This window comes from Granulosicoccus antarcticus IMCC3135, from assembly GCF_002215215.1.
GTDB lineage: Bacteria > Pseudomonadota > Gammaproteobacteria > Granulosicoccales > Granulosicoccaceae > Granulosicoccus > Granulosicoccus antarcticus.
On sequence record NZ_CP018632.1, the window covers coordinates 176,502 to 233,629 of the forward strand.

59 protein-coding genes and 1 pseudogene (1 of these 60 only partly in view) are annotated in these 57,128 nt (G+C 50.7%); 37 read left to right on the top strand and 23 right to left on the bottom strand.

Annotated features, from left to right (window positions below; genetic code table 11):
- The first annotated feature begins 80 nt into the window (after positions 1-80).
- A complete protein-coding gene (locus tag IMCC3135_RS00800) occupies positions 81-1,055 on the top strand; it encodes an SMP-30/gluconolactonase/LRE family protein (RefSeq protein WP_236994723.1) in 975 nt (324 codons plus the stop codon).
- Positions 1,056-1,068: 13 nt separating this feature from the next.
- Here IMCC3135_RS00800 and IMCC3135_RS00805 read toward each other — a convergent pair whose 3' ends face one another.
- The gene (locus tag IMCC3135_RS00805) at positions 1,069-1,482 is read right to left on the bottom strand and encodes a GlcG/HbpS family heme-binding protein (protein ID WP_088921620.1); all 414 of its coding nucleotides are present in this window, start codon (positions 1,480-1,482) and stop codon (positions 1,069-1,071) included.
- A gap of 178 nt (positions 1,483-1,660) precedes the next feature.
- Between IMCC3135_RS00805 and IMCC3135_RS00810 the strand changes: the two genes are divergently transcribed.
- The gene (locus IMCC3135_RS00810; RefSeq protein WP_088915842.1) at positions 1,661-3,085 is read left to right on the top strand and encodes an AI-2E family transporter; all 1,425 of its coding nucleotides are present in this window, start codon (positions 1,661-1,663) and stop codon (positions 3,083-3,085) included.
- Between the two features lie 113 nt (positions 3,086-3,198).
- Here IMCC3135_RS00810 and IMCC3135_RS00815 read toward each other — a convergent pair whose 3' ends face one another.
- Entirely contained in the window at positions 3,199-3,873 is a 675-nt protein-coding gene (locus tag IMCC3135_RS00815; protein ID WP_088915843.1) for a Crp/Fnr family transcriptional regulator, read from the bottom strand.
- 299 nt (positions 3,874-4,172) lie between these two features.
- Here IMCC3135_RS00815 and IMCC3135_RS00820 point away from each other — a divergent pair, with 299 nt between their 5' ends.
- From IMCC3135_RS00820 to IMCC3135_RS00855, 8 genes are all read left to right on the top strand, one after another.
- Positions 4,173-5,771, top strand: coding sequence for an ABC transporter substrate-binding protein (locus IMCC3135_RS00820; protein ID WP_088915844.1), 1,599 nt, complete (start codon positions 4,173-4,175; stop codon positions 5,769-5,771).
- A gap of 111 nt (positions 5,772-5,882) precedes the next feature.
- Positions 5,883-6,986, top strand: coding sequence for a M24 family metallopeptidase (locus tag IMCC3135_RS00825; RefSeq protein WP_205737851.1), 1,104 nt, complete (start codon positions 5,883-5,885; stop codon positions 6,984-6,986).
- A 104-nt stretch (positions 6,987-7,090) separates the two neighbouring features.
- Positions 7,091-8,095, top strand: a complete 1,005-nt coding sequence (locus tag IMCC3135_RS00830; RefSeq protein ID WP_088915846.1) for an ABC transporter permease subunit — start codon at positions 7,091-7,093, stop codon at positions 8,093-8,095.
- Positions 8,095-9,039, top strand: a complete 945-nt coding sequence (locus IMCC3135_RS00835) for an ABC transporter permease subunit (RefSeq protein WP_088915847.1) — start codon at positions 8,095-8,097, stop codon at positions 9,037-9,039. Before IMCC3135_RS00830 ends, IMCC3135_RS00835 begins: the two co-directional genes overlap by 1 nt.
- A 1-nt stretch (position 9,040) precedes the next feature.
- A complete protein-coding gene (locus IMCC3135_RS00840) occupies positions 9,041-10,024 on the top strand; it encodes an ABC transporter ATP-binding protein (protein WP_088915848.1) in 984 nt (327 codons plus the stop codon).
- The gene (locus IMCC3135_RS00845) at positions 10,021-11,007 is read left to right on the top strand and encodes an ABC transporter ATP-binding protein (protein WP_269467047.1); all 987 of its coding nucleotides are present in this window, start codon (positions 10,021-10,023) and stop codon (positions 11,005-11,007) included. The genes IMCC3135_RS00840 and IMCC3135_RS00845 overlap by 4 nt, the downstream gene beginning before the upstream one ends.
- A gap of 21 nt (positions 11,008-11,028) precedes the next feature.
- The gene (locus IMCC3135_RS00850; protein ID WP_088915849.1) at positions 11,029-12,084 is read left to right on the top strand and encodes a Gfo/Idh/MocA family protein; all 1,056 of its coding nucleotides are present in this window, start codon (positions 11,029-11,031) and stop codon (positions 12,082-12,084) included.
- Positions 12,085-12,126: 42 nt separating this feature from the next.
- A complete protein-coding gene (locus IMCC3135_RS00855; protein WP_088915850.1) occupies positions 12,127-12,480 on the top strand; it encodes a VOC family protein in 354 nt (117 codons plus the stop codon).
- A gap of 76 nt (positions 12,481-12,556) precedes the next feature.
- Here the strand turns inward: IMCC3135_RS00855 and IMCC3135_RS00860 are convergent, their stop codons facing one another.
- The 3 genes from IMCC3135_RS00860 to IMCC3135_RS00865 form a co-directional block, all read right to left on the bottom strand.
- A complete protein-coding gene (locus IMCC3135_RS00860) occupies positions 12,557-13,015 on the bottom strand; it encodes a hypothetical protein (RefSeq protein ID WP_088915851.1) in 459 nt (152 codons plus the stop codon).
- 504 nt (positions 13,016-13,519) lie between these two features.
- On the bottom strand, positions 13,520-13,711 hold the full coding sequence (locus tag IMCC3135_RS33830; RefSeq protein WP_157735672.1) for a hypothetical protein: 192 nt from the start codon (positions 13,709-13,711) through the stop codon (positions 13,520-13,522).
- A 163-nt stretch (positions 13,712-13,874) separates the two neighbouring features.
- Positions 13,875-14,330 (bottom strand): MarR family winged helix-turn-helix transcriptional regulator, encoded by a 456-nt coding sequence (locus IMCC3135_RS00865; RefSeq protein ID WP_157735673.1) that lies wholly within the window; start codon positions 14,328-14,330, stop codon positions 13,875-13,877.
- Positions 14,331-14,455: 125 nt separating this feature from the next.
- Between IMCC3135_RS00865 and IMCC3135_RS00870 the strand changes: the two genes are divergently transcribed.
- From IMCC3135_RS00870 to IMCC3135_RS00890, 5 genes are all read left to right on the top strand, one after another.
- Positions 14,456-15,640 carry an amidohydrolase gene (locus IMCC3135_RS00870; RefSeq protein WP_157735674.1) on the top strand — a complete coding sequence of 395 codons (1,185 nt, stop codon included), beginning with the start codon at positions 14,456-14,458 and terminating at the stop codon, positions 15,638-15,640.
- Between the two features lie 12 nt (positions 15,641-15,652).
- Positions 15,653-16,678 (top strand): TRAP transporter substrate-binding protein, encoded by a 1,026-nt coding sequence (locus tag IMCC3135_RS00875; protein ID WP_088915854.1) that lies wholly within the window; start codon positions 15,653-15,655, stop codon positions 16,676-16,678.
- Between the two features lie 95 nt (positions 16,679-16,773).
- Entirely contained in the window at positions 16,774-17,274 is a 501-nt protein-coding gene (locus tag IMCC3135_RS00880; RefSeq protein WP_088915855.1) for a TRAP transporter small permease, read from the top strand.
- 3 nt (positions 17,275-17,277) lie between these two features.
- Positions 17,278-18,564, top strand: coding sequence for a TRAP transporter large permease (locus IMCC3135_RS00885; RefSeq protein ID WP_088915856.1), 1,287 nt, complete (start codon positions 17,278-17,280; stop codon positions 18,562-18,564).
- 13 nt (positions 18,565-18,577) lie between these two features.
- Positions 18,578-19,303 carry a type 1 glutamine amidotransferase gene (locus tag IMCC3135_RS00890; protein ID WP_088915857.1) on the top strand — a complete coding sequence of 242 codons (726 nt, stop codon included), beginning with the start codon at positions 18,578-18,580 and terminating at the stop codon, positions 19,301-19,303.
- A gap of 159 nt (positions 19,304-19,462) precedes the next feature.
- Here IMCC3135_RS00890 and IMCC3135_RS33835 read toward each other — a convergent pair whose 3' ends face one another.
- Positions 19,463-19,849 (bottom strand): hypothetical protein, encoded by a 387-nt coding sequence (locus IMCC3135_RS33835; RefSeq protein ID WP_157735676.1) that lies wholly within the window; start codon positions 19,847-19,849, stop codon positions 19,463-19,465.
- A gap of 403 nt (positions 19,850-20,252) precedes the next feature.
- On the opposite strand from IMCC3135_RS33835, the gene IMCC3135_RS00895 reads away from it, so the two are divergent.
- From IMCC3135_RS00895 to IMCC3135_RS00915, 5 genes are all read left to right on the top strand, one after another.
- Complete coding sequence (locus tag IMCC3135_RS00895) at positions 20,253-21,047, top strand: phytanoyl-CoA dioxygenase family protein (protein ID WP_088915858.1); 795 nt, start codon at positions 20,253-20,255, stop codon at positions 21,045-21,047.
- Positions 21,048-21,345: 298 nt separating this feature from the next.
- Positions 21,346-22,188: an SUMF1/EgtB/PvdO family nonheme iron enzyme gene (locus IMCC3135_RS00900; RefSeq protein WP_205737853.1), complete on the top strand. Its 843-nt coding sequence runs from the start codon at positions 21,346-21,348 to the stop codon at positions 22,186-22,188.
- Positions 22,189-22,421: 233 nt separating this feature from the next.
- A complete protein-coding gene (locus IMCC3135_RS33845; RefSeq protein WP_157735678.1) occupies positions 22,422-22,583 on the top strand; it encodes a hypothetical protein in 162 nt (53 codons plus the stop codon).
- 1,099 nt (positions 22,584-23,682) lie between these two features.
- Complete coding sequence (locus tag IMCC3135_RS00910; RefSeq protein WP_088915860.1) at positions 23,683-24,216, top strand: peptidoglycan-binding domain-containing protein; 534 nt, start codon at positions 23,683-23,685, stop codon at positions 24,214-24,216.
- A gap of 532 nt (positions 24,217-24,748) precedes the next feature.
- Positions 24,749-26,017: an IS4 family transposase gene (locus IMCC3135_RS00915; protein WP_088915861.1), complete on the top strand. Its 1,269-nt coding sequence runs from the start codon at positions 24,749-24,751 to the stop codon at positions 26,015-26,017.
- A 134-nt stretch (positions 26,018-26,151) separates the two neighbouring features.
- On the opposite strand, the gene IMCC3135_RS00920 is transcribed toward IMCC3135_RS00915, so the two are convergent.
- The 5 genes from IMCC3135_RS00920 to IMCC3135_RS00940 form a co-directional block, all read right to left on the bottom strand.
- Entirely contained in the window at positions 26,152-26,400 is a 249-nt protein-coding gene (locus tag IMCC3135_RS00920; RefSeq protein WP_088915862.1) for a tyrosine-type recombinase/integrase, read from the bottom strand.
- A 73-nt stretch (positions 26,401-26,473) separates the two neighbouring features.
- On the bottom strand, positions 26,474-28,198 hold the full coding sequence (gene tnpC, locus IMCC3135_RS00925) for an IS66 family transposase (protein ID WP_088915863.1): 1,725 nt from the start codon (positions 28,196-28,198) through the stop codon (positions 26,474-26,476).
- Complete coding sequence (gene tnpB, locus IMCC3135_RS00930) at positions 28,195-28,632, bottom strand: IS66 family insertion sequence element accessory protein TnpB (protein ID WP_088915864.1); 438 nt, start codon at positions 28,630-28,632, stop codon at positions 28,195-28,197. Before tnpB ends, tnpC begins: the two co-directional genes overlap by 4 nt.
- Positions 28,632-29,075 carry a hypothetical protein gene (locus IMCC3135_RS00935; protein WP_088915865.1) on the bottom strand — a complete coding sequence of 148 codons (444 nt, stop codon included), beginning with the start codon at positions 29,073-29,075 and terminating at the stop codon, positions 28,632-28,634. The genes tnpB and IMCC3135_RS00935 overlap by 1 nt, the downstream gene beginning before the upstream one ends.
- A gap of 83 nt (positions 29,076-29,158) precedes the next feature.
- Positions 29,159-29,758: a phage integrase N-terminal SAM-like domain-containing protein gene (locus tag IMCC3135_RS00940; RefSeq protein ID WP_088915866.1), complete on the bottom strand. Its 600-nt coding sequence runs from the start codon at positions 29,756-29,758 to the stop codon at positions 29,159-29,161.
- Between the two features lie 146 nt (positions 29,759-29,904).
- Here IMCC3135_RS00940 and IMCC3135_RS00950 point away from each other — a divergent pair, with 146 nt between their 5' ends.
- The 3 genes from IMCC3135_RS00950 (at position 29,905) to IMCC3135_RS35360 (ending at position 32,226) form a co-directional block, all read left to right on the top strand.
- The gene (locus IMCC3135_RS00950) at positions 29,905-30,726 is read left to right on the top strand and encodes a transposase (RefSeq protein WP_335589295.1); all 822 of its coding nucleotides are present in this window, start codon (positions 29,905-29,907) and stop codon (positions 30,724-30,726) included.
- A gap of 946 nt (positions 30,727-31,672) precedes the next feature.
- Positions 31,673-31,840: a hypothetical protein gene (locus tag IMCC3135_RS33850; RefSeq protein WP_157735680.1), complete on the top strand. Its 168-nt coding sequence runs from the start codon at positions 31,673-31,675 to the stop codon at positions 31,838-31,840.
- A gap of 182 nt (positions 31,841-32,022) precedes the next feature.
- The gene (locus IMCC3135_RS35360; RefSeq protein WP_418251414.1) at positions 32,023-32,226 is read left to right on the top strand and encodes an IS3 family transposase; all 204 of its coding nucleotides are present in this window, start codon (positions 32,023-32,025) and stop codon (positions 32,224-32,226) included.
- A gap of 155 nt (positions 32,227-32,381) precedes the next feature.
- On the opposite strand, the gene IMCC3135_RS00960 is transcribed toward IMCC3135_RS35360, so the two are convergent.
- Entirely contained in the window at positions 32,382-35,663 is a 3,282-nt protein-coding gene (locus IMCC3135_RS00960; protein ID WP_088915870.1) for an alpha/beta hydrolase, read from the bottom strand.
- Positions 35,664-36,027: 364 nt separating this feature from the next.
- On the opposite strand from IMCC3135_RS00960, the gene IMCC3135_RS33860 reads away from it, so the two are divergent.
- On the top strand, positions 36,028-36,204 hold the full coding sequence (locus tag IMCC3135_RS33860) for a hypothetical protein (RefSeq protein WP_157735682.1): 177 nt from the start codon (positions 36,028-36,030) through the stop codon (positions 36,202-36,204).
- A gap of 98 nt (positions 36,205-36,302) precedes the next feature.
- On the opposite strand, the gene IMCC3135_RS00965 is transcribed toward IMCC3135_RS33860, so the two are convergent.
- Positions 36,303-36,539: a hypothetical protein gene (locus tag IMCC3135_RS00965; protein WP_088915871.1), complete on the bottom strand. Its 237-nt coding sequence runs from the start codon at positions 36,537-36,539 to the stop codon at positions 36,303-36,305.
- On the opposite strand from IMCC3135_RS00965, the gene IMCC3135_RS00970 reads away from it, so the two are divergent.
- The 3 genes from IMCC3135_RS00970 to IMCC3135_RS35365 all read left to right on the top strand — a co-directional run bounded on the left by IMCC3135_RS00970 (position 36,539) and on the right by IMCC3135_RS35365 (position 38,551).
- Positions 36,539-36,961, top strand: a complete 423-nt coding sequence (locus tag IMCC3135_RS00970) for a hypothetical protein (protein WP_088915872.1) — start codon at positions 36,539-36,541, stop codon at positions 36,959-36,961. The two genes, IMCC3135_RS00965 and IMCC3135_RS00970, sit on opposite strands and share 1 nt — an antisense overlap.
- Positions 36,962-37,952: 991 nt before the next feature.
- The gene (locus IMCC3135_RS34910; protein WP_236994724.1) at positions 37,953-38,243 is read left to right on the top strand and encodes a hypothetical protein; all 291 of its coding nucleotides are present in this window, start codon (positions 37,953-37,955) and stop codon (positions 38,241-38,243) included.
- Positions 38,180-38,551, top strand: coding sequence for a reverse transcriptase domain-containing protein (locus tag IMCC3135_RS35365; protein WP_418251429.1), 372 nt, complete (start codon positions 38,180-38,182; stop codon positions 38,549-38,551). The genes IMCC3135_RS34910 and IMCC3135_RS35365 overlap by 64 nt, the downstream gene beginning before the upstream one ends.
- A gap of 976 nt (positions 38,552-39,527) precedes the next feature.
- Here IMCC3135_RS35365 and IMCC3135_RS33865 read toward each other — a convergent pair.
- Complete coding sequence (locus IMCC3135_RS33865; RefSeq protein ID WP_157735683.1) at positions 39,528-39,830, bottom strand: hypothetical protein; 303 nt, start codon at positions 39,828-39,830, stop codon at positions 39,528-39,530.
- 136 nt (positions 39,831-39,966) lie between these two features.
- Between IMCC3135_RS33865 and IMCC3135_RS00980 the strand changes: the two genes are divergently transcribed.
- Positions 39,967-40,560 carry a hypothetical protein gene (locus tag IMCC3135_RS00980; protein WP_088915873.1) on the top strand — a complete coding sequence of 198 codons (594 nt, stop codon included), beginning with the start codon at positions 39,967-39,969 and terminating at the stop codon, positions 40,558-40,560.
- A gap of 156 nt (positions 40,561-40,716) precedes the next feature.
- On the opposite strand, the gene IMCC3135_RS00985 is transcribed toward IMCC3135_RS00980, so the two are convergent.
- From IMCC3135_RS00985 to IMCC3135_RS01000, 3 genes are all read right to left on the bottom strand, one after another.
- Positions 40,717-41,742 carry a serine hydrolase domain-containing protein gene (locus IMCC3135_RS00985; protein ID WP_088915874.1) on the bottom strand — a complete coding sequence of 342 codons (1,026 nt, stop codon included), beginning with the start codon at positions 41,740-41,742 and terminating at the stop codon, positions 40,717-40,719.
- Between the two features lie 273 nt (positions 41,743-42,015).
- Positions 42,016-42,543, bottom strand: coding sequence for an HD domain-containing protein (locus IMCC3135_RS00990; RefSeq protein ID WP_088915875.1), 528 nt, complete (start codon positions 42,541-42,543; stop codon positions 42,016-42,018).
- A gap of 623 nt (positions 42,544-43,166) precedes the next feature.
- Complete coding sequence (locus tag IMCC3135_RS01000) at positions 43,167-44,744, bottom strand: HNH endonuclease (protein ID WP_088915877.1); 1,578 nt, start codon at positions 44,742-44,744, stop codon at positions 43,167-43,169.
- Positions 44,745-45,290: 546 nt separating this feature from the next.
- Between IMCC3135_RS01000 and IMCC3135_RS01010 the strand changes: the two genes are divergently transcribed.
- Positions 45,291-45,986, top strand: coding sequence for a hypothetical protein (locus IMCC3135_RS01010; RefSeq protein ID WP_157735684.1), 696 nt, complete (start codon positions 45,291-45,293; stop codon positions 45,984-45,986).
- 24 nt (positions 45,987-46,010) lie between these two features.
- Positions 46,011-46,496 carry an IS91 family transposase gene (locus tag IMCC3135_RS35370; RefSeq protein WP_418251430.1) on the top strand — a complete coding sequence of 162 codons (486 nt, stop codon included), beginning with the start codon at positions 46,011-46,013 and terminating at the stop codon, positions 46,494-46,496.
- Positions 46,497-47,002: 506 nt separating this feature from the next.
- On the opposite strand, the gene IMCC3135_RS01020 is transcribed toward IMCC3135_RS35370, so the two are convergent.
- The gene (locus tag IMCC3135_RS01020; protein WP_088915881.1) at positions 47,003-47,344 is read right to left on the bottom strand and encodes an HdeA/HdeB family chaperone; all 342 of its coding nucleotides are present in this window, start codon (positions 47,342-47,344) and stop codon (positions 47,003-47,005) included.
- Positions 47,345-47,945: 601 nt separating this feature from the next.
- Between IMCC3135_RS01020 and IMCC3135_RS34605 the strand changes: the two genes are divergently transcribed.
- The 6 genes from IMCC3135_RS34605 (at position 47,946) to IMCC3135_RS34915 (ending at position 51,836) form a co-directional block, all read left to right on the top strand.
- Positions 47,946-48,161, top strand: a complete 216-nt coding sequence (locus tag IMCC3135_RS34605) for a hypothetical protein (RefSeq protein ID WP_205737855.1) — start codon at positions 47,946-47,948, stop codon at positions 48,159-48,161.
- A 55-nt stretch (positions 48,162-48,216) separates the two neighbouring features.
- Positions 48,217-48,549: a reverse transcriptase family protein gene (locus tag IMCC3135_RS01030; RefSeq protein WP_157735686.1), complete on the top strand. Its 333-nt coding sequence runs from the start codon at positions 48,217-48,219 to the stop codon at positions 48,547-48,549.
- Between the two features lie 13 nt (positions 48,550-48,562).
- Positions 48,563-48,826 carry a DUF5372 family protein gene (locus IMCC3135_RS01035; protein WP_088915883.1) on the top strand — a complete coding sequence of 88 codons (264 nt, stop codon included), beginning with the start codon at positions 48,563-48,565 and terminating at the stop codon, positions 48,824-48,826.
- Between the two features lie 48 nt (positions 48,827-48,874).
- Positions 48,875-49,207, top strand: a complete 333-nt coding sequence (locus IMCC3135_RS01040) for a DUF6788 family protein (RefSeq protein WP_088915884.1) — start codon at positions 48,875-48,877, stop codon at positions 49,205-49,207.
- A gap of 139 nt (positions 49,208-49,346) precedes the next feature.
- Positions 49,347-51,410, top strand: a complete 2,064-nt coding sequence (locus IMCC3135_RS01045; RefSeq protein WP_088915885.1) for a recombinase family protein — start codon at positions 49,347-49,349, stop codon at positions 51,408-51,410.
- Between the two features lie 90 nt (positions 51,411-51,500).
- Complete coding sequence (locus IMCC3135_RS34915; RefSeq protein ID WP_236994803.1) at positions 51,501-51,836, top strand: reverse transcriptase domain-containing protein; 336 nt, start codon at positions 51,501-51,503, stop codon at positions 51,834-51,836.
- Between the two features lie 486 nt (positions 51,837-52,322).
- On the opposite strand, the pseudogene IMCC3135_RS34920 reads toward IMCC3135_RS34915, so the two are convergent.
- Both IMCC3135_RS34920 and IMCC3135_RS01060 read right to left on the bottom strand, forming a co-directional pair.
- A pseudogene (locus IMCC3135_RS34920) lies at positions 52,323-53,465 on the bottom strand (recombinase family protein); the annotation flags it as partial.
- Positions 53,462-53,668 (bottom strand): hypothetical protein, encoded by a 207-nt coding sequence (locus IMCC3135_RS01060; RefSeq protein ID WP_088915888.1) that lies wholly within the window; start codon positions 53,666-53,668, stop codon positions 53,462-53,464. The gene IMCC3135_RS01060 and the pseudogene IMCC3135_RS34920, both read right to left, overlap by 4 nt.
- Before the next feature lie 80 nt (positions 53,669-53,748).
- On the opposite strand from IMCC3135_RS01060, the gene IMCC3135_RS01065 reads away from it, so the two are divergent.
- The gene (locus IMCC3135_RS01065; RefSeq protein WP_088915889.1) at positions 53,749-54,498 is read left to right on the top strand and encodes a group II intron maturase-specific domain-containing protein; all 750 of its coding nucleotides are present in this window, start codon (positions 53,749-53,751) and stop codon (positions 54,496-54,498) included.
- Positions 54,499-54,788: 290 nt separating this feature from the next.
- On the opposite strand, the gene IMCC3135_RS01070 is transcribed toward IMCC3135_RS01065, so the two are convergent.
- The 3 genes from IMCC3135_RS01070 to IMCC3135_RS01080 form a co-directional block, all read right to left on the bottom strand.
- Positions 54,789-56,135: an ISNCY family transposase gene (locus IMCC3135_RS01070; RefSeq protein ID WP_088921623.1), complete on the bottom strand. Its 1,347-nt coding sequence runs from the start codon at positions 56,133-56,135 to the stop codon at positions 54,789-54,791.
- Positions 56,136-56,213: 78 nt separating this feature from the next.
- Positions 56,214-56,717: a GIY-YIG nuclease family protein gene (locus tag IMCC3135_RS01075; protein WP_088915890.1), complete on the bottom strand. Its 504-nt coding sequence runs from the start codon at positions 56,715-56,717 to the stop codon at positions 56,214-56,216.
- A gap of 99 nt (positions 56,718-56,816) precedes the next feature.
- A protein-coding gene (locus IMCC3135_RS01080) for a hypothetical protein (protein ID WP_157735687.1) crosses the window boundary here: on the bottom strand, positions 56,817-57,128 show its 3' portion. 213 nt of this gene lie beyond the right edge of the window; 312 of the gene's 525 nt are visible here — the last part of the coding sequence; its start codon lies off the right edge, out of view; it ends in the stop codon at positions 56,817-56,819.

Below are 57,128 nucleotides of genomic sequence, written 5' to 3' on the forward strand. Positions count from 1 at the left end.
TCATCAACTGGGTTCTGCCGAGAAGAAATAGTCGGATTCTGTTGCTGAAAGAGGCTTCTGGTGCTGTCCGGATGTATGCGATGATAGCGTTAACACCATTGATTCATCAAGGCTTGAGGAGAAGTACTGATATGTACGGAGAGCTGGAAGGTTGCGGCATGGAAGTAATCGATGACACTTTTAGTGAGTGTTTTATCGGGCATGCCCGGGTTGAGAGATTGTGGACCGGCGCTCGCTGGTGCGAAGGTCCTGCATGGTTTGCGGCAGGCCGTTATCTGATCTGGTCCGATATTCCCAACAATCGGATGTTACGTCTGGACGAACCTTCCGGCCATGTGTCGGTTTTTCGTAACCCTAGCCAGAACAGCAATGGAAATACCGTCGATCGGCAGGGCAGGCTTGTGAGTTGTGAGCATCTGACTCGCCGGGTCACACGCACCGAGCACGATGGCTCCGTATCCGTACTGGCCAGCGAATGGCAAGGCAAACGACTGAATTCGCCCAATGATGTGGTCGTCAAGTCAGATGGCTCCGTCTGGTTTACTGATCCCAGCTACGGCATCATGACCGACTACGAAGGTGATAGTGCTGAGTCAGAATTGCCCTGTCAGGTCTACCGTATAGACCCGGATGGCAGTCTGAGCGTTGTGGCCGAGGATTTTGTGAAGCCTAATGGCCTGGCTTTTTCGCTGGATGAATCGATCCTCTATGTTTCCGATACCGGTGTTTCGCACATGCCCGGTGGTCCACGGCATATACGCGCTCTGGTTCTCTCTGCCGATGGGCGCAGCGTTACTGGTTCGAGTGTGTTTGCCGAATGCTCCGCGGGTCTGTTTGACGGCTTTCGGGTTGATTGTAATGGTCGGCTCTGGTGCAGTGCCGAGGATGGTGTGCATTGCATTGACCCGTCCGGAAAGCTGATTGGCAAGGTGCACATTCCTGAAATTGTCAGCAATGTCACCTTTGGTGGTCCCAAGCGCAATCGGCTGTTCATCTGCGGTACAACGTCTATCTACTCGCTCTACCTGGCAATCAATGGCAGCACGCCAGGCTAGGCATCTTCGTTTGTCAGGCTAGTGCTTGCATGAGTGCATCAATGCCAGCCTGAGCGACGGCTATATCCTGATCCGGGGCGCCTGAGCCGACACCAACGGCGCCTGCAACCTGCCCATCAATGATGACGGGCAGGCCGCCTTTCAGATTGGTAAATTTGCCTTGTGTCGTAATGCCCAGCAATTTTCCGGCTTCCTCTGGCGCGTTGCCAGTGGGAGCCGCAATAGAGGCGGCCGTGACTGCTTTGGCGGTGGCGGTTTCGATGCTCAGAAACTTTGCCCCTTGCATGCGACACATGGCCAGCATGTGACCGCTGGCGTCCACAATGACAATATTCTGTGCGACACCGATTGCGATAGCGTGGTTGCGGGCCGCTTCCAGGATGAGGAGCGCGGAGGTGTCGTTGAGTTCAGGTCGGTGATTGAGCATATCGTTGGAATTCCTGACGGGTGACTGGCTTGTGAAAAATGCAGCACTGCCTGACATCGCGTGGGCAGCGCGAGTGGTGCCAGTATGACTACACTGACAGGCAGAGGCAGTAATTTAGACCTCAGCTGAGCTTGAGGTCCATCTATAATGAATCCCATCTTCTGTCTGTGAACACCTCATGCAACAACGCATAGTCAATCGCGGTGTTCTGATCTTGCTGCTGATCGGCATTACGCTGCTGTTTCTGGCGCTCATCAAGCCGTTCCTGCAGGCCGTGTTCGTGGCTGCGCTGTTTGCAGCACTGTTCTCCCCCCTGTATCGCAAGATACTCGAGCGTATCGGAGACCGCAGGAGTCTGGCTTCAGCACTGACCTTGCTAACCATCATCCTGTTCGTGATGGTGCCTCTGGTTCTGCTGCTTGGCACCGTGACCTCTCAGGCTCTGGATATCGCAGACACCGCCGTACCCTGGGTGCGTCAACAGGTGGCTACGCCCGGTTTGATTACTCAAACACTGGAAAATCTTCCCTTCTACAGTGTGATCGAGCCGTACCGTGATCAGGCCCTGGCTCGATTGGGTGATCTGGCAGGGCTGTTCAGTGGCTGGGCCGTTAACGCCGTGCAGTCCATCACTCTGGGAACTTTCAGTGCCCTGCTGAGTGTCATGATTGTTCTGTACACCTTGTTCTTCTTTCTGATTGATGGCGATCGCTTGCTGTATTACATGCTGTATTACCTGCCACTGGACGACGAGGACGAGACCAAGTTGCTGATGCGCTTCACCTCGGTGACCCGTGCAACGCTCAAGGGCACTGCCGTCATTGGTTTTCTGCAAGGCGCGCTGGCGGGACTGGCCTTGTACTTTGCAGGTATTCCCAGTGCCTTGTTCTGGGCGGTTTCCATGATGGTGCTATCGGTCGTTCCCGGAATTGGTACCGCACTGGTGTGGTTGCCTGCCGTGCTCTATCTGCTGGTGGGCGGACAATTCATGGAAGCTCTGGCTGTCGGGATTTTCTGCGTGGTCGTGGTGGGCACAGTGGACAATCTGCTACGGCCCAAGCTGGTCGGTAATGACACCCAGTTGCACGAATTGATGATCTTTTTCAGCACCTTGGGAGGCCTGCTCATGTTCGGGTTCATGGGTTTTGTCATCGGTCCCATTATTGCCGCACTGTTTGTAACCCTTTGGGAGCTGTATGGCGAAGAATTCAGGGATTGGTTGCCAACCACCGCATTCAAACCTCAGGGCAAACCCGTAGAACTACCCCATCAGAGATTTGCCAAATACCGCAATTTCGGCAAGAAAAAGAGAACCACGCAGGAGGCGATCTCCAATGGCTTGTCAGGTGAGTCGGTTGATCAGGGGCGGGACGAGAGCAGGGTTAAGCCTGTGGATTTGTCGGCTGCCGGACATGGTTCGGATGCTGCGGACAGCCCGGAGGTCAGTAATTCGAATATCGATATTTCGACCGTCGAATTCTCGAACACCGAGTTCTCAGGTGACAAACTCTCGGGCAACGACTTCCCAGACAACGAACGCTCGGAGCACACCAAGCCCAAGCCGGCGACAGAGGGGCGACGCAGACGGCGGCGCCGAAGGTAACCGCTCAAGAGGGCAGTGACTGCTGAGCAATTACTCTAAAGCAAAGTGACTGAAAAGCAGAGTTTCTAAAGAACAGAGCTACCAAAGAACAGCTACTAAGGGCTCGTGATCAGCTACCAGTTACGCGGCAACTTTCTGAGCAAATGGATGCGGCCGTCGCGAACTTCGAGATATTCCCCCTTGACCAGTTCGGCCATGACCTTGCCAACCATTTCGCGCGAGGCTCCAATCATGTTTCCCAGCTCCTGATGTGAATACTTGCGAGGTGTTACCGCCTCGTCGTTATCAGGTTCGTCGCTTGAGACACACAATTCCTGTAGCTTGTCAGCCAGCCGACGATAGACGTTATCCAGTGCCAGGCTACGGCTGCCTTCGGTTGCATCACGCAATCTCTGTGTCAGGGAGCGAATGATATTGATAGCCATCTCCGGGCTTGCGCGCAGGCATTCAAGAAATGCCTGCTTGCCGATCATGAGTGCAGTGGAGGGCTCCAGTGTGCTGACAGAAGCGGAGCGAGGTTCATCATCAAGCAGCGAAATATCGCCGATAGCAGCGCCCGGGCCTTGCTGATAGAGCACCAGCTCACGACCTTCGTCATCACTGACATACACCTTGACTGAACCGCTTTTGATGACATACATCGACTCGCCAGCATCACCCTCGGTCATCATGATGGCGTGTTTGCGGAAAGTGAGCTCTCGCGTCTGTGCGGCAAGATCTTCCAACTGTTGCTCTGTCAGATGCTGAAAGAGGTCAACGTGCCTGAGCAATTCGATAGCGCTAGTCATGGAGTGGTGTGAGCTCGGTCAAGTTATGCAGGTTCCATTCTAGCAACCTGTTCAGTTGACGCAGAGCACAGATTGTAAGGAATGAATAAATACTGGTATGCGAAGAGTAACAAGTACGCAGATTGTGCTACCCGGGTAGCGACCTGAAAAGTTGCCGTAATAGCGAATTGGCACAAGGGTATGTCTGTATCGTCACGCTGGGTTACACTGCGTGGGATCTCACTAACTTGTCATGTGAGCGTCGGTGAAGCGCAAGCTTCACCTCGAAATTTACTCTAAAACATAGGTAGAAATCAAAAATGGCACTGAACAAACTTGGTTTGTTGAGTCTAGGCCTGATCGGTCTGGGATTCAGCACTCAGGCATTGAGCCAGGACACACTCGTATACTGCTCAGAAGGCTCTCCAGAGGGTTTTGACCCGGCTCTGTACACCGCAGGCACCACATTTGATGCCTCATCGCGTCAGGTTTACAACAAGCTGGTTGAATTCGAACGCGGCACCACGTCCACCATTCCGGGCCTGGCCGAAAGCTATGAAGTCTCGGAAGATGGCCTCACCTACACCTTCAAACTGCGTCCCGGCGTCAAGTTCCATACCACCGAATACTTCACGCCAACGCGTGATCTGAACGCCAGTGATGTGGTGTTTTCATTCGAGCGTCAACGCCTGGCTGAAAATCCTTACAACAAGGTCTCGGGTGGTACTTGGCAATACTTCGACAGCATGTCGATGACAGAACTGGTTGAATCCGTTGAAGCGGTTGATGAGCTGACCGTCAAATTCACCCTCACACGTCGTGAAGCGCCCATGATCGCCAATCTGGCCATGGACTTCGCCTCCATCATGTCCAAGGAATATGCCGATCAACTGTTGGAAAAAGGCACTCCCGAGATGCTCAACCAGCAGCCGATTGGTACCGGTCCGTTCCAGTTCGTCGGTTACCAGAAAGATGCGGTCATCCGTTTCAAGGCCAATGAAGAATATTGGGCAGGCAAGGCAGAAATCGACAATCTCGTGTTTGCAATTACACCTGATGCTTCAGTTCGCTACCAGAAAGTGAAAGCGGGCGAATGTCATGTCATGCCGTTCCCCAACCCAGCCGATCTTGATGCCATGCGCAGCGATGACTCCTTGACGCTGATGGAACAGGAAGGTCTGAACGTCGGTTATCTGGCCTACAACACAACGGTTGCACCGTTCGATAACGTGAATGTTCGTCGTGCCTTGAACATGTCAATCAACAAGCAAGCTATTCTGGATGCCGTTTTCCAGGGCGCAGGCAAAGTTGCCAAGAACCCGATTCCACCCACCATCTGGTCGTATAACGAAGCCACGATCGATGACGCATATGATCCTGAGAAAGCCAAGGAAATGCTGGCAGCCGAAGGTGTCGAGAATCTGCAGCTGGACATCTGGGCCATGCCGGTTCAACGTCCCTACAACCCGAATGCACGTCGCATGGCGGAAGTGATGCAGGAAGATTTTGCCAAAGTGGGTGTTGATGTGAATATCGTCTCCTATGAGTGGGCGGAGTACCTGAAGTTGTCCAGAGAGCCGGATCGCGCCGGTGCGGTACTGCTGGGTTGGACGGGCGACAATGGAGATCCGGATAACTTCATGGCCGTGCTGTTGGGCTGTGATGGTGTCGGTGCATCGAATGTGGCTCAGTGGTGCTATGAGCCGTTCGACGACCTGATCCAGGAAGCCAAGATCATTCCTGATCAGGCGGAACGAACCAAGCTCTACGAACAAGCTCAGGTGATCTTCAAGGAGCAGGCTCCTTGGGCAACCATCGCGCATTCGGTTGTGTACGAGCCGGTTCGCAAGGAAGTACAAAACTACAAAATCGATCCATTAGGCGGTCATATCTTCTACGGTGTGTCGTTGGCAAAGTAGTTCTATTTGCCGTTGTTCCGGAGAACGGCCGCGCAAGCGGCCGTTTTTCGTATACCCCTCCGACTTGACTGCCTCTGATAATTTGCAGATAGCAATTAAAACAACAGGATCATGAGTCACATGACAGACCGATACGAGCCTTACCGAAACGTTGCACAGCGCGCCTCCGTGGATGCGATTGCACTGGTGCCGGGGGCTAATTTTTCACGATTGTTCGGCAAGGAGTTTCATCAGAACGAGCGCCCACTGCTGGTGGTGATACCGGCCATTGGTGCACCAGCTGCCGTGGTGCCCAACCTGGAGCTGGCCTCCTTCGAGCAGATCGGTTTTGAAGGCGAGGTATTCGACTGGCGTGACCAGACGGGCTACCAGAGCGCGTTTGAAAGTCTGTTGCAACATCTGCCCCTGGGTTCGGTAGGGGTTGAGGGGCAAGTGATGCGCGTCTTCATTGATCAGGCCTTGCGCAACGCCGCACCGGGCTTGACCATTCGTGATGCACAACAGTCCATCTCGGCTTTGCGACTGCGCAAGAACGAGGAAGAGATCAGCATTATCCGCAAGGCGATCGGTATTTCCGAGCGAGCACTGGCCAATACCATCGATGCGGTCAAGGTGGGTATGACCGAGCGCGCTATCGAGAATATTCTGGTGCAAAACCTTTTTGCCGAAGGTGCCGAAGATTTTGCCTTCTCGCCGATCGTGGCCGCTGCGGAAAACTCTGCGCGCCCGCATGCGCATTCTCGTGATGACTATGCCGTCAAGCCCGGCGATTCATTGTTGATCGATTTTGGCGCCCGGGCCGGTGGTTTGTGTGCCGACATCACTCGCACCTTCTTCATCCAGCATTGCACAGATGCTCGGGCAGAGGTCTATCAAACCGTGCTTGCCGCCAACCTGGCAGGTCATGCCGCATCGATACCGGGAGCGACTGCACACGATGTTGATGATGCGACCACGCGCGTGCTGGAAGAGTCCGCTTTTGCTTCACGCATTCGGCACAAGACCGGACATGGTATGGGCCGTGATATTCATGAAGACCCTTACATCATGCGAGGCAATGAGCAAAAGCTTGAGCCGGGCATGGTGTTCACCATCGAGCCAGGCCTGTATGACCTGAACGATATCGGTGTCAGAATCGAGGATGATGTTCTGATCACGACCAGCGGCTCCGAATCGCTGACCAGTTTTGACAAGACCCTGACATATATTGGCTAAGGGATTGTTTCACGATCCCTTAGGCCCTTGTCATGCTTTCACACTCATCGTCGCAACAGGAAGCGCGGCGGTGTCATCATTTCAGCTCCAGGCGAATCTGACCCATGCTGAGTTTTCTGCTTCGACGACTGGGTACCTTCATACCCACATTCATTGGTGTATCCATTGTTTCTTTTCTGTTCATCCGTCTGCTACCCGGCGACCCTATTCTGCTAATGGCAGGAGAGAGGGGCATGAGCGATGAGCGTTACGCCATGTTGATGACCCAGTTCGGCTTCGATCAGCCACTGCTGGCCCAGTATTGGGATTACCTGAGCGGCATCGTACAAGGCGATCTGGGTACCTCCTTCAAGACCAAGCGCCCGGTCTGGGATGAGTTCTTCGCCCTGTTTCCAGCGACGCTGGAATTGTCTGTGTGTGCCATTATCTTCGCGATCGTGCTCGGTATTCCTGCCGGCATCATTGCGGCGGTCAAGCGTGGTAAATGGCCCGATCAGGTGTTGATGTCCACCGCCCTGGTTGGTTATTCCATGCCAATCTTCTGGTGGGCTTTGCTGCTGATCATCCTGTTCTCGGGCATGCTCGGCTGGACGCCGGTATCGGGACGGATCTCGCTGATGTACTACTTTCCCAATGGCACAGGCTTCATGCTGATAGATAGTTTGCGCTCGGGGCAGGCAGGTGCCTTCAGCTCGGCAGTGCAACATCTGATTCTACCGACCATCGTGCTGGGCACGATACCTCTGGCGGTCATTGCAAGGCAGACCCGTTCCGCCATGCTTGAAGTGCTCAGTGAGGATTATGTGCGTACCGCGCGAGCCAAGGGGCTGAGCCCGTTGCGAGTCAATGGCCTGCATGCACTGCGCAATGCCCTCATACCGGTGATTACCGTCATCGGTTTGTCCGTGGGCACGCTGCTGGCGGGGGCCATTCTGACCGAGACCATTTTCTCCTGGCCGGGTATCGGCAAGTGGATGGTGGAGAGCATCGGCAGCCGTGACTATACCTCCGTGCAAGGAGGGCTGTTGATGATCGCGGTGATCGTCATGCTCGTCAATCTCTTTGTCGATGTCCTTTATGGGCTCATCAACCCGAAGATTCGTAACTAATGGCCATTGATAAATCCGCAGGGGCCGCGTTGAATGAGGCGCCTGAATTGCCAGGCGCTGCAGGCGGTGACATCCTCGCCAGACCCGGTCGCTTCAAGGAGTTCTGGAGCTACTTCAGCGAGAATCGTGGCGCGGTTGTCGGTCTGGTGGTTTTCATTACCTTCATCCTGATTGCCATTTTCGCCGACCTTATAGCGCCGCATTCGCCAACGCAGCAATATCGCGATGCTTTGTTGCACCCTCCTGCCTGGCAGGAGGGTGGCACGGTAGAGTTCTTTCTGGGCACTGATGCCATCGGTCGGGATCTGTTGTCACGCTTGATTCACGGTGCTCGCTATTCGTTTTTCGTAGGCGTTATCGTGGTGGTCATCGCCGCTGGTAGTGGTGTCATTATCGGACTGATTGCAGGTTTTGCCCGTGGTTGGGTAGATACGCTGATCATGCGCCTGATGGATATCCTGTTGGCCTTCCCCAGTCTGTTACTGGCGCTGGTCATGGTCGCCATTCTCGGGCCTTCCCTGACCAATGCCATGATCGCCATTGCCATTGTCCTGCAGCCTCACTATGTCCGGCTGACCCGGGCGGCGGTGTTGCAGGAGCTGCCCAAGGACTATGTCACCAGTGCCAGAGTGGTTGGTGCCAGTCGCATGCGGCTGATGTTCGTCACGGTACTGCCCAATTGTCTGGCGCCGATCATTGTGCAGGCGGCCTTGTCATTTTCCACAGCGATTCTGGATGCTGCAGCGCTGGGCTTTCTGGGTTTGGGGGCACAACCACCCACACCAGAGTGGGGCACCATGCTGGCGGATTCGCGCGAGTTCGTATTGCGAGCCTGGTGGGTTGTGACCTTCCCCGGCCTTGCCATTCTGATCAATGTGGTTGCCATCAATCTGATGGGCGATGGGCTGCGTGATGCCCTCGACCCCAAGCTGAAGCGGAGTTAAGGTGTCATTACTCGACGTACGCAATCTGTCTGTAGACTTCAAGACCGCCAATGGCCTGTTCCGCGCTGTAGATGGTGTGGATGTGCAGGTCGATGTGGGTGATGTGCTGGCCATTGTCGGTGAGTCCGGTAGTGGCAAGTCGGTATCCATGCTGGCGCTGATGGGCTTGTTACCCTGGACCGCGAACATTCAGGCTGATGTCATGACCTTTGATGGAGTCAGCCTTGCTGGTGCCAGTGGTCGTCAGCGACGCTCGATTATCGGCAAGGATGTGGCCATGATCTTTCAGGAGCCCATGTCCAGTCTCAACCCATGCTTCACGGTAGGCTTTCAGTTACGTGAGGCATTAAAGGCGCATTTGCCTCTGTCGCGTCGTGAGCGTCAGAAGCGGGCGATCGAACTGCTGGAGCAGGTCGGTTTGCCTGAGCCTGAGCGGCGCTTGAAAGCTTATCCGCATCAGTTATCCGGTGGCATGTGTCAGCGGGTCATGATTGCCATGGCGATTGCCTGCAAGCCTAAACTACTGATTGCCGATGAGCCGACCACCGCTCTGGATGTGACCATTCAAGCGCAGATTCTGGAACTGTTGCTGGATTTGCAAAAAGATACCGGCATGGCATTGGTGCTGATTACGCATGACATGGGTGTGGTGGCAGAGACCGCACAACGCGTCAGTGTGCAGTACGCCGGCCAGAAAGTGGAAGAGCAGGGTGTGCGTGAATTGTTTGCCAGTCCGCATCATCCCTATACTGATGCACTACTGGCAGCTTTGCCGGAGCGTGCCACGACTCGTCAGCTGCCCAGCATCCCGGGTGTGGTGCCCGGCCAGTTTGACCGGCCGACAGGGTGTCTGTTTTCACCTCGGTGTGCACATGCTGATGAAAAATGTCGTCAAGTCAAACCAGGTGTGGCACCACAGGCGTTGGGCTATGCCCGTTGTCATTATCCTCTGATACAGGGTATTCCCCAGCGAGAAGCGTCGTGAGCGATAGCGTGAACAATCTGTTGATCGAGGCGCAAGGTCTCAGTCGCTTCTACGAGGTGTCCAACGGCTTTTTCGGTGGAAATGCAACCGTCAAAGCCCTGAGTAATGTCTCATTCACTCTAGAGGCGGGACGCACACTGGCCGTGGTTGGAGAGTCGGGTTGCGGCAAGTCCACTCTGGCACGGGTTGTGACCATGATCGAGACGCCCACCGCAGGTGAGCTGACGCTGGATGGGCACCATATTCGCAGTGATGTTCCCTTGACAGAGCAGCAGCAAGCCGAGCTTCGCGCCTCTGTGCAGATTGTCTTTCAGGACCCTTTTGGCTCATTGAACCCCAGGCAGACGATAGGCCGGATACTGGAGGAGCCGGTGCTGATCAATCGACGGGATGTCACTAAGGCTCAACGTGAACAACAGGCTCGCGAAATGCTGAAGATGGTAGGTCTGCGTCCGGAGCATTACGATCGTTATCCGCATATGTTCTCTGGTGGTCAGCGACAGCGAATTGCGGTAGCGCGTGCCCTGATGCTGGAGCCGCGCATTCTGGTGCTGGATGAGCCGGTCTCCGCACTCGATTTATCCATCCAGTCGCAGATACTCAATCTGCTGGTTGAGTTGCAAGAGCGTCTGAATCTGGCCTATCTGTTCATCTCGCATGATCTGTCGGTGGTTCGACATATGGCCGATGATGTCATGGTGATGTATCTGGGCCGAGTGGTTGAGCGAGGTTCGGCTGCCGAGGTGTTCGAATCTCCCAGGCACCCCTATACACGCGCCTTGTTGTCAGCCACTCCGGTGGCCGATCCGACGCATGTGCAGACGCGTATTCGTCTGGAAGGCGAATTGCCGTCCCCGTTGAATCCGCCTGCCGGTTGCGCCTTCAATCCGCGTTGCTGGAAGGCCGAAGATAAATGCCGACAATCAGCCCCTGAACTGACAGAGGGTGAAGCACACGCCGTGGCGTGCTATTTTCCCTTGTAGTCATCGTTGGAGTATCGTCCCATGAGTCCGCTTAAAATTCTGATTGCAGGTTTGGGCAACATGGGGCGCAGCCACGCCATTGCCTGTGCACGGCACCCCGGCTTCGAGGTAGTAGGCCTGGTCAATCGATCGCCAGTGGCAGATTTGCCCGAGTCACTGGCGTCCGTACCGATGCACAGCGATTACCACGCCGCGCTGGAGTCGGTTGAGTGTGATGTGGTCTCCATCAATACCTATTCGGATACCCATGCCGAATACGCCATTGCCGCTATGGAAAAGGGTCGGCATGTGTTTCTTGAAAAACCGATGGCCACCACCGTGGAAGATGCCCGACGAGTCGTCGCGGTTGCCAATCGTCTGGATCGCAAACTGGTCGTAGGTTACATTCTGCGCCACCACCCATCCTGGGTACGCCTTATTCAGGAGGCGCGGGATCTGGGTGGACCCTATGTGTTTCGTCTGAACCTGAATCAGCAATCCTCGGGGGCTACCTGGAAGACGCATCTGCAGTTGATGCAATCCACCTCACCATTGGTTGATTGTGGGGTGCACTATGTGGACGTCATGTGCCAGATCACCGATGCCCTGCCGGTTCAAGTCAATGGTATGGGGGTACGTTTAACTGAATCCATCGAGCCGGAAATGTATAACTACGGGCACTTTCAGGTGCGCTTTGATGATGGATCGGTAGGCTGGTATGAAGCCGGCTGGGGACCGATGATGTCAGAGACCGCTTTCTTTGTAAAAGACATCATCTCGCCCAATGGAGCAGTGTCTATCGTCATGGATGACAATGTACGCTCGGATGATATTGATGCCCATACCCGTACCTCTCGCATTCGCCTGCATAGAGCTGAGTTGAATGAGGCGGGGGAGTTTTCCAAGCCGGATACCTTGCTGGATATGCACGACGAGCCTGATCACCAGGGCTTGTGTGATAACGAGCAGGCCTTTCTGCATGACGCTATCGTCAACAATACAGATCTGACCCGGCATTGGCGAGATGCCGTGCAGTCGTTACGTATCTGTATCGCCGCCGATGAAAGCGTGCGAAGTGGCAAGGCGGTTGATCTGTAGAGTAGTTGAAATCAGAACAAGCAATCAATAGAGGAAAGGACGATGTCTACGGATCTGAAGATTGATTATATTGAACTGCCTGCTGCGGATTTTGATGCCGTGCAAGCCTTCTATGAGGCAGTATTTGGCTGGACATTCGAGAGTTATGGTGACGAATATCGTGCATTCTCCGATGGCAAGCTGGATGGCGGGTTTTACAAGTCCACAGAAAAATCGACGACAGAGCGAGGCGCGGCGTTAGTGATTTTCTTTGCCACAGATCTGGAAGCCACAGAAAAGGCTGTAACAGAGGCAGGCGGTACGATCATCAAGCCGATATTCAGCTTTCCCGGTGGTAGTCGCTTTCAGTTTCTTGACCCGCATGGGAATGAGCTGGCGGTTTGGACGCACGGGTAGTGAAGTGGGGCGTGTAAATCTGGAGCGTAATGGCCGTTGGTGAGATGTTCCCAACGGCCAGCAACTTGATAGACGATTATTCAAGAAAAATATCTGAATTTATATTTATGGCTTGAATTGAGTAAGAGCCATCTACAACACTTAACGTGGTAGTGATATTTGCGTCTCCTGATTCAAAATGTCCTAATGTACTGAAAATTACAACATCATATATTCCTGTGGAAGTAGTGACTCCAGATTGCGAACGCAAGAATTTGGATTCTTCTAATGATTTTAATTTTCCAAGTCTGGAAAATAATTCATAAATTTTCTGACCGCGCTCAGTTTCGAATGCTTCCAAAGCTTTTGGGGTTAATAATGGCTTTAAATTTTCGAAATCCCAACTGACTGCTTCGGGTAGATTCTTTGTCAAATAGGGTTCAGCCGCTTTAGTATGTTTGGAAGCGCTAAGGTAAGACCATGTAGCGAGACAAGCAGCCAGTACGAGGAGGAGCAGGAAAGCCGTGCCTACAATTTTCAGCAACTTTTTAAACATATAATTCCTTTATGTGTAAGGCCAAAGCTAGCCTGAATAAATCATGAAGAGCTGGCGGCGCGACGGTAAAGTTGTAAGCTTATCAAAGCTTTAAAAATCAAGATCAGAAGCGCTCTGCCAGTGACGGATTGTACCTTGAGTCGCAAGGAAAAAAGCGCGTCCTTTACGTATTGTCTATGCAAATCTGAACCGTAACGACCATTGGTGAGATGCTCCCAAGGCACACCCTAATGGGACTGTTGCATACGCCAACAATAGAAGGGGCGCTATAGGATCTGCGTATATCAAGGCAGAATTGCAGGTGCCGACTGTTCTAGAGCTGCTGGTTTTCGCTGCTAGGCAACATATCAATTGCATAGGCAGCAAGTCGTTTCCAGAATCCAATCCGAGTCATGATAATCCTTTTGGGGGCGTTGACAGGATACGCAACTGCAATGTGATTTGGACGCCCAGCATGGCATGTGCTGGCTGTCTGGACGAACGGGTAATGAGCTAGAGCCTGTTTTAGTTGGTCAGAGCTTCCTCAACGTCTTGCTTGTATTCGCTCTCCGAGCGTCCTGCCTCTTCCTCGCATTGAGCGCGTTCGTCTGAGTTGACAAGTTCGTTGCAGGCGCTACGTCGCCATTGCTCGTTGCCTTGGTAGGTTCCGCAGCTGGTTAGCAGGGTGGTCATCAGCATTGCAAAGAATAAGGGCATGGGCTCGTACCAAAAAAAGGGCCGTACATATTACGCCAAGGGTGGATCTCTCTTCACCATTTAGTATGAAACGTCCTGTGAAAATCCACATGCAGGGTGTTATGGGAAGGGCTGGCCAATCCTTATTCCTGCTCAGGCTTTTTCTCAGATAATCACAGCTTGTTTAGTGCTCTGAATGTATCCGACCGAGTTGTTGTAGATGTGTGAATAGCGCTTTCTGATCGCTTGCAGATAAAGAAGAGAGTGCCTTGTTTTCTGCTTCCTCAACCGCCTGGCGGGCGACGCACATGCAGGACTCACCGCTCTTGGAAATACTGAAATAAGTGTAACGAGCATCGTCGTCTGATTTCCGGCGCGACATGTAGCCTTTTTCTTCCAAACTGTTGACGATGCGGTTCATTGCTGGCGATTCAACGCCTGTTGCGGTCGCGAGCAAGTTCAGGACGCAATCGGGGTTTTGCGAGACGAGATAGAGCGTTGTGAGCTCTAACGGCGAAAGACCATTGGCTTTGAGTACGGGTACCGTTGCGTCCCGCAGGCGGCGTGACGCGCGTCTCAGTAGATACCCAATGGATTGTTCCATGTCCGCTGTGTCGAGTTGCTTGACCACTTTGGCCATCGTGTCTCCAATTAACCCTGTGTGGGAGAAGAACATAACAAAAGTAATTGCATTTAGCAACTACTTAAAATATAGTAACCAAAAGCAATTGTATTTTGTATCTATCTACCAGGAGGAATTCTCTTTTGAAAAAAGTTCCTAATGTCCCCCAGGGGTTGATTCAGCGAAGTACGGATGACCGTCGATGGCTGCATGCCAATCCTGAGCTGGGTTTTGAATTACCAAAAACCGTGGCCTACGTGGTTGATCGTTTGTCAGTACTAGGTATTCCGCATGAAACTGGTATCGGTCAAACAGGCATCGTGGCCAGTATCAAGGGGCGCGGCGATTCTGGTCGAGCCATCGGCTTTCGTGCCGACATGGACGCCCTACCGATTGCCGAAGAAACCGACGCTGAATATCAGTCCACTGTGGCAGGCCGAATGCACGCGTGTGGTCATGATGGGCACACGGCGATCTTGCTTGGCTTGGCAGAACTCCTAAGTGAGAGTCGTGATTTTGACGGTACAGTAAGGCTTGTATTTCAACCTGCCGAAGAAGGTTTCGCTGGTGCGAGGCACATGGTTGAAGACGGGTTGTTCGAACGTTTCCCAATGGAGCGTATCTTTGGTCTTCATAATTGGCCAGATCTGCCTGCTAATGTCGTTGGTACACAGCGCGGTCCTATCATGGCTGCATCTCACCTGTTGCGTATCACTCTTGCAGGGAAGGGCGGTCATGCCGCGATGCCGCATCAGTCCGTTCCTCTCATGACTGTTGCCGCGCATGTGCAACTGGCACTCAACAGCTATGTTGCACAGCAAGTCAATGCCCAACGAGCGGTTGTAGTGTCGATGACGCAAGTCATTTCAGGTGATGCCATCAGTGCATTGCCAGAGCATGTGCAGATGATCGGATCAGTTCGTATTCTGCACGGTGATGCGAAAGAGGCCTGTGTGCGAGGACTATCTGGGTTAATTGAGGCAGTTGCTACGGGTTTTGGTGCGAGTGCACAAGTTGAGTTTATCGACGGTTACCCAGTGACTGTGAACGATGCTGATTCCACCCGACTTGTTGAGCGTGCTGTTGCTAATCTGGGTCTTTCGCATCAGTGTGAAGACAACGGTCTAGACCCTTCAATGGCCTCCGAGGATTTTGCATTTATGCTCGAGGCTTGCCCAGGGTCGTATTTCTGGCTGGGACAAGGTGCCACTAATGGTCGTGCTCTGCACGCACCGACATATGATTTCAATGACGACACAATCGGGACCGGTATTGCGCTTTTTGCTGAAATAGCACGTGTAGCACTATCCAATGAAAAAACTTTATAGGGAACTGAATCAATGATTAATTTTCGCTCTATCTCTATCGCGTCACTTATCGCTTTCAGCTTGGCATCACCTGTTGAAGCTACAGAAAAGCTGCGATTGTCAACACCGATTCCAGCCAGCCATCCGTTGATGACAAAGGTGCTTAAACCTTGGGCTGCCAACGTTAAAGAGGTCACTGAGGGTCGAGTCGTTGTGCGGATTATGCCCAAGATAGTTGGGTCTTACGCCGGTCAGTTTGACGTGGCTGCAACCGGGCAGGCCGATATATCCATGGGCAATCAATCGTATAGCCCGGGCAGATTCAAGCAATATGCATTCGCAGAATTACCCGGACTTGGGGACCGAGCTGAAGCTACGTCGGTAGCATTTTGGGATACCTACAATCAGTACTTCGGTCCCAAGGACGAAATGGCAGAAGTGAAGGTTTTGTCGCTTTATACAGCCGGACCCGGGCAGCTTTTTACCACTGAGCATGTTGTTAGTTCCATGGATGGAAACAAGGGTGTAAAGGTTCGAGGCGGTGGTGAAGCGGCTACCCGTGTGGTTGACACACTTGGCATGACGTCTATACAGGCTCCGTTCTCAAAGGCTGCAGAAATGATCTCTAATGGTGTTGTAGATGGGGCAATGTTGGAGCGGTCGTTGGTTCCTGTTTTCGGCTTTGACCGCTACTTCAAGAATCGCTTTGTCTATCCTGGTGGATTGTTCAACGTCAGCTATTTCATGGTGATGAACAAAAAAAGCTGGGCCGAATTAGATCCGAAGGATCAGGCGGCAATTGATGCCATCAGTGGCCAGGTCTTGGCTCAGCAGTTCGGCCAGGTCTGGGATGAAATAGGCGTTAGCGCCGATAAAGCTTTTTTGGACAGCGGCATGCTCACCACGGCAGCAGAAGGTCCACTAAAAGAAAACCTGGCTGAGGCATTCAAGGCGTACGAGAAAACCTGGATTGATTCGGTGTCCGCTGATGGCTTTGATGGGCAAGAAATCATCGACAGCTATCGTGCGCTGGTGAACGAGATCGAACAGGGGCTGTAATTGTAAGCCACTGCACGAAAGCTGGCTGGTCGGCCGAAGCCGCGCCAGTCAGCGTAGCTGTTGTAAGTTTGTTTCAACCACGAGGAGAATGTGTGATGCCAGAAATGAGATCAAAGTCTTCGCCGACCAGGGTGCAGACGCTTTTCGACAACGTGTCGCGAACAGGGGCCACAGTAGCCTGGACACTGATTGCATTAGTCACTTTTGTCGACGTGGTCGGGAGGGAGGTCTTCTCAATGCCGATCCCCGGTGGCTACGAGATAATCCAGATTTTAATGACGATTGGTGTGTTTTTCTCGTTGCCAATTGTGGCGCTCAGGCGCGGGCACGTTCGGGTCGATTTACTGTATCAATCCATGCCGGCTAGTTTAAAGCGTCTGTCAGATGTGTTTTCCAAACTGGTTTCCATTGTGTATTTCTCCCTGTTGGCTTGGGGGACAACACAATTTTTCCTGCACGCAATGGGTACAGGTGAACGGTCGGTCTATCTGCATATGCCACATTGGATGCCGGCGTTGCTCATGGGGGCTTTTCTGATAGCCACTGTTTTTTGCTGTGTTATCACGCCGTCTAGTGACGGCCCAAGCGAGAGTTGAGTCATGGAAATTTTTATCATTCTCGCGGTTGTCATGTTGCTTACGATGATGGTAGGTGTACCGATCGCCTACTGTTTAGGTTTGGTGGGCCTTATCGGACTTGCGTTGGATATTGGTTTTAATTCAACGATGTCATTAGCTGGCTCAACAGTATTTGAAACCGGATTTTCCTATGAGTTCTCGGTTGTACCGCTCTTTATCGCTATGGGGAATTTTGTCGCCAGAGCGCATCTTTCAGATAAGTTGTTCAAGGCTGCTGGTGCTTTTATAGGGCACTATCGTGGCGGGCTAGGCATGGCTGCAGCGCTTTCTTGTGGAGCATTCAGCGCAGTCTCTGGAAGTTCGCTGGCGACGGCTGCCACCATGAGCCGTGCATCAATGCCATCGATGCGCAAGGCCGGCTACCACGACAGTTTGTCTACAGGTGTAATCGCCGCTGGCGGCACTCTGGGCATTTTGATTCCGCCGTCAATCGTACTGATCATCTACGCAATAATGACTGAACAAGACATCTCCGACATGTTTGTGGCGGGAATTGTGCCCGGCCTGTTGGGGGTTATAGGCTACATGGCTACTGTTAAGGTTGTCACTACTCTGAACCCTGATGCAGGGCCCGCGAGTGAAAAACAAAGTTGGTCTGAGCGTTGGCAGTCACTCATTGGAGTCGTCGATATTCTGATCCTGTTCGTTGTTGTGCTCGGGGGTATTTATTTTGGTCTGTTAGCCTCAACTGAGGCGGCGGGCATTGGTGCAGTCATGGCGATGGTTCTGGTGGCGTTGCGCGGACGACTCACTTGGGCGCTGCTTCTCGATGTGATGACTGAAACGGGGAAAACCACGGCGATGTTGTTCACCATTTACATGGGAGCGCTGTTCTTCACTGAGTTCGTGAATTTTTCAGGGCTTACCGACGAGCTCGCGGATCTGGTGATGGCACTCGAACTTAGTCCTGTAATGCTCGTTATGTTGATTCTGTTTATCTGCCTCATGCTAGGTATGGTCCTCGAGGCGATGTCGATCATTCTATTGCTGGTGCCAATCGTGACTCCAATTTTGGTCAGTATGGATATCAATCTGATCTGGTTTGGGATTCTGTTGGTGGTTGCCACTGAGATAAGTCTGATCACTCCTCCTGTAGGGATGAATGTTTTTGTACTCAAGTCTGTCAACGATGATGTGCCATTAACCACCATCTTTCGAGGTGTGTTGCCTTTCATCGTCGCCGACTTTATTCGTCTTGGCCTGCTTATCGCTGTGCCGGCTTTGTCAATTGGCTTACTGACCACTTAACAGGAGAATCACTGTGTCACGCAATATTGCCATTGTCTCGAACGTCAACATGCCCGAGGGCCCGTTGTCTCACTTTGAAGATGAATTCGAACAAATCGCATCCGGTTTGCTCCTGCACGAACCGACATGGAAGTTCACTCGATATCGTCCTTATCTGGGTGAATACCCTCAAGATCTTAATGCCTATGACGGGGTTGTCTTTTCCGGGAGTCCATCTTCAGTAAACGAGCCCGAGCCTTGGATTTCAGAGATGCTCGAGCTCATTCGCACCTTGCATAAAATGAAGAAACCGATGGCTGGGATCTGCTTCGGTCATCAAGCTATCGCCAAGGCGCTCGGTGGCCACGTCGGCATCAACCCTGACGGCTGGTCGATTGGGGCGGTGCCCGTAGACTGGAAAACGCATTCAAGTTGGATGCAGCCGGCTAAACGAGACCTTAGACTCTATGCGATTCACAATGAGCAGGTCCTCGAATTACCTGATGGAGCAGAGATGACTGCGACCGCACAGGGTTGCCCGTTCGCAGGTTTCCGGATTGGCACTCACGTAATGACAACCCAGCATCACCCTGAAATGCCAAAGGAGTTTGTTGGTGCTGTGCTGGAATGGCTGAAAGCACCGTTGGAGCACGGTCCAGATGTCAAATCATTGATACGTGCAGATGAATCACTGAAGCAAGAAGTCGACGGCGCTTTAATGATGGGTTGGATCACTCAATTTTTATCACAAGGCAAGTAACCCAGTCGATGAGGTACATCGCACTCGAAAAACCTTATACACGCAGCAACTGCGTGGCTGGTTTGGAACAGGGAGAGTTGCAGGGTAGGTTTATGAGGATGGCAATGTCAGCGGCATTGGCTGCGTCGAAATATTGGGCTCCGCATAGACATCCTCCAATTATGGCAGCGTATCAATGACTCGAGAGTTCATCCTGTTACGAAGCCAGTCATGCAATTCGCAACACCCCGTTAGTATTGCCAGAATCCATGCCGTCAATCCTGCACCCGAGAGTTTGACAAGCATTGCGATATCCTCTGATGCTGTCGGCAAGGAATACTGATTTCGCAAACTGTCCCAATGTGTGTCCAGGATGACGGATGCTACAACTTGGACAATCGCGACAAGTATTACCGGTAGGCAGATAGTGGCGACTGCGAGCCAATTGGAAGTTGAAGGAAATCGAGTAGAGAGTCGCACGCGTCGGCGGTGGAAGTAGCCGATAGCCAACGCGCCGAAAACAAAAGTCTGTGCCAGATAGAGAGTTTGGCCGAGTGCATTGTCCAAAGTGATATTCCTGTTCTCAGTGTCGGTTTGTGTTGCTGCTATGCGTCAGTGTTGCATATTCGGTATGAGTGCAGCGGTGGTATTCATAAAAAATCAAACCGAAATATTCGTCTTTATATTGGCATTTAATTTGGTACCAGGCAGGCAAGTTACAGCTTGGATATTCAATTGGATGCCTGCCCAAAACCAGAGTCATTCCCAATAGTTTTGGTTCGGGTTTCCGTCTAGTTGATGACTGGGCTTCTGTGGGTTATTCCCGGGCAAGATGCTGACGATCAAACAGACCGGTAATGTGCTGCGGGCTCAGACGCTGCTCGATCCACTTGTTATTTAGTATTTGTATTTATCTCATCAACCATTGAGAATCAAGCTACTCAGGAATCCACACGAGCAGGTGCAGCGCATGAGTCTGGAAAATACCCTTGATGAATCGACCATTGAAAGCTTTCGGCAAGACGGAGTTGTGCTGATCAAAGGCCTGTTCAATGACTGGGTTGATACGATTCGAGCAGGCATTGAACGCAATATGCGCGAGCCGGGCCCTTATGCCGCTGAGAATCTCAAGGAAGGCGAACAAGGGCGTTTTTTTGATGACTACTGCAATTGGACGCGCATTCCGGAATTTGAACAAGTCATCAGACAATCCGAAGCAGCTGCTGTGGCAGCCAGGTTGATGGGATCTTCAGGGGTGCAGGTATTCCACGATCATGTGCTGGTAAAAGAGCCAGGCACCTCGAAGGCGACCCCTTGGCACCAGGACTCCCCTTATTACTTTGTAGAAGGCAAGCAGACTGTCAGCTTCTGGAGCCCAGTGGATACCGTTAAGGAAGCCTCCTTGCGTTGTGTCGCGGGCTCACACCGTTGGAAGAAGCCGGTGCTACCGACGCGCTGGTTGGCTGAAACAGGCTTCTATCCCGATAGCGATGACTATATGCCGGTTCCTGATCCGGATAAAGAAGGCATGCCGATAATGGAATGGCAGATGGAGCCAGGGGATGCGGTCGCTTTCGATTTTCGGACCCTGCACGGAGCACGAGGCAATGAATCGGCTCAGCGGCGTCGGGCGTTCTCACTGAGGCTGGTAGGAGATGATGCCCGATATATCAGCCGCCCCGGACCGACATCGCCACCGTTTCCGGGTCATGACATGGTTGATGGGCAAGTGCTTCGCGAGGATTGGTTTCCGAGAGTGTATTGAATGTGGGGTTGTTGCGGATAGACTACGATTTCGATGGCGATCCTGGACTGCTGGATAAGAGCAAGACTGCGGGCGGTACCAAGAAACCGGGTGAGATCGAGAGCGAAGCCGAGATTCGTCAGTTCATGGCGAGGTACTAGGGCATGATCTCCAGCAGATCATATTCTCAAAACCGAGATCCATGCCAAGGCAATAGCGGTACCCTGAAGCTTGGTAGGTAATAGAGGCAATGTGCGCACATATGCAGTACAGCAAACATTCCGAAGATGAGCGATCTGAATCCTGCCGGGCATCCTGCTTGGCTGGGAGTGGGGGCGCCAAGCTGGAGGCGCATTCGGAATTTACGCCGGGGGCAGGGCATGCATGCTGTGCGCAGGTGCGTGACAAGCCTCCTGCGAGCCGTCCTCACATCCAGCTTGCCAAGAGCCTTCGTTGTGCCGAGTCTTTAAGACCTGCCGCCAGATTCATCCCCGGTGGGCTGGCCTATATCGGTACCACGACACCGGGAATACTCAATGATGGAGAAACACCATTGCGACGGGTGCGCATCAAGCCCTTTCGCATGAGCGAGACAACCATCACCAATGCCCAGTTCAGGGTTTTTGTCGAACAGACAAGGTATGTGACTGAGGCCGAGCGATTCGGTTGTTCATTCGTCTTCTGGCAACAGGTACCGGAACATATCGAATCATCACGAGGCGTGGTGGGAACCGAATGGTGGCGAGAGATTCACGGCGCGAACTGGCGTGAGGTCAATGGCCCCGGTTCTCAGGCTGCGGCCTGTCATGAGGAGCATCCGGTGGTACACGTATCCTGGAATGATGCTACAGCCTATGCCCACTGGGCAGGTGCGCGTCTGGCAAGTGAGGCGGAGTGGGAACATGCCGCACGCGGTGGGCTAGGTGATGTCAAATTCCCCTGGGGCAATGAAGAGCCGGATGACACTGCCACCTTCCCCTGCAACACCTGGCAAGGCGATTTCCCGAATAACAATACAGCGGCTGTTGGCTTTACAAGTACAGCACCGGCACGATCGTTCGAACCTAATGGCTATGGTTTGTACAATATGTGCGGCAATGTCTGGGAATGGATGAGTGACGAATACAGCAACACTTCCAGGAATGCGAAAGCACGATCTTGACTACGCGCCATGAAGGGCTTCAAATTGTCGAAAGAAGGGTCCTTTCTCTGCCACAAGAGCTATTGCTATCGTTATCGAATTGCTGCCAGAACCGGGTCATCTTCAGATAGTTCGACTACGCATCAGAGTTTCAGAGTGGTTTGGGATGATGAGTGAGCACGGTGGGGGCTTTCGTGTACTCGGGCTCGGCAGGCTTGTTTAAAGCATGGCTGCAACGATAACAATCTGAACGATTGGCATATCTACCTGGCTCCTGCATCCGGTGTTCGCCCGAACAGGGTAGCACTGGTGGGGCAGTGGTCGACGATGACACCCTTGATGAACAGGCAGGTATCCCCACCTCCCCCGGCAATCTGCAAGGCACAGTGTATTCGTCTACTGATGCAGCCGCTTGACTTGGGAAGCGGCTCAGGACGACGGCTGGATCTTGGGATACGATATATTGCGCGACGGGAAGCTTGTTCGGAGACCGAGTCGAACGCGTTGCCGGAGGTCCTGTGCTGATTGTAGATGGCAAGAATACGGCCAAGGAAAGCAAGAAGGTGCCAAGGGTGAAAAGCCTGTATCAAGAGAGAATCAAACAGCAAATCGGCCTACATAATGGGCCATTCATGGCAGTGCTCATTTCGCTACAGGAACGAACCAACTTTAGTGTTGGGATGTAACCTATACATCGCCCTCAATCCGTGGATAATACTTGTACCTGCTGATAATAATGGGTGTCTAGAGCCGAAAAATAGTTGGCTATGAAATGTACAAATTGGAGACCAGCGAGCTAATCGTGGAGTTGTTTGCGAGGACTGTTCTTGCAGAGAAATGTCGAGGAAAAGGTCTTGTTTTGCATGTCCACAATGGAGCGCAGCAGCGATCCAGCACTATTTGTGTCAAATTGGATGAACTGGGGTTGCAGACCTCATACAACCGGCCAAGAGTATCAAATGACAATGCCTGTTCAGAGTCGCTATTCCGAACAATTATGTGTCGTCATGACTTCCTGACGCAAGTCTTTGCAGACTTAAAGACAGCATGAGCCTGGGTGCTGAAATTTGTTCGCTGGTACAACACAGAGCATCGACATCGTGCGATCAAATTCGTAACGCCGAGTAGGCGTTATAAAGGCATAGGCGTCGATATTCTTGCCAGCCGTATCCGTGTCTATGTAGAAACGAAAGAGCTTACGGGAGTGGTAAGACACGAAATTGAGTATGGTCGGAGAAAGTAAGACTCAATCCGCAGCAGCATGAACTGAAGCAAGGCAAAAATTAGGAATAGCGGCATAAGTAAATCGGTCAACTATCTTGACGATCACCGCTTCTCAGCGTTTAATGAAGTCATGTTGTTAAATTTTTAAGATAAGCTTGTTCGAGATATGCTTAGTTCGTAGACAGGTTTATAAAATCGACCACTATTTTAGGGGGCGAAGTAATTTTTTCGGTCGGGTTCGGGGCGTGGATTTTTCTGATCAATATTGCCATTAGCGAGAGATGTTTTATTATGAATAAATTAACCAATAATCATCAGACGTTTATGTTTAAAGTGTTTACCGTATTATCATGCTGTTTTCTATTGATAGGGTGCGCTCAACTAAATACACTTTATACGGATGTTGATGAGCTGCCTGGAAATCGACTGAAAATTTTGTCTAAAGGATCATGGGATTCTACATCTCGCGTGGAGATCGTCGAGAGCACGGCAGAAAAAAGATGCGGAGGAGCCTATGAAGTCATATCCACAGACTTCGAGGTTAAACCTGGAGGTGCTATAGGGAAAAATCTAGTTGCTATAGTTCAATGTGAAGGTCAGATTGGTCAGAATACCAGGATAACTAATTCTACAAAGAAAGCGCCTGTAGATCGAGCAGTAATCAATGCACAGAGAAAATTGAATGATCTCGGTTACGACGCAGGTAGTGCTGATGGCATATTAGGGCAGGGAACTAAGTCTGCAATTAAACAGTTTCAGATAGATAATGACCTCGAGATCAACAGTCTTCTCGATAGAGAAACATCTGCTCTTTTAGGAATTTAAATTCCTGATAGAAGGTGACTTTAGCTTATTCAGGATAATAAATTCTCGTGGCTCGACTGAATAATCTGTGGGTATTCTGACCTGAATTTCGTAGATTGACAGTAGCAGTGAAGGTGCATCCGGCGCCTGCCTCTGAGATGATGAAAGTGCGAACAACCATCGTCAATTAGAGAGTAAGTGCCCGGATGCAGATCAAGACTATCCTGAATAACGTCCAGAAGTTCAAATCTTGTGTGTACGGAGGGGCTGGACCGCTGACAAACACTAAGCAGCCGACTTTGGAAATCGATGTGTATGAGCGTCGGAACAGTTGGTCACTATGCTCCAATGGCACTCGGTTAGCTTCAACCGATTGATCTGAAAGGAATTTCAGGAAGAATTTCAGAAAGGTTGCAGTGGCCGGTCCGGGCGAGTACGTTTCAGGTTGCGAAACAATCAACGTAACCGGAACCAGCCACCATGCAGCCTACCTGCGAGTTGCCCTCAGAGCAACACCTGCGCGCCAGACTTCGACTCTGTCGGGGTCTTCAATTTGATCACTGATAAGCGCTTCTTCGACACGGTCGAGTCACATCTGCCAGCGCATCGCGAACGCACCTATCCACCGACCGAAACTCTGGCGATGTTTGTCGCACAGGTTCTTAACGACGATAGTTCTTGTCAGCGAGCCGTTAACGATCGAATCGTTCGCTGCCTGCAGCATGGACTGCGGCCACCGGGAACATCGACGGCGGCTTATTGTGAAGCACGATCTCGCTTGCCTAGCTCGATGGTCGAAGCGCTCTTCAAAACGGTCGGCCAGAAGGTCAGCAACAACGCGTTGCCCGAGTGGCTCTGGCGTGGGCGTTCTGTCTATTTCATCGATGGTACTGGGCTTTCGATGCCGGACACACCCGACAACCAACTCGCGTATCCGCAACCCTCCAGCCAGCAGAAGGGTATCGGTTTCCCCGAAGCTCGCATGGTTGCATTGTCGTGTGCGGCCACGGGTGCAATCATTGATGCGTTGATCGGGCCAGCCAAGGGCAAGACAACGGGGGAATTGTCGCAGATGCGAACTCTGGCTCGCAGTTTGAAGCCAGGGGATGTCCTGGTGGGCGATGCGATCTACGAAACCTACTGGACGTTTGTGATGCTGCAGGGTATCGGCTGCGATGGGGTTTTCGAAATCAACGGCAGTCGCTCTCGCCCCGAAAAACGACGCGCACACCTGACGTTCAAACGTCCGGTCAGGCCTGAGTGGATGGATGCAGAGACCTACGAATTGTGTCCGAGGGAAATCAGGGTGCGTCAGGTGGTCAGCCGTCGTCGTGGGTATCAGGACACCTTTTTCATTACCTCACTCACTGACCAACGTCTGGTCAGTGCCAAGGAAATTGTCGCACTGTACCTGCGTCGATGGAACGTGGAAACTGACTTTCGCTCGCTCAAGTGCGCTCTGGATGCAGGGATACTGAGCTGCCGCAGTGCTGAGATGATCGAGAAAGAACTCTGGGTTCACCTACTTGCCTACAATCTGACACGGTTATTGATGAGTGAAGCTGCAGCGATAAGTAATCGAGAGCCGCGTTCAATCAGCTTTCGGCATACCGTGCAATTGTGGAGCGCCTGGTCCCAGTGTGGTCAGCAACTTGATGCCCAAGGTTGGACCTATTTGCTCCAAGCAATTGCTGGACCTCGGGTCGGGAATCGTCCAGGGCGGCGAGAGCCACGAGCCGTAAAACGTAGGCCCAAATCGCGCAAATTGTTGGATATTCCACGATCAGCCGCGCGAACTTGCTGTCACATGTACGAGCAGTGATTGCCTATCCGAGTGCCATTGGGGTATGACACGTCAGAATATGTGAGCACACCTGACTCTGATGTGGGCTCAAGGTATGTGTCTGCTGGTAGCGAGGTAAATGCTGAAACAAGGCAGATTTTACCGTGCACTGGTTATTCATCGACTTGCTCCAGTGCAGCGACCAGATCAATACCCGCTTCCGATACCTCTCGATAGTTGGGCACCCAGTGGACGTAGCGCGAGGTGGTATGAACGGATCGATGCCCCAGCTGATGTTGCAGTTTGTGTATGTGCATGCCTGCTTCAAGCTGATGAGTTGCATAGGCGTGTCTCAAGGAATGGATGCCGCCGACTTTCTCAATACCCGCCTTTTTCTTGGCGGCAGTGAATACCCGCTGCATAAGCGGCACCCGTCAGATGGTGAGCTTACGCCAGCCCAGTAAAATTAACGCCTGAGCCTGTGCTACTACAAACTCAGCCTTGTTGGCTGGGGTAATTCCAGGGCATCCAGTTTTGCGGGGCAGCGCGCACGGCCAGCTGATTTCTCTGTACCGCCACCAGGTAGTCCAGGGCATCCACATCCGTTTCCATACAGGTAGCCAGTATCGAGGTGATGGTGTCGGAGACTTTGGCGCCGTTTTCGGTCTTGAAAAACTGAGAGTTCTTGCGTGCTCTTACCATCAATTTGATGATTCTTTCACAGGCATTGTTATCGATCGGAGCCCCAGGGATATGGCAGAACGCGCACAAACCGTCGAAGTGGCGATTAAAATAAGCCATGGCACGACCCAGGTTGCTGTTCGGTTCCACCGGGCCACCCTCTTGGGTTTGTGCCTGACACCACTGCCTGATCTGAGTCATCAGTGGCAATGAATGCACGTAATGATAGACCTGACGCTGGTGGGAATCGAACGCCTGCTCCTTGCAGTGATCGTCGTTTGCCCACACCCCTGCGTAGAGCTCCAGGGCAAACAGGCTTTCATCTGGACACTGATGAGCAAGCTCGGCAAAGCCTCTGCGGCCATGCGAATTACATAGAGACACTATGAAGTCCTTGTCGGTGACGTGATTGGAGCTCAGGGCATCGCTCATCAAAATGGGCACCGACAAACCAGGGCTGCGATGTCCCAGTATTTCGTCAAACCACTCACCTGCGTGACCCACGCTGGTCTGATAAAGCACCAATCGTCGTGCCTGATCCGATGACAGCGGATCCGAAGTCGTACCACTGTCGGGTAGCGGCAAGATGGCCAGACAGGCCGAGCTGTAGACCCCCGAGCGGTGTTCGCGCCCCTTGGGCGCTGCCTGCTTGACCAGAATCCGGTGTGTGGTGTCATCCAGGTAGAACACTTGCGCGTCGGCTGCCATCGATACCAGGGCTACAAACACCGGGGTCAGGTGATCAGCCAGCTTCTGGCACTGATCGAAGATCGTGGAGGCACTCAGATGTGAGCCGAGTAGGCCTTGCAGTGACTGCTGGCGGTAGAACGGACTGGCGACGAAATACTTGTAGATCGCCATCATGGCGATAGCCGAGTAACCGTACATCTGACCGGGGCGCCCATCGGCTCGCACCTTGGGCGGCAGCTCGGCGGTATAGATTTCATGGCAGGCCGAGCAGCGTAGCTGCTCGCTGACATGCTGCTCGGCACTGAACGGTGAATGCCCGACAATGCGCAGAAGCTGGGCCGGATGGTACTTGTACACCTTGCCTGCCTGGCAACCGGGACAGGGATCACCCTTGTTCAGGCCCTCGATGCCATGATGATGGACCGTGGGTTTGATGGAAGCCTTCTTGGGCTTCTTGTTGCGATTGTCCTTTTTGCCCGTCCCTGTGCGCGGGCGCCCCGTGTCGTTTTGCTCGTCGGCATCTGCATCAGCCTTGGCCTTGTCACCACCCGAGCCTTCACCCTTGTTCTTGCCCGGATGGTTCTTCAGTCTCTCGGACGGATTGACCATACCCAGTAGCTTCTTCAGCTTCAGGATGGTCAGATTATTGTGGCTGATGCGCTCCTGCATGGTAGCCAATGTCATCATGGCACTGGCCAACAGGTCGTAATCCCCGGCGCTGAGCGCCATGCCGTGTTCGCGCGCCTCTGAAATACGCGCCATCAGCTCATCAAGCTGTATCTCGCTCAGGTCGATGAAGCCGGTTGGCTTCTCAACGTTCACTGGAGACTCGGAGACGTGGGCGCTCATGGTTGAGGGGGCTGGGGAGTACAAGAGGTTGCAGGATTGGAAGAAAGCGTAGTGGATGGCGGTGAAGATGCAAGCGGTGTTGCATGACAATCACTGGGTGCTGATGTGGACTGAGCCACCGGTGAGAACCACTCACCACTGAGCAGCAAGCGTAATTGCCGGGCGCTGGCCGGTGATAGCTCCTCATGACCCGTGGGCCAACCTGTGAATTTGCCACGAGACAGTCTTTTTGTCATTAACCAGTAGCCGGTGCCGTCATAACTCAAGGCGCGAATCATGGTTTTTGCCCGGTTGATAAAGACGAAAATGGTGCCATCAGTGGGATCCTGTCCCAGCGTGTTCCGGCACTGAGCAACGAAGCCGTCTATTCCCTTGCGAAAATCCGAAGGAGCCACGCCCAACAGGATTGGGCTTTGATGAGTCAGCAGAATCATCAGGAGACCCTTGCGTTGTTGCTGATCCGGGCAGCGGCCTGGAACACCTCGTCGAGTGTGAATGCACGATCGATACGAATCACAGTCTCGTTGGGTAACTCGATGATCAGACTGCCAGTGATTGGCGAAGCTGGTTCGGCTGCCACTTCTCCAGTGACAGGTAATCGAACGAAACCCGCCGTCGTATCGGTATGGACAGAGCGCTCAGCAGGCAACGTGCTCTGAGGCGTAGGTTGCGCATCAGACCATTGTTTGAGTGCATTGGCGTTGATGCGTAAGGCGCGGCAAATATGAAAGGCACAGTGATGATCCAGCAACGCTACGGCGCATAGACGCAATGTAATGGGTGTCGGCTCGCGTCGCAATCGGTTGCTACGCCATTGATCGAAGGCGTGCTGGGCGCTTCTCAGCGAGGGCTTGAAATCAACTACCTCTGCGTTCATCGATCGTCTCCAGGGAGTAGGTTGCTGGCGGAGACACAGTGAACCAGACAATCAGGGTGATATTTTACTGGGCTGGCGTAAGCTCACGTCAGATGTCGATCAGATCTTTGGCCTTCAAATAGCCAGGGTTGCGGTCGAAAACTCTGCCAGTAAATACGCAGAGCTAGCAACAAAGCATCTGACATGATCACGGCACGATCTTTAGCACCCTTGCCCTGTTCTACTCTGAGTAAATTACGTTCACTGTCGATGTGGCGAACCTTTAGTGACACCAACTCGCTGAGTCGTAAGCCACAGCCGTAACAGGTTTGTAGCATAGTACGGTGTTTGAGATTACTCAGCTGATTAATGATGCTGGCCACCTCGGAACGTGTCAACAGTTCCGGAATACGCTGTGGTCTTTTCGGAACGATCACAGGCACCTCGAATGGGGGCCAGCCCATCACTTTTTCATAGAAAAACTGAATGCCGGCCAAATACCCCTGACAGCTTGCCGGAGCCAGCTTGCGTTCTTTGACCAGATATTCAAAGAATGGCTGTAATTCGCAGAGCGAGATCTGATCCGGTGGACGGTGATAAAATTTGATGAGCTGTTTGACAGCGACGGCGTAGCTGTCATAGGTATTGATTGAATAGCCGCGCTGCAGTATGGCATCCAGAAGTTTTTGACGTAAAGGTGTCATCAGATAACTCCTCATTCAGACCAAAAGCGGCCTGTGAATAGTTAAATACCGATGAATGTTGGAAGCACAGTTACAGGAGGAATCTGTCAGCTTTCAAAGCGCCGCGCAGCGGTTTAGTTCAAAATGCAATATGCTGTGCACAGCATATTGCATTCTACGCCAATCAGAAGATCATCAAAGGGCTTGTTGGCGATGGCAATCACCTGGTGACCCGGATCAAAAACAACGCGGTAGGCTACAAGATGCCCGAACCTTGCCAGCGTCGAAAACGAGGTCGTCCACCCAAGTACGGCGAGCGAGTCCCCCTGGCGTCGATACGTCACAAGCCTGGCCCGTTCCACAAAGCGCCCAGTCCAGTTTATGGCGATCACGCAGTCGTGATCAAGTATCGTGTGCGCGATCTGCTCTGGAAGCCTGCGGGGGGATTGGTACGCTTTGTCATTGTGGAATATCCCAAGCGCGGCCACTGCCTGCTGATGTCCACGGATCTGAGCTTGAGCGCGCTGGAGATCATTGAACTCTACGGGCTGCGCTTCAAAATCGAGCATAGCTTCAAGCAAGCCAAGGGCGTGATCGGCACGTACAGCTATCACCTGTGGATGCAGGACATGCAACCACTTCGTCGTCACCAGGGTGATCAGTATCTACACAAAAAACCGAAGGTCTATCGAGATCATGTGCATCGCAAAATCAAGGCCTATCACGTGCAAGTGCAAGCCGGTATTGTGGCTCAGGGCTTGATGCAGTATCTGTCAGTCACCGAGGAGCAGCGTGTGTGGCAGGGCTTCGGCTCGTGGCTGCGCACAATACGGGCACATGTCGCGCCCTCCGAACGGGTAGTTGGAATGGCACTGCGAAATGCGTTGCCTGAATTTCTGCTAGGCAGTGGTGAAAAGCATGCCTTGGCGAAATTCATCACCGAACGTCAAGATACTGATTTGATGCCAGAATTTCGTCTGGCTGCATAGGGCATACATTCCACTCTTGAGGAGGGACAGTAAGCGTTTCTATGGCGTTAAACCGGCAACCTTTGATTTTCTAGGTTTCACACACTATTACACTGCCGCAAGAGCGAATGGTCGATTTACTGTGGGACGGAAAACGATCAAAGGACAAATGGTGGTGTCGCTGAAAATAATTAAACGCGAATTGCGCCGTCGTATGCATCGACCTATCTCCGAAACTGGACGCTGGCTAAGTCGGGTATTGACAGGACATATGAATTACTTTTCTGTGCCTGGCAACTAACAAGAGTCTGGCCTACTTCTTTATCAGAGTCGAACGGCTCTGGCTGCGCTCTCTCAGGCGCAGAAGCCAACGTAACATAATGACGTGAGCGCGCTTTCATCGAATCAAGACGATCTTCTTTCCACTAATTAAAGTGCAACATCCTTACCCCAAGGCTCGCTTTGACGCCAAAAATCAAGGCAGGAGCCCGGTGCGTTAGTAGCGCACGCCGGGATCTGTGCGAGGGGTGCCGAGCAACCGGAATTCCTATCGCGACCGTCTTGATCACCATGAATCAGAATCGGTGATCGACAAGCCCCAGAATATGCACTTTCGCAGCAGGCAGACTATCTGATTAACAGACACTTATCATGACCGCCAATGGAAAGTGAAAGAGGTGCGAACAGCTGAATAGTTACCCCGAATATAGGTAAATTCGAATCTTAGTGAATATTCATGTAGTAATTTATGAATAAACGTGTAAGTGCTTGTTATTACGAATTGCAATTGCCAAAAATTTGCCGCTTTAGTCTTGAGCTCCATGTTTTTGTGATGAAGGTTTCAATTTCATCGATAAAACATGTTAAGTCGCTACCAAGCTTGACCGATATAGATACATAGGCGATCCAAGCCACTCATTATTTGGTCGTCAATATATTGTCGCAAATTGCGCATGAGGCGAACCAAATGAAAGCATTTATCGCAGGGCTGGTGTTACTTGCAGGTGTATTAAAAGCGGTAGGTACGCAGGCCGATCCTACGCAAAATATTATCGTTCAGATTTCATATTGGATTGATGCCTTGGCATTCTTACTAATATACTTAATAGTAGTTACTCAAAAGGACAATAAGTAGAGAGCCCTAATTGTTGGACAGCAACCAGAGCACCTTTCGTTAATATGCTGTCTTCCTAATTGCAGATTGAATGTAAAACGAATTGAGTTTGTTTTCCCCAGTGACTGGTGCCGGCGCTTGGTATTATAAAATTCGAAGTATCGACCTAATAACTGATTCGCATCGCCAACCGTGTCATAAGCTTGCAGGTAAACATATTTGTAATTCACACTGCGTCACAGCCGTTCGACGAACACATTTACGAGAAAACCTGCTCAGAGAGTTTCTTCCACACATTGAAGGTGGAAGCCGTTCACGGTGAACTATTTTCAACACGTAAAATGATGAGAGTAGTCGCGTTCGATTACATAAAAACTGACAGTAATAGAGTCATTCATCACGCATAATTCGGAAATACAAGTTCGGTTAAGTATGGGTTGGCACATGTGGCTTGATTGATTGTCCACTAGGGAAGTTCAGACGTTTCAATCATGATTACGACAAGCGGGTACCCCTGAGTTCGTCCTGGGCGCTATCCCAGTCAGAACTCAGCATGTTCAGCTTACTGTTTTGTATCTGAGTCTTCAAGATCGCCTATTGATCGCGCCAGTAAATTCGATGGTTCCAACGAACGCCCGTCTGAGCTGACTGCTGTTGAAACCATGGCTGCTATGCTATTGAATATGCAACCTTGCGAACAAGGTAGTAATCTCCCACCACGGATTTCAAACACTTTCCAATAGTCGTCATCAGCTGAGAGTTCGTTAGAGGGTGGTGTGAAAACTCTGGGCGATTGACCGCCAATCGACACTCTAACTTGGGCATTCGACGTGCTGGTGATCGAGCCCGAGCCTGTATAGTGTCTAACTGCATAGACGTAACGGTCATCGGCGCCTGTTTCGAGGGTTTGCACTGTGATTGTCTCAGGACCAAAGCTGGATCGGTCATCTACATCCAACGACGCATTGCTGGCATTAGGGTCACTGTAATAGACGTGGTATTCAGTGTTATCACCCGTCAACTTAATTAAATGCGAGTCTAGATCACGTGGATTTTGACCCCAGCTTAACACTGTGCTCATACCACCTACTGCGACAAATCCGGCTGGGTCCGTGGCAAGAGAACATTGCGTTTGCTCACTGAAATGCTCGCAGATAAAACCTGAAACATCGGAGTATCCTTCAACAGTGGCTTCGACGTTGTAAGTGTCATACGGCAGAGTCAGCTCAACTAGAAATACATCATTTGATTCACCACTGGCGACCTGAACGCCCCCCGAATTAAACACTGTGTATGAAAACTGACTCAGCGGTAAGCCATTAGAAGAGTCTGATAAATCCAATGAAAGACTGCCATCTACTCGATCTGGCGCTTGCAGCCGAATAACACCAACATTTCCTTGGCTCTCATCGGACGTGGCGACTGTGTCAAAAGAACGCATTTCCGCTCGTAGCCCTGGAGCTGGAGATGAATTTGTCGATCGAGTTGGATCTGCAAAAATCGTGATGCGAGAATTGGGAAAGAAAGGTAGCGACTCGGAGAAGCCGCCACTCTCATTAGTTTGAGTTGATAAGCCCTGACCGTTGGGATAGCTTATAGACACGAACACGTTAGCTGCGGGGAAGCCACCGACTTCAACACGCCCGGCGACTACAATAGTTTCGCCTTGTTCAGGCTCGATTATTTGCTCGCCTGTATTATTCAGTAAGTCGGTAATGTAGTGCCAAGCTGCGTGTGTACAATTTTCAGGTTCGTCAGCTTTACATAGCTCAAAACCGACTTCTGTAAGATTCAAGCCACCAGAGTTTTTCGAACTGTGCGTGTATCCGAACTGATAGTCCTCATCACTAGTTATCCAGAAATCATGTTGAAACTGAGAATTGAATTGTCCAGCCTCAAAACTATTTGCCTCAGAACTATTTGATGTGACCTCCGTGTGTCCTAGGTAATATTCGAAAACTGGCTTTCCTTCAATATTGCTTTCTAATGCACGCAACGTTTGAGACTTCCACAGTTGCCCATAGGAACTTATCAATCCGTCGTGGCTCGCTGTTCTATATCTATCAGGTAAAATAAGGTCGTCTAGTAAACCTCCAGGGTTTTCCTTCGAAGACTCAGCACCTATCAGTACGTTAGTAGAAATCATTGGGTATGATGCTGGATAGGTACTCGCCAAATCAAACGCAAGCTTACCAACTGGCTGGTCAGCAAGACCGATATACTGTTTCATTGTTTGTTCTTGAAACTCAGAGCCTTCAAATAATCCCAAACTTGGACTGTATTCTTTCCCGAGCTGATGGCAGTTGATAGAACCACACAATGTGCTCGATACAACGCCGGCGTGATTGTCACTAAATCCTCTGTTGAACGTCCATGATTGATCTCCACTTGTGTATTCGCTTGTGGAACCATACACACCGGAATGAGGTGATCCAACCGTTGTAACAGACGCTATCATGTTTTCGAAGCGTTGAATTGATGACGTTGAATCCTGCACATCAAGCGACAGGCCTTGCAGCATTGTGCGAACCAAGACCCCACCAAAAGAATGAGACACAATATGTACTTTTTTTCCTGTAGCTGTATTGATCTGTTCGATTGCAGTGGCCAGCTCTTCCGCTACCAGTTCAAATCTCGCGTTAGTTTGCCAGCGGAATGTCAATGGGAAAAATCGCCGTTCAGCGTCTAGCTCGAGTTCTTGAATCATGCCTGTCAACCGCCCAAAATAATCATCTCTTCCACCTAAAGCACCACTGGGGTCGAATCCGTGTACAAAAAGAACAGGCTCTCTACCTTGATAATTCGCGACATCCGTGCTGCTAATAGTTGATTGAAGCGCAGTCGCACATTGGATTTTTACGTCGATATCATCATAGTGAGATAACAAACCCTGTGTAACTAACGGTTCAAACGTTGGTAGCACGCGCGGTTCGCCACCGTTTTCAAATCTGCTTTCGTCAAAGGAAACATTTGAAACAAAAACGCCTTCTGTTCCTGACCACACATTCGACATCAAATAGTCGTCTGGATATTTGACTGAATTGTTGTAACGAAGGTTAGAACAGACAGCCGGAACGTTGAACTGAGAGAGGCTATTTACACGACTTCTACTCTGTATGTTTCTGTCGGCACTAGACCGAACTTCGCCGTCCGAGAACGCATCACTATTTCGAAAATTGACATATAGCTCAGTGAGTGGGGCATGATCCAACGTGATTTTTCCTCTATCACTTTCAGATATTTCTGGCAGAGAATCAAATTTAAAAGCATATTCAGACGGACCACTTTCTACTAGTGAAAAGCTAAGTGTGTAGTCACTTTCCAAGTCACCATTACTGCGGATTAAAACATCATTCCACTCTGTCGAGATGACTCCGCCAGATGCGGGCATCAAACCCGACAAAAGTATTGTTTCCAAGGCGATGTAAAGCGAGTAATCTAGAGTTTCCGAGAACGATATCCCATCAGTGTTGCTTATCGAATACGAGATAGTGAAGGGCAAAGTTACTCCACCTGTTGTAGACGCTGGGGGGCTTAATTTCAGATTTAACTCATCATCAATACTCGCCCAATCTGGAGCACCTGAGAGGCTGAGCGATGACACCGTGCTATCACCGTAGGTAGTCAAAATCGGCACGACAACAATCTCACCGGGAACTACTGAGGTGCCGACGTTTTCATCGATTTGAAGGGTGTAGTTAAAGTTTGCGATGTCAACGCTGTCGACGCCCGGTTCAATATTTTGCCCGTCATTCTGCAGCTCATTGGAGTTTGATGAGGAGTCGCAGCCTACCAAATATAAACAGACTATTGTGGTGGCGAGAATACTAACCGAGTGCTTCATTTAAAGTATATATGCCTTAAAACCCAGTCAGGACTATACGTGATTAAGGATTCACACAACAATCTATTTATGCAAAGTCCGGCCCAATCCAGGAACTCTCGATGGAGAATACTGATCAGGAGTACAGGTTTCATCTAGCCTCACTTTGCCAAGAGAGTTTTTGCCTCCCTAAAAATTATTCATAAGGCTATAGCAGTGGTAAGACTCGGAAGCCGTTCGAGTAATCTTAGTGGGCTATATATCAATGGCACTCGGTTAGAGCCAAGGGTCTGATCTAAAAGAGATTTCAGGAATTTTGTAGTGGCCGGCTCCGGCGAGTACGTTTCAGGTTGCGAAACAATCAACGTAACCGAAACCAGCCACCATGCAGCCTACCTGTGACTTGCCTTTAGAGCAACACCTGCGCTCCAGATTCGACTCTATCGGGGTGTTCAATTTGATTACCGATAATCGCTTCTTCGACACCGTCGAGTCAAATCTGCCTGCACATCGCGAACGCATTTATCCACCGACCGAAACTCTGGCGATGTTCGTCGCATAGGTTCTTAACGACGATGGTTCTTGTCAACGGGCCGTTAACGAGCGAATCGTTCGCTGCCTGCAGCATGGGTTGTGGCCACCGGGAAACTCGACAGCAGCCTATTGTGAGGCGCGCGCCCCCTTGCCCGTATTGCTGGTCGAAACACTCTTCAAGACGGTTGGCCAGCGAGTCAGTGATAACGCCTTGCCCGAGTGGCTTTGGCGGGGCGTTCTGTCTATTTCATTGATGGTACCGGACTGACGATGCCGGGCACGCCCGACAACCAGCGCGCGTATCCGCAACCGTCCAGCCAGCAGGAGGACATTGGTTTGCCCCGAAGCTCGCTTCGGTTGCATTGTCGTGTGCAGCCACGGATGCGATCATTGATGCGGTGATCGCACCAGCCAAGGGCAAGTCAACCGGGGAGCTGTCGCAAATGCGGACTCTGGCTCGCAGTTTGACGCCGGGGGATCTCCTGGTCTGCGATGCGATTTTCGAAACTTACTGGACATTTGCGATGCTGGAAGGTATCGGTTGCGATGGGATTTTCGAAATCAACGGCAGTCGCTCCCGCCCTGAAAAACGACGCGCATACCTGACACTGCATCGTCCAAGCCAGCCTGAGTGGATGAATGCCGAGACTTACGAATCGTGTCCGAAGCAAATCAGGGTGCGTCAGGTAATCAGCCGCCGTCGCGGGTATCAGGACACTTTTTTCATTACCTCACTCACTGACCAACGTTCGGTCAGTGCCAAAGAGATAGTCGCACTGTACTAGCGTCGATGTAACGTGGAGACGGATTTTCGCTCGCTCAAGTGCGCTCTGGATGCGGGAATACTGAGTTGCCTCAGTGCAGACATAATCAAGAAGGAACTCTGGGTGCGCCTGCTTGATTATAATTTGACACGGTTATTGATGAGTGAAGCCGCTGCGTTGTGTCATCGAGAGCCTCGTTCAATTAGCTTCCGGCATACCGTGCAACTGTGGAGTGCCTGGTCCCAGTGTGGTCAGCAACTTAATGCCCATGGCTGGGGCTATTTGCTCCGAGCGGTTGCTGGACGTCGGGTCGGGAATCGCCCGGGACGCCGAGAGCCAAGAGCCATAAAACGAAGACCCAAACAACGAAAACTGCTGAACATGCCGCGATCAGATGCGCGAACTTGCTGTCATAGATATGAGCAGTGATCGCTTATCCGAGTGCGTGTGTTGCAGCAATCGCTGGTCGAACATTAAGGAGGATGCTCGAAATGCGATGAGAAGCTGCGGAAGTGATGGAGGAGTTTGTGACCCTCCGGTATCGGCCTGCAGGGGCAGGTATCAAACCGCCTCCGAGCGGCATTGGCTAAAGACCGTTGTTGTGAGCATCGGGCGAAAAGGTGCGATGAAACAAGCGCATCAGGTATGGATTGAGAAGACGTACGCCCGTGAATCAGCGTTAAAGTGTCGAAATTAAGTTAGACGATGTCGAAACCGAGGGGAGCACTTACCTTCGGGACAGGTCCATCAGATACCTGTTTACGGGGTGGGCGGCATCCGGCATAGAGCTGACGTGATCTCAATCTGGGCGCTTTTGTGGAACTGCAAGAACCTGATCCTTGTGATGTTAAGGGAGTCGGCCAAGAGAAGAAAATCGAGGCCCAGAGTACCAAGGCACAAGTCAGGGACGGACCAACTCGTAGTAGCGTTGAAGTGCTTGTAATGAGCGCGGAGCAAAGGGGTTGGGGTGATCTGTTGAAATCAGTGTGTCAACATTTTGAGGGAGGAACATGTGAAGGATACAAAACCATTTGATATTTCCGAACGTCAGGTAGCGGAGGCCTACCAGCGCGTGAAGGCAAACAAAGGAGGAGCAGGAGTCGACAAGCAATCGATCGAACAATTCGACCGAAAGCTTGACGGCAATCTCTACAAGCTGTGGAATCGGGTAGCTACTACCCGCCGCCTGTCAAGGCTGTGCCGATTGCTGAGAAAAGTGGAGGTGAGCGAATACTCGGAGTGCCCACTATCGCGGATCGAACCGCACAAGCAGTGGTCACTGGGGTGTTGGTACCTGTATTAGAGCCGGGACTTCATGAAGACTCCTACGGGTACCGACCTAACAGATCAGCCCATCAAGCGATTGAGGTTACGCAAGCGCGTTGCCGACAGATCGACTGGGTGCTGGAATACGATATTCGTGGGCTGTTCGATAATATCGATCATGCCTTAGTGCTCAAAGCACTGCGTCGGCATACTCAAGAGAAGTGGATACTGTTATATGTGGAGCGCTGGCTAACGGCTCCGATGCAAGAGCAGGATGGAGCCCTGACACCGCGTGAGAAGGGATGCCTGCAAGGGTCCATATGTAATGCTATACATATTGAATAGGATCTTATTGATCGTGCGGCGATAGCCGCACTGCCAATAAGAGCATTGAGCTGAGTTGCGAGTGTCTGCCTGCTAGAAGCTATGGGGAAAGTATAAGGCCACCACGCCACCCAACGGCACACGGTCCTCTCATACGGACTTACACGCGCTCTGAGGGCCTCTGAGATAGGCTCATGGTTCAGGTGTCTCTTGGGTGTTAGTGCCGGTGTAAAAGCGCGGGTAATTGCCGCGGACGTCTAATTGGTGGAAATTCCTTGTATGAATTCCTCTGCCGTGATATCGCAATGACAAGGTCAGAATCAGAGCATCTCTACTGTTGATGACCCATTCTTGCAGTGACCTGTAGATGGACATTATTCGGAGAGAAGGTTGGGCGTTAATTGCACTACAGAGGCGGAGCAGTGCCTGAACGATGCTGGGTACTCTGAGAGCTCCTCAGCACGCCTGTTTCAATGTGCTCGATGCTACGCTCAGACTATGATTTGCAGATGCTGTGATAGAGGCAACAGGTACTGCTCGAATTGCACTATACCTGCACATAAAGAAGCTAGGCAACGTGCCGCAAAACGCTACCAACAAAGCCTGCAAGGACGCTCGAAGCATGCAGATCGGCAACGCCGATATAGAGCAAGACAAAGAGTGTTAGCGGTAAAAGTGACGCACCAGGGTAGCTCTGAAACGATTGACGTGGTAGCCGTGGCGAAGAAGCCTCTAGCGACTCCATTGCGCCAGAAAAGAACAGAGCACTACAGCAATTTCACCATCGTTTGCGACTACTGCGAAGGGATATGCTCGCAATTCTTGCGTAGTGATTTTCTTTCATTGACTGACCGTTCACGTCAACACTGAAACTTGAAACGCCAGAAACAATCTGTGCCCAGAAAGTGTGTTTCGAGCAATAAAGAGAATGATTCATTCCGCCCAGGCATGGGTCACCCTCAACTCCGCGGCAATTACCCGCGCTTTTACACCGGCACTAACACTTGGCGCAAAGCAGCACTACAAGAACGCCAAGATACTGCTTAGGACCGAGAAAACGCACTGATGCAGGAGTGACGCGACGACGAAATTCCTCGTTGCTGCAACAAAAACTGACACGTACTACCTGTGAAATATAAAACAGCCCTGACAAGCCTTTCGGAACTCGAGGGTAGTTAGCACTGTGCAATACACAGCCACAATGCGGACAACCTTTTACCCGGGTTTCAAGTGCAAACTTTCTATCAATCTGAAGCAGGTCGTTGTAGAGGTTTTCAATGTCGATTGCTTGATTGTCCATAGTCATTTCTCCGGGAATTGGCTATAGGAATATTCGTGCTCTAATACTTTGTCAACCACGCAAGTTGATGTTTACAATCTTTGTCCATCGCATAATGTGAGCGAAAAAGGCGGTTTTTACCCCAGATAGACTGGCCGTGCTCACCCTGTTCGATAGTAGTGTGAACGTTGTATATGACGGTCCGGTTGCATTCAAGGGCGGCCTGTTATGGCGAAGTTTTCGCAGTGAAGCCTTGACGCTGACGCAATCAACGGATAGTGATGTGAAGATGGCAGGATGGTTACAGGACAGCGGTTCGTTCACACGCAATGACAGCTACTCATTGCGTCGTACAGAGCAGCTGGCAGTCCATGCAGTCGAGACCGATGGTGCCGTACTTGATGTGACCGACGCCACCATTTACTGGGGTGGCGGTTTAGGGCGAGCGTCGCTTGATTTCTCTGCTGATCTGGCCGGTCGTGCCATCTTCCGCTCAGCAGAGACTGATGATAGACGGATCAAAGTCAGCACACCTTTGCCTTTTCACTATCTAGCGGAACCGTCAGCTTGGAATACAGCATGGACATTCCCAGAGGGACGCCTGCAGCTGCTGGCAGATGATGGCAGTGAGTTGACCCTGGATGCTGGAGCTTCGGAATCCGGTCGTGTGCAGATCACTTTGAGCAATAGTGATGGGGATGCGCAGTTTGATGTGGATTGGACGTTGTGGGCGGAAATGCTGCGGCCTTGAATAAAGCTCTTTAACAGAATGGCCGGATCAATGGTCGGCCGGCCTTCAAACTCGTTGCGATGGAACGCATGGAATACTGACAAATCCAGCTCATGCTTGATCAGGAAATGGGCAGCGTGTTCAAAGGTGGGGGGCATCCGCGTAGACCCAATTAAACTAATTGTTGATGTCCAAATCCAAATAATACTTTGCCATTTCAATTGACGCATCTTCCGAGCTGATTGCCTCAGTATTAGAAAATGCGACGAACCAAGTATTAACTTCGTGTGCGTTAACAATAACGGTATTGAATCCTACCCAGCCACCCGTATGCACTCGCACTTCCATGCCGCCGATCTGGTCAAACCCCCATCCATAACCGTACTGAACGTCCTCTCCATTATTTGTTTTCACTTTAGAAAATATTCTTTCTGTAGTGGCAGGGCTAACCAGAATATTGTTGTCAATAGCGTGTATCCATGCTTCCATATCGGTGAGCGATGTATATACGCCATCTTCACCTTGAAGAGCATTGCCGGTGTTGTAGTCAATATTTTCGAAGAAAGGCCATGCACCATACGATATCGCCTGATTCCGAATAGTTGAAGGATACGTAATAATTGCAGTGTTCTTCATACCGGCAGGATCGAATATTCTATCTTTACTGAAGTCTTTGAACGACTGACCGGATGCGCTCTCTACAATTAACGCAAGCAGGCTGTAACCACCGTTACTGTACTCATACCTTTCACCAATTTCGAAATCCAGTTTTGTTTGGCTTTTATAGTAGGCGTAGACATCATCATTGCTGATTAACGGCTTGTTCTTGTTGGAGCTAAAGAATGCATCTCCATAGTCGGGTAGCCCGCTTAGATGATGGACAAGATGACAGACTTTAATCTTGCTCATGTATTCAGGCAAATCTACAAGATAATTTCCAATATAATGGTCTCCTGATATTTTTCCCTGCTCTTCAAGAATGGCAACTGCCATAGCAGTGAACTGCTTTGATACAGATGCCATTCTAAAATTTGTATCGCAGTCAATACGTTCTTTCGTTTCTAGATTGCTGAGCCCATAGCCTCTTTTAAATACGGTAGTACCATCCTGTATCACCAAAACAGCCAGGCCTGGGCCGCACGCTTCATCATACTGAGCAAACCTTGCATCAAATGGCAAAATATCTGGCTTCTCGATGGTCATGAATTTTGCTTCATTCAACTGAGTATACTAAACACGGAAACAAGCGGTCTGTGCCAAGAGTCTATTCTATTTTTGTTCCTTGTCCAAAGGGGTTGTTTGTCTGATCAGAGCCTTGTGCGAAGATAGGTGTTTAGCGGATCGAACAGCTGCAATAAGGTGAGCTTTAGGCTGGCGCGAAGGAGCGGTAGCGCAGGCGCGGCAGGGTCAAGTTACAGTTTCAATGCTTGGTTATGTGTCGCTTTATATGCTGAACCTACAAAATATTTTCGCTGCTTATGTCGTCACCATCGTTGAGGCTAAACGACTGTCTCCCTCGGCGGCTATATCTTCAAATATCGTATCGAGCTTGTCAAATAAATCCCAACGTTCTTTGCCGATTTGGTTCGCCGTTAAATCTATTATTTCAAGCTCTAAATTTTCTACCCTCTTACCTTTCCATAATTTGTCTGCTAAGGCTACTAGCAGCTCTTCGTATGATGTTTCCATTCTTTCGTACTGTGCGTGGCTTCTACAGAATCTTGCGACTACGGGAGAAACATCGTGTTCCAATAGTAGTTTTTCTCCTGCTAACTCATGCAAGGAGCCAGGTTCATCCAATTCGTTTTTGTAAATTATTTTCCCCGCATCGTGACAAGCTGCGCCCAAGCACACTAAATTCTCATCTAGTGTAACTCCTATTTCTTTTAATTCATTAGCCAATTTTTCGGCTACTGCTCCTACGTGTATTACGTGATCTATCAGCCGGCTAGGTGCACCAAGCGATTTATAAAGTGCATAGACATCCTCTCGGCATTTGATCATTCTACATATCCGAAAATTGTGACGATTCAATAGAAATATATTTTTGGTGACGAGAGCTTGCCTGCTACAGATAACAGCTGCGATGTTTTGTGTACGCCCCGCATGGGCATGAACTTATGAGGTGGAAGTCCTCTATAGGAAGATCACTATCTGGATCCCAATCATGAAGTCATTAGATGATAACTACTAGCGAATGGCAAGAGCCAATCCGAGAGGAACGGTCTGAAGGAAGCCGCTAGCAAACCTGTATGCTGATGAACAAGAACATCCTATGAGGTGTATACGGAAGGCCGCCCGCAGAAGGGGAGTCAGCACAAGATCCGGAACGTCGGCCGGACGAAGCCAGATAATCTGATGGCCACAGTAAATGATGCAGTTGTGCGGGGAAAGTTCATGTTCATATCTGACATTGTATACCGCACACTGGCCACTCAACTGATCCATAAGGCCGTCTACGAAAAGAACGAAGCTGGAAAGGTGTTGGTCTCCGGACCATGTCGGCAAGCTTTGCTGACGGCACTTTTGAGATTGGTACGACGGCTTCAGTCGTTCCACCGAAATCACTAAACATGCCATCAAGGCTAACTTACTTACACGGAATCCGGAAGACACTGATGATTTTCTTAGTACCGTTTGTTGTCTAGAAATCCAAGTTCGTTCTTGAAGTGCAGTTCTCTCTTTCGGGCGAATGCCTTTACAGCGTACAACTCAGATCTGGCGATCATTCTTCCTTCGATGTAAGCATATTCAGTATCCAACAGATCCTTGTGAACTTTAAAAGTAAGCGTTTCACTATCAAGCTGTATTAGATGCCGATCAAAAAGCTTATGTACATCGCTTCTTAACACAATACCGTTATTTGAATCACTGGTCTCACCTCCGTAATAAGGAAAGATGTGCGCGGCCTCCAAGATCTCGATTATCTTGCAATGTGTTAACTCGCACCAAGGTCCATGCTTTCTCAGCAATAACTTCCTAAATTCGCTTTGTCCCTCTCGTGCAACGACAGAACGAACGTTATGCTTATAAGACGACGGAGTGAATATACCGCTCACGTCATTATCTATGGCATCGGCATCAATATATCCATCCTGCACAAGCAAACCAATGTATTTATCGATAGCTTGCAGCACAGGATCCACTCCAGCGCGTACGCGTCGCAATCCAAAAACTGCCGCCAGCTCGTCACTGTCTAGAACAGCGGAATCTCTCCAAAGATCACGTAATACTTCATTTGTGATGAGACTAGGATTTGTATATATTCTAGTTACTAAATCATCATTTATTTCTACTTTATATTTTTCCCTCGATAAAGATTCTTCGTTAGCGCTGTATTTTTTGGCATCGACGCCAGACTCTATATTATTGATATCGCCATTATTTGATTGCTCAGTCTCTACAATAGCTGATATCGAACCCATCACGTTACTCAAGGGCAATTTATACTTATCAAACAAAGACTTGTTAGCCTGCGCCTGAGTATCACCAACAGCACTATAGAGAATTATTCCATTATCATCCATCGCTTCTGATAGCCAGTGTCCATACTCCTCATCATACATGGATTTAAATACCAAGCTTACTGGCTTGTCATGCTTTTGACCACGCTTTACAATTTCCGAGGCATTCGGAAACAGTGATTTTTTTTCTAAGATCTCTCTTTTTTTTATGATTGATCTCTTTCTATTTTCACTCATTTCTTGGTTTTTAAAATCTGACCAATGACCATCAATACGAAATGTCACCTCGGATCTAGCTTTAATTTCATGGTTACCATGTAATTTTACTGACCCCGCGGACCAACGGTTAACCGCCCGAACGAAGGCTTTGTGATTCTGCCTAGGCCATTGGCTAATAGCACGTGAGAGGTTCTGTACCGATTCGCATAATTGAAGCTTCGATGAGGCACTTTCAAGCTCTATAAGCCAACGCTGCACGATTTCCTCACCATCACTGGAAGTAAATCCCCAGCTAAGATTATTATTTTTAGTCAGAACTTTTGCGGCATGCCTCGCGTCCAAAACTGACCTGAAATAGTTTGTATTCCACTTTCCTACATAAATACTTTCTTTGTACCCAAGAACATATCTATCAGCGTTTCCACGGCACCTTCCCGCTATACAAAATGATGAGCCTGCACTGGCGAAGCACAATTCTGATGTAGACACTCTGTCTAACAGTAATTCTAATTCACTGGCCATAGTTATTGAAAATCATATATTTTCTTATATTACTCGTGAGTGGAGAGTTCTCAGGCATTTTCAGCTCTGCCATGCTCGTCCTCAATCTAGTCTTGCACTGATTGATCGAAGTCATGCATTTCTTCTTGCGAGCAATTCCCAGGGCCTCCGCATTCCTCCATCCACGATATCAGAAAACCTTGTATTTCTTCAATCGGGTACTGCGGATGAAGCTTGTGAAGATGCTCGATTGACTGGCGAAGCGTCAGCGATCGAATAGCTTTTTTGCTTCGGCGCCAAATGAGTTCTCGCGTCCTGTCCTTGATTCGCACCTTGTCCAGGCTGTCTCCGATTACATCCTCCATGTCGGCCCAGGCTTTTTCTTCACCAACCCAATGGATTCATCTCGCTAGAGGCAGGAGCTTCCTGTGTATGATTCTGCTCTGCTGCAGGTTTTATCAGTCTGATCAACGATTGCAGCAGAGTCATGTTTGCTCTCCGGTAAGTGCTGATAGCGTTGTTGTCTTCAGCCAACTCGACAATTGTGTACTACATACCCAGCAGACTTTGTCTAACAAAGGCTGTCGAGCATATCTCTCATCTGGTTACATTGGTATCAAGCCGCTCAGGCCTGCTTTCTCTCGTTATCTTATCGTTGTTGGCGTTGCCGGTATGTGTATTCGTCAAGACAATCTTGGCGTCACCAGTCTTGCGCTGCGAATCGCCGAGTATGAAAGTTTACTGTGCAACATGCATAGCCCGGGCATCTGCCTGTCAAGGTTGACTCATTGCTGGGTCCGCTGCGTGTTCCAGCTCTTCGGATCTCGTATAGAAAGGGTCAATGATCGGGTGGTGCTCATTGCCGATGGCAAGAAGATCGCCAAACAGGGGCGAAAGATGCCAGTTGTGAAGTGTTTGCACCAGGAGTCTGATAATCACAGTAAACCCGAATTTATCATGGATCATTCAACGCAAGCGGTGTCTCTGCTGGTAAGCGCGATCAATAGTGCATTTGCCGTGCCGCTGGATATCAAAATTCACGAGGGGTTGGTGTTCTCCAATCGAAGCAAGCAGACCTTGCTCGACAAACTTATCGGGCTGATCGGCACGTTCGATTTACCAGAGCACTATTATCTCGTAACCAATGCCCTACTACGCCAGTGGCGCGACGGTGAACAGCATGCTCGATACGGGCAGAACTGCGTAACACGGCCTGGCAGCACCAAAGAGAAGTTTATGAGTTGTTGTTCTCAGCAGCGGTGAGCACATGCCGTGACTTTGCCCTGCGTGACAAGTAGTTGCAGGGCGAAATCGAACAAACCGCCGTGCTCCACACTTGGTCGGCCACACACACAGACCCGCCGACTCGACTATCATCCGCACGTACATGTGATCATTCCCGCGGGAGCTATCGACGAGAAAAGGCGGTGTTGGCGAGAGAAGCGGGGCAAGTTTCTCTTCGTGCAAAAGGCTCTGGCCAAGGTTTTTCGAGCCAAGTTACTCAAAGGGCTCTCGGAGCAGGCATTGCTACCAGGGAAGAAGCTGGCTACTGAGTGGATCGTTGCTTGTCGCCCTGTCGGCTCTGGGCTGTCTGCCTTGAAGTATCTTTCGCGATACTTGTATAAAGGGGTGATCGGAGAGAAGCAACTAATCAGTGACAATGGCCAGCGGGTAACCTTCTCATGCCGCAAGGGAGGGGCAGGAAAAAGATGTACCCCTACTGTTCAAGGACCAAGCTTCATCTGGTTAATCCTTCAACACGGGTTGCCATGAGGCTTTCGGCGAGTGCGGGACTAGGGCTTCCTGCACGGCATTGCCAAACGACACGGAATACTCTTGCAGTGACTACTGAAAGTTGCCATTCCTATCGCGAGGTATGCAACTCGAAACAAAACCGTGCTGAAGTGCAACGTGTGCCGTAAGAGCTCGACTTTTAGTGGGTATAGAAAATAGCCGCTTCTTGGTTATGGTTAACGATATTCGAGTAAACATATAAGGCAAACCAACACGGCGGGTAACAGTGCTTCTATTCGATCGCATATACGCCGACAATTCACCTGTGAGGCCGTTGCTCGCGCCGCAAACCGCCCAGCTGAATGGCTCTGAGCGATCAGGACAATACATCTGCATTATAAAAGAGCGATTCGTGAGCCGACATCGGACCCGTTCAACCCGGGATAAAGTCGCGGCTATGCGCTATTTATCCTTTTCGTTATCAAGCATAGATGAGCACTTTTGCTACTAAAGTGCTCAAGGAATGACTACCTAAGAGCGAACATCTACCCATTTACTCCGCCCAGCCGTTTGTATACGGTGAAGGCGCCATCAATTAGACTTGACTTCGGATTGAGCCTGCAGTGCGAATCGATTTCGGTTTCGATTTGTCCCGGTTTAATCGACAACATGTTTTTCTGAAAACTGTTTGAGCCGTCGTGCTGTGATTGCGCAGACAAATATCCGTCTATCCAGAATTTCATCGCTCTTTTTTCTTCAATGTTCGCAGTTGCAAACAAGCTACAAGTAACGAAGCCCAAGCTCAAAGCGGCCGCCTCCTGAGCGTTTCCCACTCCAGAGACACTGAATGCTAGCACTGCAACTTTTAAAATACTTTCAATTTTCATTGTTCAATTCTTTACGTGCATGAAATAGGCTGGCGGACCTTTATCCTTGTAGTTGCTTTTATTATTTCTTCGTAGGTTCGCCATGATTTTATATTTTGAACTGATAGGCAATAAAAACTTGCTCTTATTATAAGCGTTATTTACGAGTGAGAAATGGGCAACAAACATTTTTACTTCTTTAAGGCTACTGTTGGCTTTGGTATCTTTCGATCATGATTAAATTTTGCATTGTAAACCGAACAGCCGCAATATACTAAACTTGAGGTCGACACGCTGAAGCAGTAGCGCAGGCGTGGCAGGGTCAAGTTACAGCCTCATTGCTTTGTGTACGCCCAGCATGGGCATGAACTAATGAGGTGAAAGTCCTCTGTAGGAAGATCACCATCCCGTGATTCCAGCTATGGAGTCATTAGATGATAACTACTAGCGAATGGCAAGGGCCAATCCGTGAGGAACGGTCTGAAGGGAGCCGCTAGCAAACCTGTGAGCTGATGAACAAGAACATCATATGAGGCGTAGGCAGAAGGCGAGTCAGCACAAGATGACGAAGCCAGGTGATCTGATGGCCACCGTAAATGATGCAGTTGTGCAGGGAAAGTTCATGTTCTTATCTGGGGAGATCTGTTTGACGTGCGATCGGCCCTTTTCCAGTGAGGCGCTGGATGACCAAGCCTTGGCTCTTTGGACTCCATCAGCCAAAGAGAGCGAATCGATGGACACCGATAGCGCCGATGCGGGCAACCGCACTGGTGATCAAACAGAAGTCAGCAGACGGCATAGTAGCCAAACGCTCACCGTAATGGGTGAGACACGGTGAAGACGGAAGGCCGCCCCGCCTGAACATAGTGAATAAAGGAGGAGCCCTGACAGACTTGAGCACACGAACACCGTCCGGTGATGGCGTGACTCAGCGTCCTGTCACGAAGCCAGCCTTTGGTGACGATCTACTTGAACGCATTCTGGACTCTGATAATCTACGCAGAGCCTGGAACCGTGTTCGAGCCAATAAGGGAGCTGCAGGTGTCGATGGCATGTCCATTGATGAGTTTCCTGGCTGGGCAAAAGCCGGGCACTGGAAACGTGTTGTCAACGAACTGGAAACAGGTCGTTACCAGCCCTCTCCGGTCCGACGGGTTGAGATCGACAAGCCTGACGGCAGTAAGCGCCCGCTAGGTATTCCGACGGTCCACGCGAACTACACCTGATACCAATTCCAGTTTGGGATGTGTCACGGTAACTCATCCCTTCCATCCATTGACCCAGCAACGTTTTGATGTCCTGAAGCGCCGTCGCGTATCGGGCGTGGAGACGTTGATTATTCGTCACCCTGAGCGCGGCACTCTGGCCGTTGCGCAAGAGTGGACAGACTGGGAGCCGCTAAGCGAATTAGCCTCACCGGGTGTGATCCTGGAGTTTGATTCGCTGCTGACTCTTGCCACGCTGGTACGTCAACTGACCGAGTCCGACGGAGTTGACGAATGATTTCATGTAGACTATTATCTGGGCAGTCATATACGTGGTCCGACAACTATGCAGGATATTTCGACCACTCAACTCAGGCGCCGGCGCAAGCAACTGTTACGCAAAATCCCACCGTTGGATACTGTTCTACGTGGCTCGCTGATCGAACGCTACAAACGTTGCGGCAAACCAAACTGCAAGTGCGCTACTGGCCAGGGACACGGCCCGAAGTACTACTTGTCGATCAGCCGCACGGGGGCACGCCCCGCCATGGATTACGTCCCACAAGACACTCAGCCGCAAGTGGCCGAGTATCTTGCCAACTATCGCGAGATCCGCGACAGGCTCGATCAATTGTGCGCGATCAATCAGGAGTTGTTGCGCCGTCGGGAACGGTTTTAGGTGCTGGCGGTGAGTGCCTCATCTACCACGCTCACCGCCACCTTCGATACCACTGCCGCCGCAACACTGATGGCCAACATGCTAGAGGCCTGGTTGCGCGAGCCCATCGATTCCTGCCGCCCTGTGGAGGAGTGTACCGATGAGCACGAAGTTGACAGAACAGCATCTTCAGCGACAGGCGTACGTGTACGTGCGTCAATCGACGATGGGCCAAGTGAGATGGCATCAGGAGAGCACGGAGCGCCAGTATGCTCTGCGCGACAAAGCGATTGGAATGGGTTGGACGACAGAACAGATAGTGACACTGGACGGGGATCTGGGTGTGTCGGGAGCACAGACCACAGGTCGCAACGATTTCAAACGACTGGTGGCGGATGTGTCAATGGGGGACGTGGGAGCGGTGTTCGCTCTGGAGGCGTCGCGGTTGGCCCGCTCAAGTCTGGAGTGGCATCGATTGATCGAACTGTGTGCAATGACGCAGACGGCGGTTATCGACGAAGACGGTTGCTACGACCCGGGAGATTTCAACGATGCGTTGTTACTGGGGATGAAGGGAACGTTGGCACAGGCAGAATTGCATTTTCTGCGCGCGCGCCTCCAGGGTGGCAAACTGAACAAGGCCAGAAAGGGTGAGTTGAGGTTTCCGTTGCCGGTGGGTTTGTGCTTTGACGATCAGGATCGAACGGTACTCGACCCAGATGATGAGGTGCGAGGCGCGGTACACATGGTGTTCTCGTTGTTCAACGAGGTTGGTACTGCCTATGGCGTGGTCCATCGTTTTGGTGACAAGGGGTTAAAATTCCCCAAGCGTTCATACGGCGGCGCATGGGACGGCAAGCTGATCTGGGGGCCGCTGTGTGAGTCTCGCGTCCTATCAATTCTATCGAACCCCACTTATGCTGGTGCCTACGTATACGGACGCTATCAGTCCAAAAAGCAGGTTGATGCCAATGGTGAGATTCAAACCCGGTCCTGCGAAGTACCCATGGAGTCATGGCGCGTCAATTTACGCGATCATCATGAGGGCTATGTTAGCTGGGATGAATACCTGCAGAATCGAGAGCGATTGGATAGGAATCGAACCAACAGTGAGCAGACATTGTTGAGCGGTGCGGCACGAGAAGGCCTGGCTATGCTGCAGGGCTTGCTACTGTGTGGTTGTTGCGGCCGTAAACTCACCGTTCGCTACAAAGGCAACGGCGGCATCTATCCGCTCTATGAATGCAACTGGCGCCGACGAGAAGGTGTTGCAACAAAGTCTTGTATGTTTGTTCAGGCAAACGTTCTGGACCCGGTGGTCTGTGAAGCGGTGTTGGCAGCGATGATTCCTGCACAAGTGGAACTGGCTGTGGAATCGGTGCGTCAACTGCAAGAGCGCGACCAGTCGGTGGGGCAACAATGGCAGCGAAGAATCGAACGTGCTGGCTATGAAGCACAGCTGGCACAACGGCGTTACGAGGAAGTGGACCCGTCGAACCGTCTGGTTGCATCGACGCTAGAGCAGCGCTGGAACAATGCACTGGAGGAGTTGCAAAAACTCGAAGAACAGTACGCGCAGTTCCACTCAAAAGAGGCGTGCATTGTCAGTGATGAACAGCGCCAGATGGTGTTGGCCTTAGCAAAGGATCTGCCGCGTTTATGGAATGCGAAAACAACCTCGTCTAAAGATAAAAAGCGTATGTTGAGGCTTTTGATTAAGGACATCACCGTCGAAAAACGACGGGAAGAGCGCCAAGCGATTCTGCACGTACGTTGGCAAGGTGGTGCGACGAATGACATCGTCGTGCAGCTGCCAGCGCCTATCGCTGAGCAGCTACGTTATCCAGCCGAGATGGTTGAAAAAATCAGAGCGTTAGCCTGCACGATGAGGGACAAAGACATTGTCGCTGAACTCAATGCACAAGGACTGCGAAGCCCAAAAGGCAAGAAGTTCACGGCACCCATGATCTCGTGGGTTCGTTACCGACATCGGATTCCCTGCGCTGATCTAAAACGATCTAATGAGCTAACCGTCAACGAGGTAATGGTACGCTTCGGTATCAGCCGCAACGTCGTCTACTACTGGATAGAGTGCGATGTTGTTGAGGCTCGACAACTTGAACACGGAACGCCTTACTGGATCACGCTCACACGAAGCAAAGAAAAGGAGCTCGAAGACTGGGTGAGAAACTCAACCCGAATAGATACCCCGGTCAATCCCTAACGCCAACTGCACGAGGTGCATTATGAAACCACGGTCCCGAGTGTTTTAGATCGGATTATCCAGCAAGCTATTGCCCAGATACTAACGCCAGTGTTTGATCCAGACTTCTCTGAGAGTAGTTTTGGATTCAGACCAAGGCGCAGTGCGACACAAGCGGTTAAGCAGGTTCACTCCATCATCAAGGCGGGACGTCGCATTGCTGTGGATGTGGATTTGTCCAAGTTCTTTGATCGGGTAAATCATGATCTGCTCATGTCACTTCTCGGAAGAAAGATTCGAGATAGACGTGTGTTACGATTGATCAAACTCTACCTGAGAGCTGGAGTTATCGATAACCAGCTCTATCAAGAGAGTCGAGACGGTGTTCCTCAGGGCGGCCCACTTACTCCCCTTACAACTGTGCATAAAATGGTCTCCTTTATCTGATTTCGTCTGTGGGCCACTGCTGACACTGTGTGATGGTGTTGGATCAATACGGAATATCACCACCACTTCCTCCTTGTAGATCTCAACTCGTTTGACTAGTGCTCGGATGGTATCGCGTTTGGTGATGAAGTCCGTAGTCGATAGATTCACGTTGATGGTTTTAGCAAATTCCTCCAAGTGGTTGATAACCAGAAACAGCTCACGCTGTGCGGATTGGGACTGATCCCCTTGCTCGATTTGCTCTTCGATTTCCGTGATACGTGCCTTTATCTGTTTGATCTTGGGCTCAAAATCCTGTTGATCTATGACATCACTGGCATAGCTGTCAATCAGGCGTGACGCACCCTTTTTCAATTGTGCTTTCTGCTGTTTCAACGCCGTGATGTCGTGCCTCTCATGCTCCTTTTTCTCCAGAACATTCAAGCGCCGTTCGTACTCTTTTTTCAGCCTCTCAGGGTTCTCCAGTGCATTGATCACCTCGGCCCACACCAACTCATCCAGCGTCTGAGTTCGCACCTGGGAATTGTCACAAATTCTTTGACCACCAAAGCGATAGGCATCCGTTCCGATACAACGATAGTAGGCATATTGAAACTTTCCTTTAGCGGTTGATGGGCTGACTCTTTTGCCGTAGTAGGCGTAGTGACAATGCCCACATACCGTCAATCCTTGCAATAAATGTTTAGCCCCACGCTCTCCAACTCGTGCTCGCTTTCGGTTCTCGTCCAGTTGAGCTTGTACCGCCTCGTACAACGGCTGACTTACGATCGGCGGAACAGGAATCTCGATCCAATCCTTACGTTGCACTCGGTGCGTTGAGTGCGGCTTCTTGGGTGTCTCGGCACTGTGCTTCTGGGGTCGTACCCTCGGCATTAATGCACCGGCTTTGGTCTTTCCAAAAGCGGCTTTGCCCATGTACGCCGGATTCTGCAGCATGCTCCAGACAACACTACGATCCCAGTGGCTTTTTCCTGTTTTTGTAGGGATATTCGCTTCACCAAGACGCCGACATACCGTTCCAATACTGAATCTGTCGACCCCTATCCAGTTGAATATCTGACGTACTGTTTTCGCCTGTTCAAGATCAATCACATACTGGGCAGGTTTACCGTCGAGTTGCTTACGTGTATAGCGATAGCCGTAGGGTGCTCCAGAGAGTACGTTAACGCTGCCCACACGAGCACGGTGAAGCTTCCCTCGACGATGACGTTCGATGATCTTGGCTCTCTCGTACTCGGCAAACATCCCTTGCATCTGCAACAACATTTCCTCTTCGGGCGAGGTGCCAACCTTGTGGTTTAGAAAGTTGACGACAACGCCTGCGCTGGCAAACTCCTCCATGAGCAAAGCCTGGTGGGCATACTTGCGCGAGAGGCGATCTGGGGAATGAATATACAGGTGATCAACGGCTCCGATAGAAATAGCATCACGCAACCTCTCCAATTCCGGACGGATCAGCGTAGCGCCACTCACTCCCGCATCACTGAAAACCATGTCATCGATTAGCTGCCCGCCATCGCTGACAATCCTCTCTTTCAGCGCCTGAATCTGGCTATCGATGGTGCAATCCTTGGCCTGCTTTGGCGATGAGACTCGTGCGTAGAGTGCGCAGATGTTTTGATGGCTCATTGCGGGCTCCTGGATGGCCTCAGAATGTCAGGATCAGCTTGTTGGTCCGACTCGGCCTCATCAGTGTTGGGTGGTGTAGAGAGGCTCACAGCCACTGTGGGGCTGAATCTCTGGTAGGCCTGCTGCAAACAATCGTGGGAGAAGCGGTTGGGTTCGAACTCGACCCTAACAGTCAGCACCTGGCGTCGTTTGCGCTTGGTCATGACGTTGCCCCTGTAGTCCTGGAGATCGACGGATCAATGGCTACAAACAGCTCAATGTGCGCTTCTGTATTGCCTTTGAAATGACCGCTGAGACACGCTCTGCCAATGCGGATACCCCAGTGTACGCCGGTTTTTGCTCTTTTGTTGGTAGCGTACTTTCGCCGTTATTGTCGAATGTCATGCTTGACCCTTTAGACAAGGAACTGGAAAGACGCGGCCATCAATTTACTCGCTACGCGGACGACTTTACTATTTTAGTCAGTAGTCAGCGTGCTGGCGAACGGGTGCTACACAGCATCAGCCAATTCTTGCAAAACCGTTTGAAACTGGTTGTGAATACAACTAAAAGCCGTGTCGTTAAAGCCAAAGATTGTCAGTTCCTGGGTTTCACTTTCGGGGCTGGCAGAATTCAATGGCACGCATCGTCCTTGCACAATTTCAAACGCGAGGTACGACGTCTAACGAACCGTAACTGGGGTGTATCAATGCGCTACCAGATATTCAGGCTCAGTCAGTATCTACGTGGCTGGGTAAACTATTTTGGTATTGCCAGCTGCTATAACCAGTGTGTCGAACTCGATCATTGGATTCGACGCCGTTTACGAATGGCCTACTGGCGGCAGTGGCGTTTACCTCGTACCAAAATAGGAAAACTGCTAAAGCTGGGAGTGCAGATACAGACAGCGGTTGCGTGCGGTCGCACGAGTAAAGGACCTTGCCGTAGTTCCAAGACCCCGGGCATTCAAGAGGCGTTATCTAACGCTTACTTGAAAGCTGAAGGCTTGTTCTCATTACGCCAAGGGTGGATCTCACCTCACCATTCAGTATGAAACGCCCTGTGCGGACCCGCATGCAAGGTGTTGTGGGGAGGGCTGGCTAAACACCAGCCCTTACCCGATTATGCATTTTCCCGGTTCCAGCTAGTGTCCATCCGAAAACAGCCTGAGAGCCGCACAAACCGCCAATCCGGAACTCAGACTGCACTAAATTGGTCTCACCTATTACCGGAAGATAAGCGGTTTCGTGATTTTGGCGTGTTCCTACAAGCATGGCCCTTATTTCAGACACGACGAACCCTGAGCGTGCCCGCCCATCTGGGTAATTCAGTAAACTCAGTGGTTCAGACAGGGCGTAGTCGAGCCATCACCGTCAGGTTATGGCTGACCACCGATGACCAGACAAATGAGCGGTAGTGTTGCAGACCCTTCCAGGTACATCGGGTTAATCCGTAGGCGCGTTTCAGGCACGAAATGCCTGCTTCAATACCGGCTCGAAAGTTCTTTAACTGGCGATACACCCAGGCACTCTTTGCCATATCCGCGATACTGAGACCGCGTTTCTTGTTGAAGGCCATGTCGGTGACACCCATGGCCTTTACGGCCTCCAGGTTCGCCCCACTGGCATAGCCTCCGTCGGCGGCCACTTGTCGAGGGGGCTGATCGAACAGAGTCACGTGACGCTTAAGCATCGGCAGCAATCGATCCGTATCGGCAGGGTTGCCCTCTTCGATCACCACATCCAGGATCAAGCCGCTTTTGCCCGAACTCAGATTGAGTTTGTGCCCGTACTCGATGTCTCTGGCACCCTTGATCACGATGTCGGTATGAGCTTCAAATATACTGAATATTTTCTCTTGTGCCGGGACCTTCTCACCATTGAACACGCGTCGTTGTGTTTGATCGATTACCCTTTGAATACAGGGTTTAAAGCGTGCTACCTCCGCTTGCCAATTTGCCTTTTTGTGTATGTCTGTGCAAGAGAGGCTCACGGCCATCTCTGCCTTTTCCAGATTGGCCAACGTCACGGATGTCACCTGGATCAGATCGGCATACAGCGGTACTTTCTCCGTTATGCCTTTCGTATTGAAGATCTGATGAGCACGTCGTTTGGCCCGGCGTTGATGATTGACGAATTCGATCACCGGCTTCCCGGGCAGTTTGCCAACCGCTTTGAGTAGTCGGGTCATGACACGCACGCTATCGAACAGCAGAGAGCTGTCTGTGGGTTCGTGAATATCCGACTCGGTGACTGTGCTGTCAATGCGGATCTTTCTCGCATTCTCAACCTTCTCGAGCTGCGCTTCCTGGAGCACGCAGTGATTGATTCGCTCCCAGGTCTCGGGTGTGATCCGACTGATCGTATCCTGGAGAGCGGACTTCTTCGGAAACCAGCCCATGGGCAAACGGGCAAAGGCCTGGAAGGAGGCTGAATCGCACAAATGGAACGACAACTCGTGGTAACTCAGTTGACGCATCTGCTTGAGCAAGGCGCATCGCACGACACACTCAACGGGTAGTCCGACACGCCCCGTTTTCTGCACAGCCTTCACCCGTAAATCGGCTGCAATCCAGTCCAGAACCTCAACGTGTCGATCCAGAAACGCTGAAATGGCCTTCAACTCAAGGCCGATCTCGTGTTCGCTGAATGATTCGAATATACTGGTGTTGACAGTGCGCTGAATTCGCATTGTTACCTCCGGTGGTTTTTGTGATTCCTTGTAAATCAGTCGCTTGATGCACAAGGTAGCAAAAATCACCGGAACTTATTACCCAGAAATTCCCGAATTCGGATTTGATTTCAATCGTTTAGCGTTTTCGGACGGACACCAGCTAGATTCTGGGTGCAGGCGTATTAACTCTTCTTCTATGCAATTTTTCAAGCTTTGTGGCTCAATCTCTGCCCATGCGATTTTGACGCTGCCACCACCCTGAACATGATCTATAATCCTGCTTAGTTTTGCTCCAGTTTTTTCATGCTTTTTTATTAGGTGATTGCGAATCCGCGATCTCGGTAGATTCCTGGTTGTTTTTCCAATATAGCAAATCGTGAATTCGTCAGAATTGATGTCACGAATAAATATTGCGTATATGTTTGCCCTACCTGAAACGGACTCTAGTAGAGTAGCATTTTCTTCTTGTAAAGCTATAGAGTTCCAAAGTGCAATATTCGATGATGCGTATGCAACCGGTCTTTGGTTATTCTCATTGAAGAGATGATCATTAACTTCTCGTACAAATGCAATCAATTCATCGGTCTTATCAAATTCCATACAAATTCTCTCAAATAATTTACCTATATTTCTGCGAGTTTGATGATGCATGTTCGAAGCGGAAGATAAGAAAGTGAGCATCTAATTTTCGACTGCAGTTTATTTCGATTCTTCATCATCAAATAGAACAGGTATATAGCCATCGTGAATATTGGAATTAGAAAACCCCACATTTGGACTCATTTTCTGCAAACCGTTGTCACCCTTGAACAGCAAGCTCAAAGACATATGACCTTGGTTTAAGTAACCTCGAGCAATATCTTTTGGTAATAATTTTACAATACCTCTGACCTTCGATTGCTTCATTATTGACAGATTGGTAAAGGTCGAATCTCCACCAAAACTTATCACCTCGAAAGCGGCACTTTGATACCTGCCACCTCCCGGAAACCAGTAAAACACGTCACCTCT

Excerpts from the sequence above, each read along its gene's own strand:
- IMCC3135_RS00800 (WP_236994723.1), top strand. The coding sequence starts at position 81 with ATGATAGCGTTAACACCATTGATTCATCAAGGCTTGAGGAGAAGTACT.
- IMCC3135_RS00805 (WP_088921620.1), bottom strand. The coding sequence starts at position 1,482 with ATGCTCAATCACCGACCTGAACTCAACGACACCTCCGCGCTCCTCATC.
- IMCC3135_RS00810 (WP_088915842.1), top strand. The coding sequence starts at position 1,661 with ATGCAACAACGCATAGTCAATCGCGGTGTTCTGATCTTGCTGCTGATC.
- IMCC3135_RS00815 (WP_088915843.1), bottom strand. The coding sequence starts at position 3,873 with ATGACTAGCGCTATCGAATTGCTCAGGCACGTTGACCTCTTTCAGCAT.
- IMCC3135_RS00820 (WP_088915844.1), top strand. The coding sequence starts at position 4,173 with ATGGCACTGAACAAACTTGGTTTGTTGAGTCTAGGCCTGATCGGTCTG.
- IMCC3135_RS00825 (WP_205737851.1), top strand. The coding sequence starts at position 5,883 with ATGAGTCACATGACAGACCGATACGAGCCTTACCGAAACGTTGCACAG.
- IMCC3135_RS00830 (WP_088915846.1), top strand. The coding sequence starts at position 7,091 with ATGCTGAGTTTTCTGCTTCGACGACTGGGTACCTTCATACCCACATTC.
- IMCC3135_RS00835 (WP_088915847.1), top strand. The coding sequence starts at position 8,095 with ATGGCCATTGATAAATCCGCAGGGGCCGCGTTGAATGAGGCGCCTGAA.
- IMCC3135_RS00850 (WP_088915849.1), top strand. The coding sequence starts at position 11,029 with ATGAGTCCGCTTAAAATTCTGATTGCAGGTTTGGGCAACATGGGGCGC.
- IMCC3135_RS00855 (WP_088915850.1), top strand. The coding sequence starts at position 12,127 with ATGTCTACGGATCTGAAGATTGATTATATTGAACTGCCTGCTGCGGAT.
- IMCC3135_RS00860 (WP_088915851.1), bottom strand. The coding sequence starts at position 13,015 with ATGTTTAAAAAGTTGCTGAAAATTGTAGGCACGGCTTTCCTGCTCCTC.
- IMCC3135_RS33830 (WP_157735672.1), bottom strand. The coding sequence starts at position 13,711 with ATGCCCTTATTCTTTGCAATGCTGATGACCACCCTGCTAACCAGCTGC.
- IMCC3135_RS00865 (WP_157735673.1), bottom strand. The coding sequence starts at position 14,330 with ATGGCCAAAGTGGTCAAGCAACTCGACACAGCGGACATGGAACAATCC.
- IMCC3135_RS00875 (WP_088915854.1), top strand. The coding sequence starts at position 15,653 with ATGATTAATTTTCGCTCTATCTCTATCGCGTCACTTATCGCTTTCAGC.
- IMCC3135_RS00880 (WP_088915855.1), top strand. The coding sequence starts at position 16,774 with ATGCCAGAAATGAGATCAAAGTCTTCGCCGACCAGGGTGCAGACGCTT.
- IMCC3135_RS00885 (WP_088915856.1), top strand. The coding sequence starts at position 17,278 with ATGGAAATTTTTATCATTCTCGCGGTTGTCATGTTGCTTACGATGATG.
- IMCC3135_RS00895 (WP_088915858.1), top strand. The coding sequence starts at position 20,253 with ATGAGTCTGGAAAATACCCTTGATGAATCGACCATTGAAAGCTTTCGG.
- IMCC3135_RS00910 (WP_088915860.1), top strand. The coding sequence starts at position 23,683 with ATGAATAAATTAACCAATAATCATCAGACGTTTATGTTTAAAGTGTTT.
- IMCC3135_RS00920 (WP_088915862.1), bottom strand. The coding sequence starts at position 26,400 with ATGCAGCGGGTATTCACTGCCGCCAAGAAAAAGGCGGGTATTGAGAAA.
- tnpC (WP_088915863.1), bottom strand. The coding sequence starts at position 28,198 with ATGAGCGCCCACGTCTCCGAGTCTCCAGTGAACGTTGAGAAGCCAACC.
- tnpB (WP_088915864.1), bottom strand. The coding sequence starts at position 28,632 with ATGATTCTGCTGACTCATCAAAGCCCAATCCTGTTGGGCGTGGCTCCT.
- IMCC3135_RS00935 (WP_088915865.1), bottom strand. The coding sequence starts at position 29,075 with ATGAACGCAGAGGTAGTTGATTTCAAGCCCTCGCTGAGAAGCGCCCAG.
- IMCC3135_RS00940 (WP_088915866.1), bottom strand. The coding sequence starts at position 29,758 with ATGACACCTTTACGTCAAAAACTTCTGGATGCCATACTGCAGCGCGGC.
- IMCC3135_RS33850 (WP_157735680.1), top strand. The coding sequence starts at position 31,673 with ATGAAAGCATTTATCGCAGGGCTGGTGTTACTTGCAGGTGTATTAAAA.
- IMCC3135_RS00960 (WP_088915870.1), bottom strand. The coding sequence starts at position 35,663 with ATGAAGCACTCGGTTAGTATTCTCGCCACCACAATAGTCTGTTTATAT.
- IMCC3135_RS33860 (WP_157735682.1), top strand. The coding sequence starts at position 36,028 with ATGCAGCCTACCTGTGACTTGCCTTTAGAGCAACACCTGCGCTCCAGA.
- IMCC3135_RS00965 (WP_088915871.1), bottom strand. The coding sequence starts at position 36,539 with ATGCAACCGAAGCGAGCTTCGGGGCAAACCAATGTCCTCCTGCTGGCT.
- IMCC3135_RS33865 (WP_157735683.1), bottom strand. The coding sequence starts at position 39,830 with ATGGACAATCAAGCAATCGACATTGAAAACCTCTACAACGACCTGCTT.
- IMCC3135_RS00985 (WP_088915874.1), bottom strand. The coding sequence starts at position 41,742 with ATGACCATCGAGAAGCCAGATATTTTGCCATTTGATGCAAGGTTTGCT.
- IMCC3135_RS00990 (WP_088915875.1), bottom strand. The coding sequence starts at position 42,543 with ATGATCAAATGCCGAGAGGATGTCTATGCACTTTATAAATCGCTTGGT.
- IMCC3135_RS01000 (WP_088915877.1), bottom strand. The coding sequence starts at position 44,744 with ATGGCCAGTGAATTAGAATTACTGTTAGACAGAGTGTCTACATCAGAA.
- IMCC3135_RS01020 (WP_088915881.1), bottom strand. The coding sequence starts at position 47,344 with ATGAAAATTGAAAGTATTTTAAAAGTTGCAGTGCTAGCATTCAGTGTC.
- IMCC3135_RS34605 (WP_205737855.1), top strand. The coding sequence starts at position 47,946 with ATGTTCTTATCTGGGGAGATCTGTTTGACGTGCGATCGGCCCTTTTCC.
- IMCC3135_RS01040 (WP_088915884.1), top strand. The coding sequence starts at position 48,875 with ATGCAGGATATTTCGACCACTCAACTCAGGCGCCGGCGCAAGCAACTG.
- IMCC3135_RS01045 (WP_088915885.1), top strand. The coding sequence starts at position 49,347 with ATGAGCACGAAGTTGACAGAACAGCATCTTCAGCGACAGGCGTACGTG.
- IMCC3135_RS01060 (WP_088915888.1), bottom strand. The coding sequence starts at position 53,668 with ATGACCAAGCGCAAACGACGCCAGGTGCTGACTGTTAGGGTCGAGTTC.
- IMCC3135_RS01065 (WP_088915889.1), top strand. The coding sequence starts at position 53,749 with ATGACCGCTGAGACACGCTCTGCCAATGCGGATACCCCAGTGTACGCC.
- IMCC3135_RS01070 (WP_088921623.1), bottom strand. The coding sequence starts at position 56,135 with ATGCGAATTCAGCGCACTGTCAACACCAGTATATTCGAATCATTCAGC.
- IMCC3135_RS01075 (WP_088915890.1), bottom strand. The coding sequence starts at position 56,717 with ATGGAATTTGATAAGACCGATGAATTGATTGCATTTGTACGAGAAGTT.